The sequence below is a fragment of the Clostridium intestinale DSM 6191 genome, from assembly GCF_900130055.1.
GTDB lineage: Bacteria > Bacillota > Clostridia > Clostridiales > Clostridiaceae > Clostridium_T > Clostridium_T intestinale.
Map to the genome: position 1 here is coordinate 115343 of NZ_FQXU01000005.1, position 57671 is coordinate 173013.

Here is a 57671-nt window from a genome sequence, read left to right on the forward strand (position 1 = left end):
TAATATAGAAAAAGCAATAAAGTACAAAAATGATTTTGTTATAAAACCTATATACGGAAGATATAGCGAAGATGTTTTTATAGGTTCCTTACATAGTGAAATAGAGTGGGAACAGTCAATTGAATATATTAAAAATGAAATGCATATTAAACCTTTTATTCTTCAAGAATTTTGTAACCAAAAAAGAGAATTGAGTTATTATTATGATGGAAATTTTAGAAGAGCAACTAAAGGTTATGGGAATTATGGAGTTTTTTTATCTAATGATGAAGTTATAGGTATGTGTGTTAGATGGAATCCAGATTACTTAACTGTAGACGACTATACTTGGTTTACACCTATAGGAGTAAAAGAGGAAGTTTTTAAAGAGAAAGATACTGATTTATATATAGAAGATATAGAGATAAAGATAGTTATAGATGGAGAGTTTACAGGAATATACTCTCATGATAAACCTTATATAAAAACATCACTTGCAATTTTAGAAGAAGAAAAATTTGATGAATTAAAGTATGCTTTCGAAAAACTTTTAAAGATATTTAAGAAAACTAGAAATCATCTATTAGATAATATAAATTTATATGAGGATATTTTAAGTATTAATGGGCTTGGTCAATTAATGAAAAAAGAATTATCCAGTGAACTTTCTTTTATAGGAAGAATGGACTGGATATTAGACATACACGATAATTGGAAGGTTCTAGAGATTAACGGAGAGACGCCAGCGGGAATATGTGAAGCTGTATATGTGGAAGAGATTATCCTAAAAGAATGCGATATAGATGAGGGCTTTGAAAGAATTAATAAAGACCTAAAGAGGAAGATAATAAGTCAAGGAAAGAGGCTTGTAGAAAGCTACGATGTAGATAATCCTACCATTGCCTTTGTAGCTTTAACTTATTATGAAGATTGGGTAAATACAAATGCTCTTTATAGGATTTTTAAAGAAACATCTGATTATAGTTGTATTTATGGAAATATAGAAGACTTAGTAATTGAGGGAGAGAAGGTATATCTCTATGGAACAGAGGTAGATATAATTTTCAGGTATTATCCACTTGACTGGTTTACTAAAGAAGATAATGCTAATTTAAAAAATCTCATAAACTTAGTTAACGACAAGGTTTTTTTCTTAAATCCTATTAACACTATAATTATGCAATCAAAAAGCTTTTTCTCAATAATATATGCACTTATAGAAAGAGATTTTTACACAGTAGAGGAACTCGGATTTATAAAAAAATATATACCTTTTACTACTTTCGATTTTAATGAATTAAAGTCAAATGAGTTTTTGATTAAGCCCCTTTTAGGAAGAGAAGGTAAAAAGATTACGCTTAGTCATGATTTGGAGAAAATTCCTGATGAGGATATAATTTTTCAGGAGAGAGTTTTTCAAAAAGGGAATGAAGATGGAGAATTTATAGTTATAGGTACATATTTTACTGGAGATGAGTTTGCAGGAGTTTACACAAGAATAGGGGGAGAAGTCACCTCAAAAGATTGTACTTTTATTACTTTAATGAAAGGGATTAAAGACTAGGTATGAGAAGAAAACTGAAAAAATTAAGAAGATTAAACAAACTTAGAAATCATAAAAAGTATAAGTATGACAAGAAACCTATAATAGCAACTAGCTCACCAAGTATTAAGAAAATAGTAGGGGCTGGTTTTGTAGCAATAGGTTTATTAGTAATTATAACTATTGTTATAGGAATTGTTACAAGTAAACAAACAATATCTGTTTTTAGTGGAAAAGCGTATCTAAAATATTTAGGCGTAGATTCAAGTTCAAAATATGAAGATAATATATTAGAGACTTATAATCTTGAGGTTTTTGAAGGAGTGGTATTAGGGAGAAGCGAATTAAATGGAGAGAAGAGGTTTATATTTTGTGTAAACAAAGATGGAGTAGTATCTTATGATACTGAAATAACTGAAGTTCAGGGAGAAATAGTACTATCTAGTGAATATTTAAATAATGGAAAAGTTACAGTTTATAATAGATTTTATGAAAATAACGAAGGAAAAAAGGTTAAGACATATTATTATAAAATCTATTGCGATATTACTCAAGTTAAGGATATGAACATTTGATTTATAGGGGTTAGTAATGAAGATAAATTACTAACCTATTTTAGTGAATTTGGGCTGGGGGAAATAATGAATTATACATATATATTAGAATGTTCAGATGGAAGTTATTATACTGGATGGACAAATGATTTAAATAAGAGAATAGAAAAACATAATGGTGGAACAGGAGCTAAATACACTAAAGGGAGGAGACCTGTTAAGCTAAAATATTATGAGGAGTTTGAAAGTAAACAAGAAGCTATGAAAAGGGAGTATGAAATAAAAAAACTACTACGCAAAGATAAAGACAAACTTATAAAGGATTATAATGGAAGGGAAAATATTTAAAAAAAGTATAAGTATTTTTAGTTTACATTCGATAAATAAATAAGAATAATTATTATTTGTTAATTATACGTAGAATTTTACGGGAGGATAAAGATGAAAAAAATAGGGACAAAAATAGTGTTACTTACAATGTTAATAGCAATAAGTACAGGTATAATAACAGGATTAACATCAGTACTACAAATAAATTCCATAAAGCAAGGATTTCTAAATAGTAAAAAAGAACAGATGTTAAATACATATAATCAAACAATAAAAGAACAAGTTGAAACAGTTATAACAATGTTAGATGGAGTAAATAGTAAATATAAAAAAGGGGAAATAACTTTAGAAGAGGCTAAATCAGAAGGTGCAGCTCTACTAAGAACCATAAGATATGGTAAAGAGGGTTATTTTTGGGCAGATAATGTTGATGGAACTAATGTAGCTATGTTAGGTCAATCTGTAGAAGGAACAAATAGATATGAATCTAAAGATGCAAATGGCACGTATTTCATTAAAGAAATAATTAAAAATGGACAAAATGCTGATGGTGGATATACAGAATATTATTTCCCTAAAGCTGGGGAATCAGAAGCATCTGCAAAAAGAGCATATAGTAAATATTATGAGCCTTTTGGATGGGTTGTAGGAACAGGAAATTATATAGATACAATAGACAATACTATAGCAGAAGAATCAAATATAATTTCTGAAATGATATCAAAGCAAGTTGTTACACTTATAACAATAATAGGAGGAATCATTATTGCGGCAATAGCAATAGGTTGGATTGTAGGAAAGAGAATTTCAAAACCAATATTAAAGGTTACTGAATTAGTTAATAAAACATCGAAGCTTGATTTAGCTTATGATGAAAGTTTTGAAGTTATTAAGAATTATAAAGATGAAACGGGTATTATGGCGGAAGCGGTTATAAACCTAAGAAAAGAAATTAGAGAAATAATAGAAAATTTAAAGGAACATGCAGAAAGTTTGTCTACTAACTCAATAGTTTCTTTAGAGGGAGCTGAAAATACCTCAAATGGTATACAAGCTATTTCAGCAACTATGGAAGAGTTAGCAAAAGGATCAGTTGAACAAGCGAAAAATTATCAGGATATAGTAGATATATTTAACAACTTTACTGATAAGATATCACATGTAGTTAGTGGGGCTGAAGAACTTAAAAACATATCGAAGAATACTAAGGAAGCTAATACTAAAGGAAGAGATAGTTTAGATATATTAGTTAATAAATTTGAAGAGAATAAATTAGCTTTAGAAGATATAGGACAAAATATATATGCGCTTTGGAATCAATCAACATCCATAGGTAGCATAGTTAATAAAATAGGTGAAATCGCAGAACAAACTAATCTTTTAGCTTTAAATGCAGCTATTGAAGCAGCGAGAGCTGGGGAGCAAGGAAGAGGTTTTGCTGTAGTTGCAGATGAAGTTAGGAAGCTCTCAGAAGAAGTAAACAATGAAACTAAAGAAATAGCAGCTGTTATTAAAGAAATTCAGCTTGAGGTAAACAATTCTCAAAAGAGTATGGATAAAGGTAGAGAATTATTAGTGGCAGTAAACTCTGCAGTTAATGATACTACTGAGGTATTTAACTTAATTGAAAATAGTACAGATAACTCATTGGAGAAAATTAATAACCTGTATACGAATATAAATTCAGTGGATAAAGATAAAAATGGAGTAATGGATTCTATTCAATCAGTATCAGCAATAACAGAGGAATCCGCAGCTGGATTGGAAGAAGTGTCGGCTTCTATGCAAGAACAAAATGCTACAACAGAAATTGCAGTAGTATTAGCAGAACAGTTAAAGGCGATTTCTTCAGATTTAGATGAGATAATAAATAAATTTAATATTTAAAAAAGAGGGTATTATGAAGTGGATATTGAAATCATTTCTCATAATACCCTCTTTACATTTGGCTCATTATATGATAATTTTAATATATAGACCTCCCCCTGGGGGTGGGTGTGTGAATAGGAGGGAATTATGAAAGAAAAAGTTTTTAAAATAGAGGGAATGACCTGTGCTGCTTGTTCAAATGCAGTAGAAAGAACTTCAAAAAAACTTCAAGGAGTTTCAAGTGCATCTGTTAATTTAGCAACAGAGAAATTAACAATTTCCTATGATGAAGGAGTTTTATCAGAGGATAACATTATTAAGTCTGTAGAAAAAGCAGGATTTAAAGCTATAGACTTAGAGTCAGAAGTTAAAGTTGAACTTATAAATAAAACTTTGGATATACAAGGAATGACTTGTAGTGCTTGTGCTAAAGCTGTAGAAAGAGCTGTTAATAAACTAGATGGAGTAAATAGTGGAAATGTTAATTATGCTACAGAAAAGCTTACTATAGAGTATGATATTTCAAAGGTTAGAACTGCTGAAATAGTAGCAGCTATAGAAAAAGCAGGATATAAAGCAATAGAAAAGGAACAAAAAATAGAAGAAAAAGAAGATTCTAAGTTAAAAGAATCTAAAGCATTGTGGAAAAGGTTCATAGTTTCAACTGTATTTACAATACCTTTATTGGTTATAGCTATGGGACACATGATGGGACTTATGCTTCCCAATATTATAGAGCCTATGCATAATCCCATGAATTTTGCTATTATTCAATTAATATTGGTTATTCCTGTAGTAGTAGCAGGACAAAAGTTCTTTAAGGTAGGATTCAAATCATTATATTCAGGACATCCTAATATGGATTCCTTAATTGCTATAGGTAGCTTAGCAGCAGTGCTGTATGGATTATTTGCTATATATCAAATATCTCAAGGAAACAATGATTATACTATGGATTTATACTTTGAATCTGCGGCTACTATATTAACCCTAATTACTTTAGGAAAATATTTAGAAAGTATAACTAAAGGAAGAACTTCAGAGGCTATAAAGAAGCTTATGGGGCTAGCTCCTAAAACTGCAACCATAATAAAGAATGGGAAAGAGATAGTTATTCCTATAGATGAAGTTATAGTAGGAGATGTAATATTAGTCAAACCAGGCGAAAAACTTCCTGTAGATGGAGAAGTAGTAGAAGGGTTAACTTCTATAGATGAATCTATGCTTACTGGAGAGAGTATTCCGGTTGAAAAGACTATTGGCTCAAAGGTTATAGGAGCATCAATAAATAAAAATGGTTCCATAAAATATAAAGCTACTAAGGTTGGAAAAGATACAGCATTAGCTCAGATTATAAAACTAGTAGAAGATGCTCAAGGGACTAAGGCGCCTATAGCAAAACTTGCAGATATAATATCAGGATACTTCGTACCTGTAGTTATAACTTTAGCTATATTATCAGCGGGAGTATGGTATTTTGTAGGAAAAGGACCTATATTCTCTTTAAGTATATTTATATCAGTTTTAGTAATTGCTTGCCCTTGTGCATTGGGACTTGCAACACCTACAGCAATTATGGTAGGTACAGGTAAAGGTGCAGAGAATGGTGTATTAATTAAGGGTGGAGAAGCACTAGAAACTACTCATAAAATTCAAACTATAGTATTCGATAAAACAGGTACTATAACTGAAGGAAAACCTAAGGTTACAGATATAATAACCAATGGATATGATGAAAATGAATTATTAATATATGCTGCAAGTGCAGAAAAAGGATCAGAACATCCTCTAGGAGAAGCTATAGTAAAAGATGCTGAAGAAAAAAACTTAGAATTTAAAAAGGTAGATAAATTTAAAGCTATTTCAGGAAAAGGTATTGAAGGAACTATAGATGGAAAGAGATTTGTACTAGGAAACTTAAAGTTAATGAATGAAGAGAATATACACCTTGATAGTTTTAGTGAAGCTTCAGATAAATTAGCTAAAGAGGGAAAAACTCCTATGTATGTAGCAGAAGAAGGTAGGCTTATAGGTATTATAGCTGTTGCAGATACATTAAAGGAAAGTTCTAAAAAAGCAGTAGAAACTCTTCATAAAATGGGAATTAAGGTTGCTATGTTAACTGGAGACAATAAAAATACAGCTGAAGCTATAGCGAAACAAGTTGGTATAGATACAGTAATAGCTGAAGTTTTACCAGAAAATAAAGCACAGGAAGTTGAAAGGCTACAAAATAAAGGCTTAAAAGTTGCTATGGTTGGAGACGGTATAAATGATGCGCCAGCTTTAGCTAAAGCTGATATAGGAATTGCAATTGGATCAGGAACAGATGTAGCCATAGAATCAGCAGATATAGTCTTAATGAGAAGTGACCTTATGGATGTACCAACTGCTATTCAACTAAGTAAGAAAACCATAAAAAATATAAAAGAAAATTTATTTTGGGCATTTGCCTATAATACTTTGGGAATTCCAGTTGCTATGGGAATATGGTATGCTTTAGGTGGAAAACTATTAAATCCAATGATAGCAGCCTTAGCTATGAGTTTTAGTTCAGTATCAGTATTATTAAATGCTTTAAGACTTAAAGGATTTAAACCTGTGAAATAGAAATATATAATTTAAGGAGGAATAAATTATGAAAAAAATAATAATAGAAGGAATGTCTTGTGGACATTGTAAAGCAAGAGTAGAAAAGGCGTTAAGTGAATTAGATGGAATAACTTCAGCAGTTGTAGATTTAGAAGCTAAAACAGCTACAATAGAGGGAGAAACATCAGATGAAATTTTAAGAGAAACTATAGATGATGCAGGATATGATGTTATATCAATAGAATAATCAATTTTTCTAAATGTAGAGATGCTAAACTATTTTAATAGTAGCATCTCTTTTTCTGTATATATTGGAAAATAAAATAATAATAATGTAGAGAATAATAAATGTTTGGAGGGATTTTTATGAACCCACTATGGGCTACAAGTGGAATAGGCATTATTGCCTTAATATTTTCATTCTTAACTGCAAGTTGGATTGGGAAAAAGGAGGTAAAGGATAAAAAATTAAATGAAATTTCATCTTATATTCAGGATGGAGCTATGGCTTTTTTGAAAAAGGAGTATAGATACTTAGCTGTATTTATTGTAGTAGTATTTATAGCTATTTCTATTTTTCTAAACATAAACACAGCTATTTGCTTTTTAACAGGAGCATTATTCTCTATATTAGCAGGTTTTATTGGGATGAAGGTAGCGGTAAAGGCTAATGTCAGAACTACAGAGGGTGCAAAAGAAGGGATAAGTAAGGCTTTATCTTATGCATTTTCTGGAGGTTCAGTAATGGGTTTATCAGTAGTAGGATTAGGTATACTTGGATTAAGTTTATTGCTAATTATATTTGAATTTAATGGAGAGTATGTAACCGGATTTGGACTTGGTGCTTCTTCTATAGCGCTTTTTGCTAGAGTTGGAGGGGGCATATATACAAAAGCTGCAGATGTTGGAGCAGATCTAGTGGGAAAGGTTGAAGCTGGAATTCCAGAGGATGATCCTAGAAATCCAGCTGTAATTGCAGATAACGTTGGTGATAATGTTGGTGATGTTGCTGGGATGGGTGCAGATTTGTTTGAATCTTATGTAGGAGCTATTATTTCAGCTATAACATTGGGTCTAATAATTAATATAACTAAAGGTAATGAAGAGGCACTATATCCTATTGCATTATGTGGCATAGGGGTAATAGCTTGTATAATAGGTTCTATTTCTATAAGATACAGTAAGGGCGATAATCCGCAAAAGATTTTAAATAGAGGAACATATATTGCATCAGCTATAACCATGGTAGCAGCAGCTTTTTTTAGTAAATATTATCTAGATAGTTATAAAGGATTTGTGGCTGTTTTGTCAGGGATTTTAGTAGGAATATTGATAGGTAAAATAACTGAAATTTACACATCTTCAGACTACAGATCAGTTAAAGAAATTGCTAATGAATCAAAAACTGGAGCAGCTACTAATATTATAGCTGGTCTAGCTGTAGGTATGAAATCAACTGTGGTACCTATAATTTTAATATGTATAGGTGTGTTAGTAGCATATTTTTCTATGGGTGGAAATACTACAACATTAAATGGATTGTATGGAATAGCATTGTCAGCAGTAGGAATGTTATCTACAACTGGGATTGTAGTTGCTGTGGATGCCTACGGGCCAATAGCTGACAATGCAGGTGGAATAGCGGAAATGGCAGGAATGGATAAATCAATTAGAGATATAACAGATAAGTTAGATTCAGTAGGGAACACTACAGCTGCAATAGGGAAGGGATTTGCAATAGGTTCAGCAGCACTTACAGCATTAGCTCTATTTGCTTCTTATGCACAAAGTGTAAAAATAGAAAAAATTGATTTATTAAATCCATTAACCTTGGTGGGGCTTTTAATAGGTGGAATGATCCCATTTTTATTTGGTGCGCTTACGATGGAATCTGTAGGAAAAGCAGCAGTAAAGATGGTTGAAGAAGTCAGAAGACAATTTAGAGAAAAACCAGGGATAATGGAGGGAAAAGATGATCCGGATTACTCTACCTGTGTTGAAATATCTACAGAAGCTGCTTTAAAGGAAATGATAATACCAGGAATATTGGCAATAATCATACCTATAGCTACAGGGTTATTGTTAGGTAAGGATGCTTTAGCTGGACTATTATGTGGAGCTGTTTCCACAGGTGTATTAATGGCAATATTAATGGCTAATGCAGGTGGTGCTTGGGATAATGCTAAAAAATATATAGAGTCAGGAGAACTTGGTGGTAAAGGTAGTGATGCACATAAAGCTGCTGTTACTGGAGATACAGTGGGCGATCCATTTAAAGATACCTCAGGACCATCTATGAATATATTGATAAAATTAATGACTATAGTATCTTTGGTATTTGCACCTTTGATTGCAGAATATGGAGGAGTTTTGTTAAATTTATTTAAATAGACCTTAAGATGGCATGTATTCTTTTATTCCATAGTTTTATGATATAATGAACTAGTAAATATTTCTTGAATTATAATAATTTATAATGTGAAGAATATAAACAAATCCAAGTATACGGAGGACAATAAATGGGAATAAAAGAAACAATATTAAATTTTATGAAAGAACAGGCTTACAGGCCAATGGATATACAAGAATTAAGCCAAGTTTTTGATATACAAAGAGATGAGTATAAAGCATTTAAAAAATGTATTAAATCTATGGAAAGAGAAGGCTTAATTATTAGGAATAAAAATGATAAGTTAGGCGTTCCAGAAAGAATGGGTTTAATAACTGGTAAACTTCAGGTTCATCAAAAAGGCTTTGGATTCTTAATACCTGATGAAGAAGGCAGACAAGACGTGTTTATTCCAAGTTCGAATATGAACGGGGCCTTAAATGGAGACAGAGTAGTAGCAAAGATTCTTAAAGAAGATGTTGGAGCTAAAAAATGTGAAGGTGAAATAAGAGAAGTAATAGAAAGAGCTAATAGAAGCTTTGTAGGAGTATATGAAGATTCTAAAAATTTTGGATTTGTAGTTCCAGAAGATAAGAGAATTCAAAATGATGTTTTTATATCTAGAAAGGATAGAAATGGAGCCGAAACTGGAGATCTAGTTATAGTTGAAATAGTTAAATGGGCAGATCAAAGAAGAAATCCAGAAGGCGTAGTTACAGAGGTTTTAGGTAAAAAAGGTGAAAAAGGGCTAGATATACTAACGATTATTAAAAAATATGGACTTCCGGAAGAATTTACAGATAAGGTTCTTAACTTTGTAGAAGGGATAGAAGAAGAAATCTCAGATAAAGATTTAAAAGGAAGAAGAGACCTAAGAAATATAAAAATGGTAACTATTGATGGAGAAGATGCTAAAGATCTAGATGATGCTGTATCCATTGAGAAATTAAAAGATGGAACTTATAAATTAGGAGTCCATATAGCAGACGTTACCCATTATGTTAGAGAAAAAAATCCTTTAGATAAAGAAGCCTTAAAGAGAGCGACATCAGTGTATTTAATAGATAGAGTTATCCCTATGCTTCCTAAAAAGTTATCTAATGGAATATGCTCATTAAATCCTAAAGTTGATAGATTAACATTAAGTTGTAGTATGATAATAAACAAGGACGGTAAGGTTATTGATCATGAAATATATGAGTCAGTAATTAAAACATCTGAAAGAATGACCTACACTGATGTTACTAAAATACTTAAAGATGGAGATAAGGATTTAATAGAAAAATATGAATATTTATATGAGGACTTTAAGGCTATGGAAGAGCTTTGTCATATCCTTAATAATAAGAGGTTAAAAAGAGGAGCAATTGATTTCGAATTTGAAGAGTCTAAAATCATATTAAATGATCAAGGAAAACCAATAGATATAAAACCATACGACAGGGAAATAGCAAATAGAATTATAGAAGAATTTATGCTTGTATGTAATGAAACAGTAGCTGAGCATATGTTCTGGACTAAACTTCCGTTTGTATATAGAATACATGAAGACCCAGATACAGAGAAGTTAGATAAATTCAAAGAGTTTATATATAACCTAGGATATCCAGTAAGATGGACACAAGAAGTTCATCCAAGATTATTACAAGATGTATTAGATGAAGTAAAAGGTAAAAAAGAAGAAACTGTAGTAAGCACATTGTTATTACGTTCTATGATGCAGGCTAGATATTCTCCAGAATGTACAGGGCACTTTGGATTAGCAGCTAAATATTATTGCCACTTTACATCACCTATTAGAAGATATCCAGATCTTCAAATTCATAGAATAATAAAAGAACATCTTCATGGAAAAGTTGATGAGGGAAGAAGCACTAAACTTGTTAATATTGTGGATTATGCAGCTAAACAATCATCAGAAATGGAAAGAGTTGCACAAGAAGCAGAAAGAGAAGTAGATGATCTAAAGAAAGCAGAATATATGTTAGATAGAATAGGGGAAGAGTTCGAAGGAATAATATCCTCTGTTACAAGCTTTGGAATATTCATACAATTACCTAATACAATAGAAGGCTTAGTTCATATAAGCGATTTAGATGATGATTATTATATATATGATGAAAATCACTTATGTTTAATAGGAGAAAGAACTAAAAACATATATAGATTGGGTGATGATGTTAAAATTAGGTGTGAAAAGGTGGATATTCCTAACAGAGAAATTTTCTTTAAACTTATTAAAGATGAAGAAAAAACAGAGGAAAATTTTGATATTAAAGACTTTAATAAGCAAGGATTAGAGGAATATGTAGACACAAATGAAGATGGAAAAAATGAAGAAGAAGTTTTTTAAGTAGGCGTTAAGCCTACTTTTTTTATGTTAAAAAAACAATTGGAAAATTATATAAAATTTACATAAATACAATCTTACGTTTACTTAGAAGATGGTAGATTTTACATTCAATATTTATAATTTAGGAGAATTTATAAATAGGTGGAGGGGAATACATGAAAAAAATAATTACTAGCCTTGTTAGTATGCTGCTAATGCTGGGGATATCTTTAAAGGTGTATGCAGCTGAAACAAATTGGGCAAGTACAGAAAGTGTGAATCTAACTAAATCACAAAATCAGTTTAAGATTGAGGTTTCAGTAAATAATAAAACTCCATATGCTGGTGGAGAGTTTGGTATTCAGTGCGGAGAGGGAGTTAATGTTAAGTCAGTTACATATAGGAACAATTCATCTAAAGCTGGTCCAACTTCAGCTAGAGGACTTACATGGTTTAGTTTCTTTTCAGGAAACAATGATTTTTCAGGGACGGTAAAAGCTGAAGTAACATTAGAATACACTGGAGAAAAAAATACAAGTGTTGTAATTGATAATATTAGCGTCTATACAAAAGATGGAGCTAAGATAGAAACAGAAAAATTTACACCTAGAAAATTAATAAAGGTAAATCGTGAAGGTGCAGATAATCCAGTAGAACAACCTAATCCTCCAGGAAACGGCGAAAATCCAGGAACGAATCCTAACACACCTAATGAAGGAAATAACGGTGGGGGAAACAATACTGAAGGGAATAATAATACGGGTTCAAATACAGGAAGCAATGGATCAAATACGCAAGGTAATGTTGCCACTAATGGAAGTAATCAAAATAAAGGTAACAATGAAGGTAATAATAGTTCAAAAGATGAAGAAAACACATCAGATGGTAAATCTAATAATAACAACGGTTCAACAAAAGGTAATGATACAAAAAATTCAGGAGATAGTAAGGATATTCAAAATGATAAGAATGCGACCTTAAGCCCAGTTATCATTATTTTACTAATAATAAGTATAGGTGCAAATGGAGTTTTAGGATATCTTATTATAAAAAATAAAAGTAAAAAGGGGAATGAATAATGTTTAGAAACAAAAAAATACTAAGTTTAGTTCTAATGACGGCAATAGCAACGACAATGTTTTCAACAGCTGTAAAGGCTAGCCCGGAAGAAGAAAATGTTAACCAAACAGTTATTATGGCAGCAGATGGTGATTCAGGAGTTAATGAAAATCAGATACCAAAACAAGTGAATGTTCATGTAGGGGATGATGCTTCAACATCAGCCAACTTCACATATACTACAATAGAAGAATCGCCTTCAAAAGTAGTTTTAAACAAGGTTGGAGATTCAAATAAAATAACTTTTGAAGGAACAAGTGGAGTAGGAACTGGGAATAAATATTTTCATGGAATATCTGCAACTGGTTTACAACCTAATACTAAATATGAATATACAGTTGGAGATGGAGTAAATACTTTTAATGGAACCTTTAAAACAGCTCCTGCTAAAGGAAGTAAAGATAGCTTTAAATTTGTTTATTTAGCTGATACACAAGTTTCAAATGGAACTAATGCAAAGGCATTAGGTGCTAACCTTGAGCAAGTAAGCAAAAGAGATGATGTTGATTTTGTATACCTTGCAGGAGATCAAACTGATTCAGCAGCAAATGAATCACAATGGGAAAACTTATTCTATAATAATGGAGCATTCCCTAATGGTGGACAAAACATGTTTGCAAATAAGTTAGTTACCATAGTTCAAGGTAACCATGATAATAATACTATGAATAGACACATAAATGCACCAGCTCAAGAAGGAAATATAGTCTATTCATTTGATTATGGTCCAGCAAAATTTATAATGTTGAATCTTGAAGCAGCTAGAAGTGATGCGAATGCAAGAGATAAACAACAAGCCTTTTTAAGAGCAAAAGTTGCAGAAGCAAAAGCTTCAGGTCAATGGACAATTGTAGGATTCCATAAGTCACTATATACTGGAGCATCTCATATAACAGATTCTGATATAGTAGATGCTAGAAAGTATTGGTCTCCAATATTTGCAGAACTTGATGTTGATTTAGTATTACAAGGACATGATCATGTTTATTCAAGAGGATTTGTTACAGCTAATGGGCAAAAAGGTGAAGTAACTAAAAATGCAGATGGATCAGTTCAAGATCCAAGAAATATTCCACTATATATGGTTGGAGGACATGCTGGTGGATTAAAATGGTATTCTAAAAAACCTAATTATACAGTAACTCCAGGAGATCCAGTAGCCCCTAACTATTCTTTCTTAGATGTAAATTCAACTGATGATCAAAGTGATGTTAAGCAAGAACAATGGTCTACAGAAATAGAGGTATCTAATAATAAAATTTCTATAAAAAGTTATGCATTTAAATATAACACAAGTTCAGATACTATAACTACTAATAGATATTTATATGATTCTTTGGATCTAGCAAGAAATGTAGCATCAGCAGGAATTACAGGTTCAGAACTTGGTGTAGCAGATGTTAATCAAGAAGTAAGTTACACAGCATCATTAAAAGATGTTAGAAATACAAATGCATTTAATATGCAAGTAGAATATGATCCAAATGTAATGGAGTTTGTTAAAGCTGAAAGCTTATTAGAAGGAACTATTTTCTCAGATGTTAAAAATGAAAATGGTAAAGCTTCAATAATTGTAGGAACTCAAAATCTTATAACTAATCCAGCTAATACCAATATAGCTAAGTTCACATTCAAGATGAAAGAAACGGCTGAATCAGGAAATACAAATATGAAATTGACAAAGGCAGATAGTGCGCAGGCTGTTATAGAAGATGGTAAAGTAGTAGGAGCATTTGATACAAAACCAGTATATGATTCAGATAAAGTTGACACAACAATATATACTTACACTAAAGCTTCTGATATAAATGGAGATGGCAAAGTAACATTAGCTGACTTATCTATAGCTCTTGGGAATTACCAAGGAACAGATAAAAAGTATGATATAGATCTTGATGGAGTAGTAAATGCAAAAGATTTTATTATAATTTCAAGTAAAATGGCATCTTAATAGTAAAAATAAGTTTATAGAAAATAGGGTGGATTTATATTCTACCCTTAAAATCTTAATTAGAAATTGGAGATAATTTATGAAAAAGAACTCAAACTATATATCAGTCGCTTTGTTAGTTGTATTTTTTATATTTCTTCATATCTTTAATTCAACGCTTACCTATAATAAACCAGAAGATATTCAAACAGGAATTGTATATGAAAAAGCGAAAGTAATAAAAATAATTTCAGAGGATATGGGAAAAGATCCAGAATTTGATTATATAGTAATTGGAAAACAAAAGTTAGAGCTAGAAATTTTGACGGGGAAGAATAAAGGAAAAGTAGTTACTGCAATGAATTTTGTAGAGCGTGTAGATAATAAACCAGCAAAAGTTGGGACAAAGTTCGTTGTTTATACTTTTGATGATTTTGCAAGCACCGTAATATCAAATTATAGTAGAGAAAATTCAATGTACGTATTACTTGGTATATTTCTAACAATTGTGCTTATTTTCGGAAAAATAAAAGGATTAAAATCAATATTTTCTTTAGGATTTACTCTTGTTTGTGTGATTTATTTGTTTATTCCTATGATACTAAGAGGGGTAGAGCCTATATTAGCCGCTATAACAGTAGTGATATTATCAACTCTTGTAACCTTATTATCACTTAATGGATGGTGCAGAAAAACAATAATAGCTTGCATAAGCTGTATATTATGTACATTATTTGCTGGAGTTATAGCAACTATCTTTGGTAGAATATCACATATATCAACACTTAATACAATAGAAGCTGAAAATCTATTATTTATAGCAACCAATACATCTTTGAAAATAAAAGATTTATTTTTTGCAGGGATACTTATAGCTTCTGTAGGGGCTATAATGGACACTACTATTTCAATTGCATCCTCCCTTTCAGAACTTAAAGAACTTAATCCCAATATACAAGAAAAACAACTTTTAATATCTGGTATGAATATAGGTAAAGATATAATGGGAACTATGACAAATACGCTTATATTAGCATTTACAGGAGCAAGTATAAATATATTAATTATGCTTTTTATGTATAATATTCAATATATTCAGCTTATAAATCTAGATATGTTAGTAGTAGAGGTAATTCAAGGGGTATCGGGAAGTATAGCAGTAGTACTGTCTATTCCTGTTACAGCATTACTTTCAGCTAAAATATTAGGAGCTTCTACAGTGAAAGAACTTGAAATTTAGGTAGGCATTAAGTCTACCTTTAATTATTGTTTTAATTAAATTTAAAATTTTATTATAAGTTTATCTAATCCTACATAAGCAAGACAAATATTGACTTCGTTGTTTAACAATTAACAATACTATATAATTATGTTTGTAGTTTTCGAAAAAATATATGTTTTTGTCTTGATTATTAGGGGGAGAAAAAATGAAAATCAAAAAAGTGAAAAAGAAAAGTATTAAGGGACAATTATTAATACTTTTTTTATTAATCGCTCTTAGTTCATCTATAATTATATCGGTTACAAATTATATTTTAGCAAAAAGAGCTATTGTAATAACGGCAGATGACATGCTTATACAATTAGGAGAACAAATTTCATTAAGAATGAATGAAAAGTTGAATAGTATTTGTACAAATATTGAGTATTTATCAGAAGATAAGGAATTACTTACAGCTGAATCTACAGAGAAAATAAATATATTAGCAGATTATTCCTCCAAATATGATTATTACACAATGGGAATAGCTGATTTAGAAGGTAATATATTATATACCACTGGCGATCAAGACAATATAAAGGATAGGGATTTTTTTAAAAATGCTTTAAATGGAGCTTCGGCAACAGGAGATCCATATTTTTCTAACTTAGAAGGGAATATTTATGTGGCTCCTTTTGCTTCGCCAATAAAAGCAGATGGAAAGATAGTTGCATTATTAGTGGGACTAAAAGAAAACACGAAAATAAGTGATTTTATAAAGACCATAAAAGTGGGAGAAGAAGGAATAGCCTATGTAGTTGCTGGAAATGGAGATATTATAGTTCACCCAGATACTACACTTATATATAGAAGAGAAAACATAATAAAGAAAAGTGAAACTGATAGTTCATTAGTTCCCCTTGCAGAGATTCATAAAAAAATGATTAAAGGGGAGACAGGCTATGGAGCTTATTTATATAATGGAATAGAAAAGTATGTTGGCTATGCGCCCATAGAATCTACAGGATGGGGAGTTGCAGTAGCTATACCTAAGGAACAAATACTTAGTCAATTAGATGGTATGACAAGTTCTTCTATTATAACTATTTTAATAGCTGCTATCATTATCATTATATTAGGATATTATGTAGTAAACTATTTAATTAGGATAATCAAGAGAGTAGAGAAAGATGTATTAACATTATCAAAAGGAAACTTTGTTTTTGAAGTAGATAATAAATTAATAAAAAGAAAAGATGAATTTGGAGAAATAGCCAATTCAATACTTAATTTAAAAAATTCCCTAAGAGAGATGATTAAGGATGTTATAGAAAGTTCAGATAGAGTTGGTGGAGAAAGTGAATCCTTAACTAAAATAGCTAAAGATTTTAGTGAAACTACTACTAATATTGCTAAAGCAGTTGAGGAAGTTGCAGCAGGAACTAATAATCAAACACTTTCATTAAGCAATATGGTGAATATATCATCTGAATTTGAAAATACATTGGATGGAATATCTTCAAAGTTTAAAGACGTAGCAAAAATGGTAAATGACATTCATGGAAAGTCTAATATAGGGAAAAAAGACATAGAAGAGGTATCGCAAGAGTTTAGTAAAATGCTTAATACCTTTAACGAATTTAGAGAAAAACTAGAAGCCATGGGTAAAAACATAGATGAAATAAATGAAATTACATATTTAATAAAAGGAATATCAGAGCAGACAAACCTTCTAGCACTTAATGCAGCTATTGAGGCAGCTAGTGCAGGGGAAGCCGGAAAGGGCTTTTCAGTAGTAGCTGAGGAGGTAAGAAAACTTGCTGAAAGAAGTAAAGAAGCCTCTGAAAATATACAAAAAATAAGCAGTAAGGTATTAAATGATAACAAGAATATATCAAGAGGAACAATAGAATTAAATAAAGAGTTATTGACGCAAAAAGATATAATAATAAAAACATCAGAAGCCTTTGAAGAAATAGCTTCCTCTCTAAATAATGTAGCTCCACAAATAGAAAACATGGTAAAAGCTACGGATATATTAGATAAAAAGAAAAAAGAGCTAATAGATGACATTAATTTAGTATCATCAATATCACAGCATGTATCTTCCTTTGCAGAAGAAATTACAGCATCTGCAGAAGAGATGAGTGCAGCAAGTCAAGAGATATATGCATCATCAGAACTTTTACATGAATCTTCAGAAAAGGTTCAAGAAGAACTTGAAGTCTTTAAAATAGATTAATTAAAGTATAGAGCTTTATTGTTATGGACAGAGTTATATATTATAATAGTAAAAGATAATAAAACCAAGTAGGTGATATAATGGTTAGAAAGAGTAACAATAAAACTTTAGCGGAAAATAGAAAAGCTCATCATGATTATTTTGTAGAAGAAGCTATGGAAGCAGGAATAGAACTTGTAGGAACAGAAGTAAAATCTATAAGAGCAGGAAGAGCTAACCTAAAAGAATGTTATGCAGAAGTAATAAATGGAGAAGTGTTTATTAAAAATATGCACATAAGTCCGTATGAGCAAGGAAATATATTTAATGTAGAACCACTTAGAGTTAGAAGATTACTTTTACATAAAGAAGAAATAAGAAGACTTATAGGTTTAGTTCAACAAGTAGGATTAACACTTATCCCTTTATCTTTATATTTAAAAAATGGAAGAGTTAAAGTTAACTTAGGAGTTTGTAAAGGTAAAAAGAATTACGATAAAAGAGATTCTATGTTAGAAAAAGCTCATAAAAGAGATGTAGAAAGACAAATGAAAGAAAGAAGTAGATACTAATTTAAAGAAGTTATTACAAAAATGTTTTGTGATAGCTTCTTTTTTTGCTGGAAATTTGAGGTATAATTTAAATATGTCAACTAGTGAAAGAAGGTAAATAGAAAAATGGGAGAGTACAGAGAAATTACAAGAGGACAATTATTTATACGAATGATGATTAATCCAATATTTATAGCAGTTTATTGGTTTTCTTTTTATAACCTATACACCTTATGTAAGTTTGGAAGAATGAATAATAACCTTACTATGCTGCTTTTATGCTTAGCATTTTTTGTTGTATATTTAATAATTTTTATAGTAAGGAGTTTAAAAAAGCCTGTAACAATAAAATCAGGTAGATTGATTAAAAATAGAAACATAAGAATGGCTTATGGTGTTATTGCATTAATTTTTATATTTTCATTGTTTATATTTTATGGAGGTAAGATATATAAAACCAGCATAAATTTCAATGGAAAACTTTCATGGATATTAAAGGATTTTAAGGACAAGAAAACAGTAGAGCTTAAGCATAATAATATATATGAGGATGGAATAGAAGGAATACTACAAGATATTAATAAAAAAGTTCCTATGGCGCAAAAACTATATATAGCAAACAATGTTGACCTTAAATTTGATAAAGAAGGAACAATAACAGCATTTGATACCTTTTTGTATGGAAAAAATAAGAAAGGGAAATTAGAAACTTACTTAATTTCCTATAATAAAACTAAATCAAGTAAGATAACAGTATATCTACATGGAAATGCAAATGCGGACTTTAATGAGGACAAATTTTTAGAACCTTTTATAAATACAATGAAGGTTATTACCATTAAAGAAACTATAAGCAAATGGGACGAAAGTCAATATGGTATTCTTTATTCAGGAAAAAGAAGCTTTGGATATAATGGAAGCGGAGTTCTTTATATAGATTCAGAAGGAAAAACAAGGTCTGTTAGAAATAGGGATCCAGAGATAATAGGGTATGCAGTATCTGTATATGTACCAGGAAAAGAAAGTACACTTACACCCTACAGATATATACTAGTAGAGGATTTAAATAATATCAAAAGTGAAACTCTAAACAAAGGAAGTAAAGATATTCCTAAAGAAGAGAGCAATGGAGTAGATAAATTTTACTTATCAGAAAAAAACGGATATAAATTAGAAGTGACAGATGCAGCAGCGGGGAGTAGAGCATATGCCTTAGATAAAACCTCAGATGGTGGAGCAAGATGGACACGTGTAAATGGTGATCCATTTTTAGGTGAAATAGGGGCAGCAGCAGGTATAACTTTCTTAGATGATAGACTAGGATTTATATGTTTAGCGCATAGTGGTGGTGCACGTGGAGAACTATATAGAACAGAAGATGGAGGAACTACCTTCACAAAGATAAGTTTTCCAGAAGTAAAAGTACCATTAAATGGAGCAGAACCATATAATCCTTTTGACCTTCCTGGAATGCCAACTAAAGAAGGAGAAGATCTTAATATATTAGTTGGGCAAGGTTCAGATGGGGATTATAATGGAGGAATTAAGGCTCTTTATAAATCAAAAGATCAGGGAAAGACATGGGAGTATGTAAAAGAAGATAAAAATTAAATAATTATAAAAATGCCAGTTAAGTAAAAAAATATAAATTTAACTGGCATTTTACTTTAAAGTTTTACAGTAATAATTGAATAATTAATTAGTAGTTAACAAATTTGAAGATTTATCCAATAAAATTATATGTAAAATTATGGCAAATGGTTTTATAATTAGTTATGAAGTTATTTTAATAAACATATCTGCTATGTAAGGTTCTGGAATTATAAATTTTGAAGTAAATAATTTACTAAAATTTTTCTTAAAATCTTATATATTAATGCTCTTAAAAACAACTATACATCTTTATTTGGCCTTACTAAAAAAGTTTATTTTAATAATTAATAATAAGGTATAGGGGGTAAAACATGTATCGAAAAGGAAAGAGAGCAATATCACTAGGTATATTGGTTACTTTAGCGCTGAGTGCTATAGGTCAAGCAATACCAATCAAAGTTTCTGCGGCTGAAACAGTTAATCGTAAAATTGAGGCATGGAAGGGTGAAAAAAGGTCAGAGATAATACAATCTGAAACAAAGCTTGGAGTAAATGATAAAAAGTTTACTCACAAAGAGTATATGGGAGTAGATTATACAGATCTTAATGGTAAATCAGTTAGGGCAGTTGATATTTTTGGAATAAACAGAGAAGAATCAACTACTTCAACAGTAGCATATCACGATGTTGAATCAGCTCGTCTAGGTTCCTTAAATTATGAGAAAGAAAGATCAAATTATTATCAACCATTAACAGGTGAAAATAATAATTGGGATTTAACAGTAGTTCAAAATGCTAGTAAGGCACAAAAGTTTTTAGATGGCGGTTTCATGAATAATAACTATAAATTAAATAGTGAAGATGGATGGAAAAATGTAACTTTGCCAGCAAGTTGGACAACTTATGGATTTGATTTCCCAATATATACAAATGTACAAATGCCATGGCAGAGTAAATATGATCAAAATGTACAGGTACCTAGCGCACCAGTGAACTACAATCCTGTTGGGCTTTATCGTAAGGCTTTCAAAGTAAACGATAACATGATTCAGGAAAATGGAAGAGTATATATATCATTTCAAGGAGTTGAATCTGCATACTATGTATATATAAATGGTAAAGAAGTAGGATATAGCGAAGACAGCTATAGACCTCATGACTTTGACATTACGGATTATTTAAATCCTAAAGGAGAAGAAAATCTATTAGCAGTTGAGGTTCATAAGTTTTGTGATGGTACTTGGATGGAAGACCAAGATATGATTTATGACGGTGGTATATTTAGAGATGTATATCTTAGATCTACACCGGATACTCACATATATGATTATTCAGTAGTAACTGACTTGGATGAAAATTTCGTAAATGCAAATTTAGATCTATCATTAAAATTAAAAAACACATCTTCAAGTGATATATCAGGTTATAAAGTAGATGTTAAGTTGTTTGATGGAAATGGCACTAATGTACTTGAAAATAATGAACTTACTATTCCTGTAGCAAGTATAGATTCTAATAAGACGCTAGAAGTAAAAGGGACTAAAAATGTATTATCTCCAAAGTTATGGTCAGCAGAAAATCCAAACCTTTATACTTTAGTAATGACACTAAAAGATAATGATGGAAACCAGTTAGAAAGTTTATCTCAGCAGCTTGGATTTAGAGAAATAACATTTACTAGATCAGAAGTAAATAATAGAACTGAGTATAAGAGAATAACACAAGACTATGAAACCATGAAGATTAATGGACAACCATTACTATTAAAAGGAACAAATCGTCATGATACCGATCCTGTATATGGAAAACATGTTCCAAAAGAAGTAATAGAGAAAGATGTACAACTTATGAAGGAATATAACATCAATGCAATTCGTACATCACATTATGGAAATGATGAATATCTATATTACTTAGCTGATAAATACGGTTTATACATGATGGGAGAAACAAACGCAGAATGTCATGCGTTAATGAGCAATCAAGGTGCAGTAGGAACTTATCTAAAAGCACTTACTATGGATAGAACCAATACCTCCTTCCAAACATTAAAAAATCAAACAGCTGTAATTATATGGTCTATAGGAAATGAAATGTCTTACGACAGAAATGGCGCTAATAACTTATATCCAGAAATGGTGTGGTATTTCAAAGATAGAGACAACACTCGTCCGCTTCATAGTGAAGGTTTAGGATCAGATGGAGGAGTAGATGTAGATAGTAATATGTATCCATCAGTAGATACAACTTGGTCTAAGGCTACTAAGTCAATGCCTTACGTTCTTTGTGAGTATTCTCATGCTATGGGTAATGCAGTAGGAAATTTAAAAGAATATTGGGATGGTATAAGAAGTTCAAAAAATATGATAGGAGCTTTTGTATGGGATTGGGTAGATCAATCTAGATTAACTAATCTTCCAAAACAATATGCTATTAAAGATCAAAGTAGCATAGGGGCTACAGGAACAGTATATGGAAGTGGGAAAGCTTCCGATGCAGGAAATGGATCAATAACAGGTAAGTCTTACGATGGATATACCATAATGAAGTCAGAAAATAATACTGTATACAATAGAGAGTTATCTGGAAGCAATGCTTCATTTACCTTTGAGGCAATAGTAAAACCTGCTTCTACTAACTTGAATAGCGTGCTACTTTCAAAAGGAGATAATCAAGTTGCATTAAAAACTCAAAGTTCAGGAAGTGGATTAGAATTCTTTATAGTAACAGGTGGCAGCTGGAAGAGTTGTACAGTAGCATTCCCAGAAAATTGGGTTGGGAACTGGCATCAAGTAGTAGGAACCTATGATGGAAGTGTATTAAGAATATTTATTGATGGTGCTGAAGCAGGAACTAGAACAGAAAGTTCAGCCATAGATTCAACAGAAGCACCAGTAGCAGTTGGATACGATACAGTAAGAGGCAGAAGTTTTGATGGTGTAATTTCAATGGCACGTATATATAAAGATGCTTTAACAGCAGATGAAATAAAAGCACAATACAGCACAGATCCAGCAATCAAAGCTGATTCAGAAAAAGTATTATTATGGATAGATTATTCAAAAGAGATAAGTGAGAGTTCTAATAATGTTTGGGACTACTATGCTTCTTCAGATGCACATCAAGAATTCTATAATGAAGAAGCAAACGGAAAGTTCTATGGATATGGAGGAGATTGGGGAGATACTCCAAATGATGGAGACTTCTGCAATAATGGATTAATATCAGCAGATAGAGATGTTCAACCAGAGATTTATGAAGTGAAATTTCAATATCAAAGTTTTTGGTTTAAGGCAAATGATAAAGAAATTGCTTCAAGGAAGGTTAATGTATACAATGAAAACAATTTTAAGAATTTAAATGAGTATGCTCTTAATTGGAGATTACTTGAAGATGGAAAAGTAATCGATAGTGGAGTAATGAATGATGTAAATGTGGCACCTAAAGAAACTAAGGCAATCACTATACCTTATAGTATGCAAAAACAACTAAAAGCAGGTGCAGAATATTATTTAAATATTTCAGTTAATTTAAAAAATGATACTTTATGGGCTAAAGCTGGTCATGAAATTTCATATAAACAATTTGCAGTGCAGACAAGTGTACCTAAAGCAGATACTGCTATATCTAAAGAAGAAGTTACAGTAGATAATAGCATTACGTCAGAAATTTCAGTAGCAGGAAAAAATTTCTCCTTTAAGATAGATAAGACAACAGGATTAATGAAGAACTATGTATTTAATGGAGAAGTATTAATTGAAAATGGTCCTACTCCAAACTTCTGGAGAGCACCAATAAGTAACGATAATGGTAACTATGATGGAACATGGAAAAATGCAAATCAAAATATTACAGTTAGTGGAATTGATATAACTAAAGGAGAAGATGGAAGAACTATAATCGCAAGTGATTTAATATTAAATAACGCAAAGGGTGCAAAAGAAAAAATCATCTATACCATAAATGGAACTGGCGAAGTAACAGTTAATCTTACTGTAGATGCAACAAAGACAAGTATGGGAAGATATTTAAAAGTTGGTTCAACAATGACCTTACCAGAAAACTACGAAAATGTAACTTGGTATGGAAATGGACCAGTTGAATCTTATCAAGATAGAAATACTTTCTCAACTGTTGGCGTATACGAAAATACAGTGTCAGATTTCTTCTATCCATTCTTAAAAACTCAAGATTCAGCTAACTTAACAGGAGTTAAATGGATTAGTGTTAATAATAAAGATAAAAATAATGCTTTATTAGTAGCAGGTAAAAATTTATTAGAAGCTAGTGCACTTCATTTTACTGCTCAGGAGTTAAGTAATACAAGACATCCATATGAGCTAGGTGCACCTAAAAAAGAAACAATATTATCAGTGGACTATATATCACAAGGTAACGGTAATAAGAGCTGTGGACCAGATACTTTGCCACAATATCAGGTAAATAATAATAAGGCATATAACTATGAATATACAATTATACCTTATACAACAGATAAGTCTCCAATGGAATTAAGCAAGGCGTGGAGAGATTCTAAGGGTTTTGATGAAGGAGAAATAATATCAGCAATTCAAAACTTATTAGTATACTCTTACTCTCAATATGATGCAGTAATGGAACTTAAGTTTAAATATGATAATTTAACAGAAGAACAAAAAGCAAAAGTTGGCGAAGAACTTAAAAACAAACTTCTAAAGGCTGTAGAAGATGTAGCTAGAACTAAAGGTGCAGATCCAGCATATATAGGAGATAAGAGTAAAAATGGAATAAATCCATTAATAACAACTAGTTCTAAACTTATTTCAGATTCATCAAGAGGAGTTAGATTAAGTGGAAGATTAGAACTTGCAAATAATAAAGGTACAAACGGTGAAGACATATTTGACTCCTTATTTAAAGGCAGACAGCCATTTACAACAGAAGTTTGGGTGAAACCAACTAGTACAAGTAAAGACTATAATATGATTATAGGTAAGGGAGACAGCAACTTTGGATTAAGAACAAGGCCTTCTGGTTCAAGTAAAATATCAGTAGATATATTTGTTAAGTCTACAGATAATAGATGGTACACTAAGGAAGCTATAATCGATATACCTAAGGATTGGATTGGAAACTGGCATCAAGTAGTTGGAACCTATGATGGTAGCACATTAGCAGTATATGTTGATGGAACCTTGCTTGGAACAGCTCCTGTTGCTGCAAGTGGACTAGCAGCAAATACTCAATCATTATGGTTAGGCTATTGTCCTGAAACTGGTAGAACAAGTGATTATGAATTTGGTAGTGCAAGAGTTTACTCAAAGGCATTATCAGCTGAAGAGATAATTGCTCAGAAAACTGCATTTGGAAAAGAAGAAACTGAATATCTAATTAAACCACAAGATGATTCTGTAGTTACTTGGTTAGATATTAATAACTTAGTTGTTCCAAAGGTAGAATTACCAGAAACAGATAAAACATTATTAAATGATTTATATAATGAAAACTTGAATATAGAAAAGGGAAGTTACACTGAGCAAAGTTGGACTAACTTCATAACTTCACTATATAAAGCAAAAGAAGTTATTGATAATGTCCTATCAACACAAACTGAAATAAATGATGCAGTTGATAAATTAACCTTAGCAAAAGCAGAGTTAGAACTTAAGGTTAATAAAGAAATATTAAAAGCACAAGTTGAAATTGCAAAAGAAAAACTACAAAATGAAGAAAAATATACTCCAGCCTCAGTAGAGATATTAAAAGCTACAATTATAAAGGCTGAAGGAGTAATAGGAAATCTTGAAGTAACTCAAACAGAAGTTGATAATATGCTTAAGGAATTACTTGAAGCAACAGTTAAGTTAACTGATAGAGCTGATAACTTAAACTTAACAACCCTTATATCTACAGCAGAATCAATATTAGAATATAAAGACAAATATACAACAGCATCATGGGAAAACTTCATAAACAATTTAAATATTGCAAAAGAAGTATCTAAAAATGGTGATGCATCAGAAGCAGAAGTTAAAAAGGCTTATGATGATCTTGGTTCATCAATAGTAAACCTAGTATTTAGAGCAAATAAAACATCACTTAAGACTGTATTAGAAGTAGCAAATGATGTTTTAGCAAACAGTGATAAATACAGACCAGCAAGCATAAAAGGATTAGAAGCAGTAGTTAATCAAGCTAAAGCCGTAATGAACAAAGACGATGCGAAACAAGAAGAAGTTGATAAAATAACAAAAACATTATTAGAAACAGCTTCAAAAGCTTCTTTAAAAGCTAATAAAGAAAATTTAATAATTACAGTTAATAAAGTTAAACTATTAAATCTTGAAATATACACTAAAGAAAGTACAAAACCATTAGTTGATTTAATAGCTAAAGCAGATGAAGTGCTAAAAGATGATAATGTAGAACAAGCACCTGTAGATGAGTTAAGAACAAACTTAAATCTAGCAATAACGCAATTAGTAGTTAAGGGAGACAAAACTAAACTTAATGAAAAAATAAAAGAGGCAGAAGAATTAAAAGAAGAAGCTTATACAACCCCAACTTGGAAAATTTTATCTGAAGCTTTAAAGGCAGCTAAAGACACAGCAGCTAATGAAGAGGCAGATCAAAAGATGGTTGATGAAGCTATAAGTAATTTAGATAAGGCAATAGAAGGCTTAATCAAGAAGACAGTTGATGAAGAACCAGGTAATGGTGGCAGTAACGGTGGAAATAATGGAGGCAACAATGGAAATAACAACGGCGGAACAGGTAATAATGGTAGCAACAATAATGGAAGCAACAACGGTAACGAGGGTGATTTACCTCAAACAGGTGGAGTAAATCCTTCTCAAGCAGTAGCACTAGGATTATTAACAATTGCAGCTGGAGCCATTATTATAAAAAAGAAAAAGCAGAACCCCTCTGATGAGTAAAAATATATAACAGAGAAAAGGAGCCATAGTGCTCCTTTTTTCTATATGCCTAATTATGTGGTGTTTCTTTTTTTGGAACATGTTTCTATAATTTGGAAAATATATAATTAAATGTAAACATTTTTTATAATAGTATTGTAAGCTTACAGAATAAATGAGGGAGAATGGTGTAATGTTAAAAAAGATTTTAACAGGGGTGTTGGCTTTAAGTATGGTTTTTACAAGTGCCAACATAGCATTTGCAAAAGAAAACTCAATAGTAGATAAAAATAACTACCAATCAAATGATGCATATTCCTATATAGTTTCAGCCACGTCAGGGAAAGTGATAAAGGTTGACGAAAATGGAGCATTAATTGACACGGTAGAAGAAACCGATGGGAATAAACTAGCAGATACAGCATTATTTACAGTTAACAAATATGAACAAGTTAATCGAATACAAATAAGCAGAGTGGACAAACCTAATAATGTTTGGGCAAGTAACAATGGAAACTTGTTAGCTAACGGTACAAAACAAAGTAATCTTTCTGCTGGAAGCTGGGAAGGATTTCAAACAGAGATTATTGATGAAGGTTCTGGTTTATTAAGATTAAAGAATTTCGATGGAAAATATATTAATAAAAATGATAATAAGCTGGTTATTGGAACAAGCGATTCTAGCCAAGCAGAAAGCTTTTATATTATATCACCTAGATATAATGACACTACTGTATACATTGAGCATAAGCAATCAGGAAAATATGTAAAAGCTGATGGAGTAAATGGGAATCCAATAACAGTTAATGGTGATAAAGCAGGAGATGTTATTGGAGACGAGTTGAGATTTTCAACATTGTATGGGTCCTTTAATGAAGTACCTGTAATGAATTTTGTCTCTAAAGCTTTTAAAAATTTAGCATGGAAGTCTGGCGGTTCAGACTATGTTTTTCAAAATACTGATATAAAAGCAGGGGGATGGGAATCAATCATTGTTGTACCAAATGGAGATGGAACTATTTCCTTTAAAGATTCAGAAAATAAGAGCTATATAACAGTAGCTGATCAAAAAATGAAACGAGGATATACAGGAGAGCTAACAGATAATGAAAAATTCATAATACATGCTGTTACTCAACCTAAGAAAGCTTCAAATGTAAGATTAATTAATTCTACGGCTGATTCATTAACTATTTCTTGGGATGGAGTTAATAACAGCATATATACTGGCTATCAGGTTATAGCTATCAATAAGGGTACCTTAGAGCAAATTAAAAGCGAAGAAACTAATAAAACAGAGTTAACTATAAAAAATTTAACAGCTGGAACTAATTACACAATAAAGGTTCGTACTGTAAATACTAATAGTCCATACTCTGAAAGTGAAAGTATAGACGTTCAAACTAAGAATGGTCCTGTACCAGCTAAGGCAACTGAATTAACTGTAAAAGAAAGCGATGAAGGAATCAACCTTTCTTGGAAAGAAGTTAATGGTGCAAGCAACTACGATGTTTATCGTGCTAGAAGTGCTTATGATAAAGATGGATATATAAAAATTGGAGAAGGCATAACCGATACAAATTATGTAGATACTGCTGAAAATGAAGGTAAATACAATAACTACTATAAGATTGTCTCAAAAAATGAAAATGGGGAATCAGATTTATCAGATGAATATACTTCATTAGAGAAAGCATTATTTGGTGATAATATTATATTATTTTCACCTTTTGATGACACACAAAAAATAGACGAAGTTATAAAGAACATTTTTACACTACAAAACGATATTGAAAATAATGCACAATTTAATGAAAATCGTTTCTCAATTTACTTTAAACCTGGGGATTATACAAAAACAAAAACTATTCCTGTAGGTTATTATACACAGATTGCTGGACTAGGTAAAACTCCGTATGAAGTTAAACTTAATAATCTAGAAGTACCGTCTTATTTACCTAACAATAATGCAACCTGTAACTTCTGGAGGTCAGTAGAAAACTTCTCGGTTATAAAGACTGGGGACAATACATCTTATTTTGGGGGATGGAGACCAGATCAATTTAACTGGTCAATAGCACAAGCTGCTCCAATGAGAAGAATTTATTCAGAACGTTCAGTTAGTTATGATTGGAACTATGGATGGGCAAGTGGTGGATATGTTGCCGATAGTATCATTGAAGGAACATCTGGTACTTATTCAGGTCAGCAGTTCTACACAAGAAATTCTGAGATCACAGGAAGTGCATATGGAACAACCTTAAATGCATTTTATCAAGGGGTTATAGCTCCTAACCTACCAACAGCTGCAACTGGAGTGGAGATGTTAAATGGTAACGGATATAGCAACTGGGCAATTCCAACAGCTGATAATACCCAGCAAGTGGACACCAGTATTACAAATACTCCAGTAATTAAAGAAAAACCATTCTTATTCTTAGATGATGATGGAGAATATAAAATATTTGTTCCTTCACTTAACAAGGAAACAAAAGGAGTGTCATGGTCAAAAGATAGCATAGGTAGTGGAGAAGTTCTTTCTTTAGATGAGTTTTATATAGCAAAAGAAGGAGATAATGCTTCTAAAATTAATAAAGAATTAGAAAATGGTAAAAATATATTCTTTACTCCAGGCGTTTATCATGCAGAAGAAGTTATTAAAGTGAATAAGGCTGATACTATAGTTTTAGGCACAGGTATGGCATCAATTATTCCTGATAATGGTGAGACAGCTATGAAGGTAGCAGATGTAGATGGAGTTACAGTAGCAGGATTAATATTTGATGCAGGAGAACACTCAAAATCATTACTAGTTGTTGGTGAACAAGGAGAGCATAAAGATCATTCATCAAATCCAACACTTTTAGCAGACCTATTCTTTAGAGTTGGTGGAACAACAGACAAATTAACTAAAGCAGATGATGCATTAATAATAAACAGTGACGATGTAATAGGTGATCATTTCTGGATATGGAGAGCTGACCATGGCGCAGGAGTAGCTTGGGATGGAAACAATTCATATCATGGATTAATAGTAAATGGTGATGATGTAACTTGTTATGCTTTATTTAATGAACATTTCCAAGACTATGATACTTTATGGAATGGGGAAAATGGAGCAACCTACTTCTATCAAAATGAAAAAGCTTATGATCCAATAAGCCAAGAAGCGTGGATGTCTCATAATGGAAAAGTAAAAGGCTACTCTGCATATAAAGTATCAAATAAGGTTAATACTCACTATGCTGTAGGACTTGGAATCTACAATGTATTTATTTATACAGGACCAACTTATGACTCCTCAGAAGTGCAGATAGAGTTAGAAAATGCTATAGAAGTTCCTAACAAGGAAGGTGTGGTAATAGAAAATGCATGTATTCAAACTTTTGCAAAAGCAGATGGAGTAATGCAAAAATTTAATCACATAATAAATGGAACTGGCGAAGGTGTAAGCAGCGGTATAGATAAAGAAACAGGTGAAATAGGAGAAGGTTGGTCACGTAAATTTATATTAAGTTACAAAAATGGAGAAGCTATCAGAGGATTTAACGGAAGCATAGTAGAACAAGGATATCAACCAACTAATGAATATAAAACAGATAAATCTAATTTAATAAAAGCAGTAGATTCAGCTAATGAGATTTTAGCTAATCATGAAAAATATAAACCTTTAAGCATTAAGGGATTAGAAGATTTAGTTAATAGAGCTAAACTTATAATTGATACAGAAGATTTTGAACAAGATGAAGTTGATAAAGTAACAACTGAGCTTCAAGATGGAGTTTCAAAAGCTTCTTTAAAAGCAAATAAAGAAAAGTTAACAGCAACATTAAATAACGCAAAACAACTAAAGCTCGATATTTATACTAAAGCAAGCTCAAAAATATTAGTTGATTTAATAGAAAAATCTCAAGTCGTATTAAAAGATGATAATGCAGAACAAACAACCGTTGATGAATTAGAAACTAATATAAACTTAGCAATAAGCCAGCTTATAATTAAGGGGGATAAAAGCAAACTAAATGCAAAAATAGCAGAAGCAGAAGTTCTTAAGCAAGAGGATTACACAAGCGCAACTTGGGCTACTTTAAAAGAAGCTTTAACTAAAGCTAAAGACACAGCAGCTGATGAAGAGGCAGACCAAAAGATGGTTGATGAAGCTATAAGTAATTTAGATAAGGCAATAGAAGGATTAATTAAGAAGACAGTTGACGAAGAACCTGGTAATGGCGGAAATAACGGAAATAATAACGGCGGAACAGGTAATAATGGAAGCAATAACAACGGGAACCAGGGTAATCTACCTAAAACAGGTGGAATGAACCAATCTTATTTAATAGCATTAGGAGCATTAATCATGGCAACTGGAGCTATTATTATAAAAAGAAGAAAAAAAGAAGTTTCAAGTAAATAAAGAGTTTTAAAGTAAAGGAGAAGCTTAGTGCTTCTTCTTTTTTTTTATGCACAAGGTAATACATTTCATGTAAACGTAATAACAATCATTGATGGGTCATTTTCATTGAGATATAATTAGTGTATAGGAAAATAAAGTAAGTAGATTTGCAAAATCAGATCAATATCTATTAGTTTGCCGGGGGGAGTAAATATGATTTTTGATCCTAAAAAAGTCAAGACATTAAATGATTTAGAGATGGTTGTGTATCAATATGTTGTAGATAATTTAGAGGAAGTATCAAAAATGACAATAAGAGAATTATCAAACGTGTGTCATGTATCTCCATCAAGTATTCTACGTTGCTGCAATAAATTAGGTTTCTCTGGCTATGCCGAATTTAAGTATAAGATTAAACAAAAGGCTCAAGAATACAACTCACAAACAATTGAAGAGTTTTTTGATTTAGGTTCACATATAAATGGGTTTTTAAAGGATGTAAATAAACAGGATTATAGAAAGGTTTTAAAGCCAGCCATAGATATGATAGTAAATGCTCGTCATATAGCTTTTTCAGGAATAGGGACCAGCGGTATATTAGGAGAGTATGGAAGCAGATATTTTACAAACCTGAAGATGAACGCCTATAGTATATCAGATCCTTTTTATCCAATTCCGCCTAGAGGACTTGAAAATACTTTAGCCATAATTATTTCTGTATCAGGAGAAACCGTACAGATGATAGAGAAAGCTGAGGATTTTAAGAGATATGGAGCTAAGGTTCTAAGCATTACAAACAATGAAGAATCAACCTTAGCTAGAATTGCTGATTATAATTTGTCCTATTATATGCCAGAAGTGAAAAGCAAAGAAGAGACATACTTAAACCTAACAACTCAAGTTCCTGTTGTAACCTTAATTGAACTATTAGCCCAGCAGGCATATATAAGAATGAACAAAGAACAAGAAGATTAATCCTTCTTGTTTCTTTTTTTGGAATACGTTCCTAAGAATATGTAAAATATATAAATTTATGTAAACATTTTTTATAATATAAGTGTAGGCTTACAGAAAAAAATATAGGAGGGAAGGATAATGTTAAAGAAATTTCTAACTGGAGTTTTGACCTTAAGCATGATTTTTACGAATGCTAATCTGGTATTTGCACAGGGGAACGCGGTAGTTGATAAAAATAACTACCAGGCTAATGACGCATATTCTTATATAGTTTCGGCGACCTCAGGAAAAGTCATAAGCGTTGCACAAGATGGCTCACTGCTTGAGAATGTTGATCAGACCAATGGAAATGAACTTGGAGACAATGCATTATTTACAGTCCAACAATACCCAACTGTTAATCGTATTCAAATAAGCAGAGTGGATAATCCTAGTAATGTTTGGGTAAGCAGCAATGGAAACTTATTAGCAAATGGTACAAAACAAAGCGAGATGACAACAGGAAAGTGGGAAGGCTTTCAAACAGAAATCGTTGATGGAAGTTCAGGGTTATTAAGATTAAAGAACTTTGAAGGAAAGTATATAAGCGTAAGTAACAACAAATTAACTATCGGTACAACCAGTTCAGATCAGGCAGAAAAATTCTATATAATTTCACCTAAATATAACGATGTTAGTGTATATATTGAACATAAACAATCAGGAAAATATATAAAAGCAGATGGGATTAATGGCAATCCAATAAAGGTTACTGGAGAAAAAACAAATGGAGTTATTTCAGATGACCTAAGATTTTTCCCTTTGTATGGTTCATATGATGGGGTTCCAGTAATGAACTTTGTTTCTAAAGCATTTTCAAACCTAGCTTGGAAATCAGGTGGAGCAGAAGAAGTATTCCAAAATGCAGATGTAAAAGCATGGGGATGGGAATCCATAATAGTATCACCTAATGGAGATGGAACAGTTTCCTTTAAAGATTCACAAAATGGCAGCTATATTACTGTAGTGGATCAAAAGATGAGAAGAGGCTATACAGGACAACTTACTAACAATGAAAAGTTTGTTATCCACTCAGTTACAAAACCAAAGATGGTTTCAAATGTACAAGCTTCTAATACAAATGACACATCATTCAATGTTTCTTGGAGCAGTGTTACTAATAGTATACTTACTGGATATAAGGTTGTTGTAATTAATAAAGCAACCTTGGCGCAAGTATTTAATAAAGAAACAAGTGGAACCTCACTAAACGTTACGAACTTAACACCTGGAACTAACTATACAGTAATGGTTAGTACAGTAAATGGAGATAGTCCACAATCTGAAAGCGTAAATATTGATGTTCAAACCACAAATAGTTCAGGACCAGTTACAACTAGTAATTTAAGTGTTAAGGAAGTTCAAGGAGGACTTCAGCTATCTTGGAAGGCAGTTAATGGAGCAAACAGTTACCAAATATATCGTGCTAGAAGTGCTTATGATAGAGATGGCTACAAGAAAATAGCAGAAGGAATCACTGGACTAACCTATACAGATACTAATATAAACTCAGGCAAGTACAATAACTACTACAAGGTTGTAGCAGTAAATTCAAATGGAGCATCAGGATTATCTGATGAATACACTTCTTTAGAAAAAGAGATGTTTGGTGAAAACATGATTTTCTTCTCCCCATTTGATGATATAGCAAACATTGACAAGGTAGTATTAGATATATTTAAGCTACAAAACGACATAGAAAAAGATGCACAATTTAATGAAAATCGTTTCTCACTTTACTTTAAACCAGGAGATTATACAAGCACAAGAACTATGCCTGTAGGATTTTATACTCAAGTTGCTGGACTAGGTAAAACACCTTATGATGTAAAATTAAACAATCTAGAGGTACCAGCATATTTAGCTAATAACAATGCAACCTGTAACTTCTGGAGATCAGTAGAGAACTTCTCAGTTATAAAAACTGGAGATAACAGCTCTTACTATGGAGGCTGGAGACCAGATCAATTTAACTGGGGAATAGCACAAGCAGCACCAATGAGAAGAATATACTCTCAGCGTCCAGTAAGCTATGACTGGAATTATGGATGGGCAAGTGGTGGATATGTTGCAGATAGTCTTATTGAAGGAGTTACAAGTGACGGTAACAGCTCAGGAACCTTCTCAGGACAACAATTCTATACAAGAAACTCGAATGTAACTGGAAAAGTATATGGAACAACCTTAAATGCCTTTTATCAAGGAGTTATTGCACCTAACTTACCAACAGCACAAACAGGAACACAATTACTAAAAGGTAACGGCTATAGTAACTGGGCAATTCCAACCTCAGATAATCAACAACAAGTTAATACAAGTATTACAAATACTCCAAAAATAAAAGAAAAACCTTTCCTATTCTTAGATGATGATGGAGAATATAAAGTATTTGTTCCTTCACTTAAGACTAATAGTAGAGGAATTTCATGGTCTAGAACCAGTATGGGAACTGGTAACGTTGTTTCCTTAAATAACTTCTATATAGCAAAAGAAGGAGACACAGCTAGTAAAATAAATGGGCAATTAAGCAGCGGCAAAAATATATTCTTTACTCCTGGCGTATACCATGCAGAACAAGTTATAAATGTTAATAATCCAAACACTGTTGTTTTAGGAACTGGTATGGCATCAATTATTCCTGATAATGGAGATGCAGCTATGAAAATTGCAGACGTAGATGGAGTTACAGTAGCAGGATTAATATTTGATGCAGGAGCACACTCAAAAGCATTATTAGTAGTTGGACAAGATGGTGCAAGTAATGATCATTCCTCAAATCCAACACTTTTATCAGATTTATTCTTTAGAGTAGGTGGAACAACAAGCAGCTTAACAAAAGCAGATGACGCTTTAATAATAAATAGTGATGATGTAATAGGAGATCACTTCTGGATATGGAGAGCAGACCATGGTGCAGGTGTAGCTTGGAATGGAAACACATCAAAACATGGATTAATAGTAAATGGTGATGATGTAACCAGCTATGCACTATTCAATGAACATTTCCAAGATTATGATACCCTATGGAACGGTGAAAATGGAGCAACCTATTTCTATCAAAACGAAAAAGCTTATGATCCAATAAGCCAAGAAGCATGGATGTCTCACAATGGTACTGTAAAAGGCTACGCAGCTTATAAAGTAGCAAACAATGTAAACAACCACTATGCAGTAGGACTTGGAATCTACAACGTATTTATATACACAGGTCCAACCTATGATTCAACAGAAGTACAAATAGAACTTGAAAATGCAATTGAAGTACCAAACAAAGAAGGCGTAGTTGTAGAAAATGCCTGCATACAAACCTTCGCAAATGAAAATGCAGTAATGCAAAAATTTAATCACATCATAAATGGAACAGGTGAAGGCGTAAGCAGCGGTATCGACAAAGTAACAGGAGAAAAAGGAGAAGGCTGGTCACGTAAATTCATCCTAAGCTACAAAAATGGAAGAACTGTTAGAGGCTTCAACGGAAGCATAATAGAACAAGGATATCAGCCAACAAATGAATAAGAGTTAATAAAAAGAAGGAGCCTTAGGGCTTCTTCTTTTTTTAAATAATACCTAATATTAAAATATTTTTTAGCCTTAGATTAGCTGATAAAACTTAAGAAAAACCAATATCTTTGAGGAGTTGAACAATTAGAACCCCTCTTAATTTATATATTAACATAAATAAAAGTGCGGAATTGAATTATTATTAAAAACACTAAAAAAATAATAATACGTTAAACAAAATAAATATTATATTGCATATTGACACTGATATAAATATAATATTAAAATATTATCAAGACGTGAGTTGTAACTCACGAGATAGAAAGGGGGAGTTTATAATGGCATATAAGGGATTTGCAATTGATAATTATCTTGATGCAGAAAAAGTTACAAAAGAGCTGGATGAACTTATAAAAAAGCCAGTGCATTCAATAAAAAAAGAGTATTTAGATGAATATATAGAAGAATACTTTAATAAAAAATGTACTAAGTCAAAAGAAATGATTGATGAGGCAAAAAATATTATTCCAGGGGGAGTTCAGCATAATTTAGCCTTTAACTATCCATTTCCAATTGTTATAACAAAGGCAGAAGGTGCAAAACTATATGATGTAGATGGAAACTGGTATTATGACCTTTTACAAGCAGGTGGACCTACTATACTTGGAAGCAATCCTCCTAAGGTTAGAGAACAAGTAATTGAACTTTTAAATACCTGTGGACCATCAACAGGACTTTTCCATGAATATGAATATAAGCTTGCAAAAAAAATATCTGATATGGTGCCATCTGTAGATATGTTCCGTATGTTAGGTTCAGGAACAGAAGCTTGTATGGTTGCAGCTCGTATTGCAAGACTTAAAACAGGGAAGAAAAACATCTTAAAAATGGGAGGAGCTTATCATGGATGGTCAGATCAGCTTGCCTATGGCATAAGAGTTCCAGGAACAAAGGGTATGATGTCAAAAGGGGTACCTGGTTTTGTATTTAAGCATACCGATGAATTTTTCCCTAATGATTTAAATGATTTAGAAAGAAAGCTTTGGAAAAATAAGTTCTATGGTGGAACAGCAGCAATATACATAGAACCAATGGGACCAGAAAGTGGGACAAGACCTGTATCTAAAGAATTTATTAAAGGAACAGAGGAATTAGCCCATAAATATGGAGCACTTTTGATATTTGATGAGGTTGTAACAGGCTTTAGAATAGGTAACAGCGGAGCACAAGGGTATTTTGGTGTAGACCCTGACTTAACTGTATTTGGAAAGATCATAGCAGGAGGATATCCAGGAGCTGGAGGAGTAGGTGGGCACAAGGATTGTATGGCTTACCTAGGAGCAGGACTTGATTCTTCAGGTAAAAAAGTATCTAAGGCTATGTGTGGAGGAACCATGGCAGCAACCCCAATTTCTTGTGTAGCAGGATATGTTGCTCTTTCAGAAATAGAAAGTACAAATGCTTGTGAAAAAGCAGGACGTATGGGAGATAGACTTACAGCAGGACTTCAAAAATCAATAAAGAAATATAACCTACCATTTGTCGCATTTAATCAAGGATCAATCTGCCATTTAGACAATGCAGGAACTATGCACTTTAGCGTTAATCTAATGAAACCATGGAAGATTCCAAACGTATTAAAAGAAACTGGTATACGTCAAAAAGAAATGGAGCACATGGGAGCAGCTTATATGGCTGAAGGAATAGTTACCCTAGCAGGCTCAAGACTTTATACAAGTGCTGCTTACACAGAAGAAATGGTTGATGATTTGTTAGTAAGATTTGATAGAGTATTCTCTAAGTGTGGACAGATTTAAAAAGGGGAATTAGTTTTGAAAGGAGGGTATTATGGCATATTCTATAAAAGAGGGTAAAGACTTAGTTATAAAGGCTGGTAAGATCTTAGTTCAGAGTGGACTTATTGCAAGAACTTGGGGAAATATTAGTGCAAGAATATCTGATACACAATTTGTTATAACACCAAGTGGTTTAGCTTACGAAAACCTAACTCCAGATGAGATAGTAGTTGTAAACATAGTAGACTGTTCTTATGAAGGAAATATTAAACCTTCAAGTGAAAAGGGAATTCACGCAGATGGTTATAGGTTAAAAAAAGATGTAAACTTCATTATTCATACCCATCAAGTAATGGCATCAGCTATTAGTATAGATGGAAAAAGTATAGAAGTTTATGATGAAGAATTAAAAAAAGTACTTGGAGAAAAAGTGCCTTGTGCAAGTTATGGAATGCCTTCCACAAAAAAACTTAGAAAAGCTGTTGAAAAAGTCATAAGTGAAAACAAAAATAGCAACGCTGTTTTAATGAAATATCATGGAACAGTATGTTATGGAAAAGATTTAGAAGATGGGTTTAATATTGCAGAAACTCTTGAAAAACTTTCAAAAGATAAGTTTAATAAGATATTTTCTGAGAAAGAGGAAACCGTAAGCCTACTTAAGGATTATGGGAAAAGTCATCGTAAAGGGGTAAAATTCGTTCTAAATTATGAGGGGAAAACTGAGGAATATACAGTAGGAGAGGTAAAAGAGGACGCTCCTAAGGTAGTAAAATTACATGAAGCTATATATAAACATAGCAAGGTGAATAATATTATTCATGGAAAAGAAGAAGCTATATTAAAAGTCTGTAGAGAGGGCCATGTGCTTAAGCCCTATCTTGATGACCTAGCTCAAATTGCTGGTGTAAATATAAAGTGCTTAAAAGATTCAGAAGATAATATAAAGAATATAGCAAAGGAATTAAAAAATAAAAATGCAATTTTAATAGAAGGAATAGGAGCTTTATGCACAGGAATAACAGAAAGTGAAGCCGAAGCTGTGGATATGGTGTTAAATAAAGGGTGTATAGCAGATATTTATGGAACCAAGTTAAATCTATCTCCTTTAGGCTCACTAGATGCTAATATTCAACGTCTTATATATGTAAAAAAATACTCAAAACAGAAAGATAAAGAGGTATAGAAGATGCTAAGAAAATTGACAGAAGAAAAAATAGAAGAAATTCTAGAAACAGGAATAGCAGAGTTTGCTGAAAAAGGTTTAGACAGAGCCAACGTTAATGTTATTGCAAAAAATGCAGGAATAAGTGTGGGAGTATTATACAAGTATTATGGAGATAAAGAAACCTTCTTCCTAGCTTGCCTTAGAAAAAGTCTTAATGTTTTAGAATCAGTGCTTAAAGAAGTAGTTGATAGTGAAGATAAGATTTTGGTTAGGGCTGAAAAAATGATACGTGCAGTACAGGCTTATTCAAGAAAACACAGCAACTATATAAATATGTATAACGAAATAACCTCAGGTGGAAGTAAAAAGTTTGCAGAGGTCCTTGCAAAGGAAATAGAAACAGTAACCTCAAAAGCCTATAGTGAATTAATAGAAAAAGCCATGAGAGATGGCGATATAAGAAGTGATATAAATCCGCGTATGTTTGCCTTTTTCTTTGATAATTTACTAACCATGATGCAGTTTTCCTATAGCTGTGATTACTACAAGGAAAGAATGAAGATTTTTTGTGGTGAAGATGTGGAAGATAGAGATGAAGAGGTAGTATCTCAGCTTCTTAAATTCCTAGAATCTGCATTTACTTTCAATCAAGCAGAAGTAATCCACAAGTGAAAATAAAATTAAATAAATTGGGGTGCAATTGAACGAAAAGTAGGTGATGGTATGATATATGTAATTGCTTATGACATTGGGACAACTGGTGTAAAAACTTGTCTTTTTAGTATTGAGAAAAACATAGAATTAATAGCTCATGCCCACAAAGGATATAATCTTTATATGATGGAAAATGGCGGTGCTGAGCAAAACCAAGAAGAATGGTGGGAGGCTATGTGCTTAACCACCAAAAAGATATTTGAAAAAACCTCAATAGAACCTTCTGAAATATCAGGAATCTCCTTCTGCTCCCAAATGCAAGGGCTGGTGCTTGTAGATAAGGATGGAGAACCTGTAAGAAGACCTATGAGTTACATGGATCAAAGGGCAGAAAAAGAAATAAAAGAGTGTATGGGAAATGGTATTCAAGTGTCAGGAGCAAATGTCTTTAAACTGGTAAGAAGTTTAATGATTTCAAGAGCTGCTTCAACAAGTGTAAAAGATCCTGTATGGAAATACAAATGGGTTCAGAATAACGAACTAGAGAAATTTAAAAAAGTGTACAAGTGGTTAGATGTAAAAGAATATCTCATAAATAAGTGTACAGGAGAATTCATAATGACTGAGGATTCAGCTTTCTCAACTCTTTTATATGACACAAGAAAAGATAAAGAAGGCTGGAGTCAAGCTTTATGCAAGATGAATGGGGTAGATATGAATCATCTGCCGAAAATAATAAAGTCTACCGACATGGTAGGGGGGCTTAAGAAAAAACCTGCTGAAGAATTAGGTTTAATAGAAGGAACCCCTGTATTTGGAGGAGGCGGAGATGCTTCCTTAATAGGACTTGGAGCAGGTTGTGTTGAACTTGGAGATACTCACATATATTCTGGAACCTCTGGATGGGTTTCAACAGTTGTGGACAAGCAAAAAGTTGATATAAAAAGAATGATAGCCTCAATAGTAGGAGCACAAACAAGATATTATAACTACTTTGCAGAAATGGAGACAGCAGGGAAATGCCTTGAATGGGTGAAAGACCATCTAGCCTTAGATGAGATTGATATATATCTTGAGAAAAAGCAGATAATAGAAAGTGACGAGGCCATTTATAAAAGTCTATATGAGTATCTAATCAAAACCATAAATGAAATAGGACCAGGTGCAGGCGGAGTAATTTTTACACCGTGGCTTCATGGAAATAGATGTCCCTTTGAAGATCCTAATGCCTCGGGAATGTTTTTTAATATAACCTTAGAAACAGGGAAAACAGAACTTATACGTGCTGTACTAGAAGGGATATGTTTTCACCTAAGATGGATGCTTGAGGGACAAGAGGAGAAAATAAAAACCTCAAAAACCATTAGGTTTGTTGGAGGGGGAGCCTTATCAGAAACCACAGCTCAGATATTAGCAGATATTACAGGGCATAAGATAGACATAGTAAAAAATCCTCAAAATGTAGGAGCAGTTGGAGCAGCAGCCTTAGTTGGGGTAGGACTTGGGGTTATCGAAGATTTAAAAGCCATAAAAAACTATATACCAGCAGTAAAAGTATTAGAACCTAATAAAGAAGCAAAAAAGATCTATGATAGAAACTTTGAAGTATTTAAAAGATTATACAAAACCAATAAAGATAATTTTAAGTATATTAGAAATAGTATTTAAAAGTAATTTATATGATACAATCACCTACAAAATGAAATATAAATTAGAAGACAATGGAGTCATCTTAAAATAGATGGCTTCTTTTTTGTTTTGTAGGTGAAAAAAATTAATAGAAAGGATGATGCCATGTGAAAATACTCTTAAAAAATGGGAAGATTTATGATGGAACAGGAAATAAACCTTACATAGGAAGTGTATTAATAGAGGATGAGAAAATAGTTAAGGTAGCTAAAGAGATATTAGAAGACGTAGATAAAACCTATGACTTAGAAGGTTTATCCATATCATCAGGATTTATAGATGCCCACTCCCACAATGATTGGTATGCAATAAAAAAGGAACCTCTACCTTACTTTATACCATTTATAAATCAAGGGATAACCACATTTGTAACAGGAAATTGTGGACTATCACAGGCTGGTTTTGAGAAAAACAGTCCTTATATTAAAAATATTGGAGGGGGACTATTTTCCCATAAAGACACCACAAAAGAATATGGTGATATGGGAGAGTTTTTTGAAGCAATACACAAAAACAATCCTTGCAATATTGCAGCCTTAATAGGGCATTGTTCAGTTAGAGCGGGACTTATTGGACTAGAAAATAAACCTTTAACTCAAGAGGAAGAAGAAAAAATGTTAAATATCTTAGAAAAAGCTTTAGAAGATGGAGCCTGTGGAATATCTTTAGGGTTAATGTATGAACCAGGTTTATATGCAGACACTAAGGAACTAAAAAAGGTTTCAGAGCTTTGTATAAAATATGATAAACCTCTTACAATTCATCCAAGAGCAAACTCCGCAGTTTCAATGGCGTACCCTGAACTTTTTGGGCGTTCCCATTTATTAAGAGCAGTTGATGAACTTGTGGAAATATCAAAAGGCACAAACCTAAAGCTTCAGTATTCCCATGCAATATTTGTAGGGAGAAGATCCTTTAAAGATAAGGATGAATTTCTTTCAATAATTCATAAATTAGGTGAAGAGGGTGTAGATGTTGGGTTTGATATCTACCATGAATTAATGGGAGTATCAGTTATAACAGTAATTCTTCCAACTTGGTATCAAGCCATGGACTTAAAAGAAAGAGAAAAACCAATCAATAAATTTAAACTATGGCTTTTATGTAAGGCATCAAGTAAGTTATTAGGTTTTGGATTTAATGATATAGAAATAGCATATATAGGAGAAGAATTCGAAGAATTTGAAGGTAAAACAGTACATGAAATTGGGAAAGAATTAAATAAATCAGATTTAGATACCTACCTTTATTTATGTGAAAAAAGTGATTTTAAAGGAAGAGTAAATATGAAGCCCTATAGCACAGAAGAAATAATAAGCGAACTATCAAAGGAGGATAGCTGTATATACATGACAGATGCTTGGGTGGAAGATAAGGGAGTTCAAAATCCAGCTATATACGATTGTTTTCCAAAATTTCTAAGAGCCTCACTATTAGGAACAGGAGATAGTATGGAGAAAACAATAAGAAAAATGACAGGACAAACCTCAGATAGATTTTCCCTAAAAGACAGAGGATACATCAAAGAAGGTTACTTTGGAGACATTACAATCTTTAATGAAGAGAAACTAAAAAATACCCTTCCAGATCAAAAGAAAGCCTTTGGAATAGAAAAAGTATTTATAAATGGAAAACTAGTATTAGAAAATGGACTCTTAGATGAAGAAGCCCTAAAAACTTCTGGTAATGCAGTAAAAAGTATAAGTGAAAGGAGGATAAAATGAAAAATAAAGATGATAACCTAAAGAGAGAAATCATTCGTGGAATTAAATTTGGTATATTCTCAATATCAGCAGGAATTATAGAAATAATATCTTTTTCAATCTTTAATGAATTAACAGACTGGCCTTACTGGCCAAGCTATGTGATAGCAGTAATACTATCAGTAATATGGAACTTCACATTAAATCGTAGATATACCTTTAAATCCGCAAACAATATAGCAGTAGCAATGACAAAAATCCTTGCCTTTTATCTAGTTTATATACCAGCATCAACCCTAATAGGAAACTATCTAGCAGACACCTTGCACTGGAATGAATATCTAGTAACCCTCCTAAACATGGGAGCAAACTTCATATTAGAATTCCTATATGACCGCTTTTATGTTTTCAAAAAATCCATAGACACAAACCATCTAGCAAAGAAAAGCTCACTATAACTTAGATCCTCTTAATTACTATAGTTAATTAAGGGGATTTTCATATATAAAAGAATCTAATGAGACTTGGGAAGAAGTCTCTACAGGTTAGAAGTGCACCGCCAGTCTAATCATTCTAGACTATATATAATGAAATGGGCACTCTATATCATATTTAAATAGTAGGAATATTGCTACTATATGATAAAAATATTAAATTAATTAGGTGAAAAATGAATAATAAGTAGGCAGAAAAAGTAAACTACCCTATTGACTGGTTGAATGTCATAATTTATTATGTTGAGATTAAAAGGAATTTAATGGAGCTGAGGATCGCTCCTACAGAATATAGGTGCGTAATGTCTTAATGTCGCAATATCCTAATGTCGCAATGTCGTAATGTCTTAATGTCGTAATGTCTTAATATCGCAATGTCGTAATGTCTTAATGTCTTAATGTCACAATGTCGTAATATCGCAATGTCTTAATGTCGCAATATCCTAATGTCGTAATAGCGTAATAACGCTATATCATAATATAGTAATTATATTGAATTATGTTGAGATTAAAAGGAATTTTATTAAATTAGTATCCTTTTAAGAACATTTTTAATAGTATATAAGTATAGTGTAAAATGAGTCGAAAAATGCTCTTAAAGGGATTAATATCAAAGAATGTGATGAAATAATATGTTGTGGCGATATTATTGGAGGTGGGTCATTTCTAGAAGAAACTAAGAAAGTCTTTTACGGTGTTAAATAGATGTAAGTCTAAAGTTTAATTGGTAGTTAACTTCAACATAACCAGTAGCATTATGAGTTGGTAATAGGAAGCTATTGAACGGGGGATTTATATGTTATATTATTATAAATGTGAGGAGCCAAGCCGCTCCTTATTAGTGTCTAACTTGACAATATGACTTAGCTGTTGTAAAATTAAAATCTACAATTAAATAATGCAAATTGCGTTTGAAAAACTTAAAATACCTAACATGGGGGCGTTTTGGCTTCGACGGGGGTAAGATGGGTTTGATAAGCGAGCCGGGGGAAGCATGGTCCCACGAGATCAACTATGCAATAAAGATAAACGCAGAAGACAATTTTGCATTAGCAGCTTAATATAGTTGCTCATCAGCCCAGGGTGCCCACGCCTTGGATCACTGGTGTCATTGAGTGGGAAACGAAGTTTAGCAAAGCTTTGAGCTAGAGGGGTATTTATGAAGCTACTGAAACAGGAAGTCTGTCTGTAGACGTCTTGTGGAGGGAATCCTAAATTACAGAATGCGCTCGGAGAAAGTCAAGCTGGTCTGCTTTCGGACAGGGGTTCGATTCGTAAGATGAGTCGCCTTAAGAAGTGATTCTTAAGTGATAACTTGGCTTTATCGGTGAACCCGAAACAGATAATGCTGTCGGCAATACCGAGAGGTATGTAGAGAAATCTAACAGCCTTGTATCGACTTATAGGTTCCTAAAAGCTTAAGCTTATGGAATACTAAGATAGAAGTTTCAAAACTATATTATAACTTCTATAATACGCCAAGCATCATAATTATAATGATGAAGATATAGTCAGTGCCATACGAAATTATGGATGCACATGACCCCTCGCCTCCACCAAATAATCACTACAATTGTGATACAATTTAGAGTCACTGACATCAGTGGCTTTTATTGTTGTTTCAGGGGAAAATGACTATTGAAAAATTAATATTGAAGGCTGAAATGGATTGTATTTGCCAATTTGTGCGCACCTCTAGTTTTTTAGAAATTAGGGGTGTGCACTTTTTGATAGAAATAATTAAGGAAAATATGATTAAAATACAAATTTGGTATATAATGAAAATAAGAAAAATATAGTAATGGAGCTTATTAATTAAGATATTAAATAAATATAAAATTAATTGACTACAAAATATATCCTAAAGTAGATTATTCAGAGTTACATAAATTCTAAAAAGCCATTGGTTATTATAATCGGTGACTCAAACGACATATTAGCATTTGATAGGATAACAAAATCATTATTGGTATTATGTGGAGAAAATAGAGGCTTACTATTTTTTAGGGGGAGTGTATAGGTGTTAGAAAATCTAACGTTAATAGATATAGAAAAAGAGTTAAGCAATAAACTTAAAGAGTGTGAGTTAGTAAGTGATTTACGATTAACATATCAAGATTTTTGTATATTAGAAAGAAGTTATAAGGAGATATTAGGACAGTTTAATGATATCAATTTTCTAGTTAGTAGTATTAAATCCTTTGAAGCTACAACAACTACCATTTTAGTATATGAGGCATTATATAAATATAGGAAAAGCTTTTGGGATAATATAATTGGACTATTAAATATTGAGGGTAAGGATATAAACTTTGTTAAAGATACCTTTGTTAGTGTTTTTAATTTTACCATAAGAAAATATAAATTAAAAACATTTAAACATGTTGGTGGTTATAAAAATATAACGCCGATGATTTGTCATAGTGGAGTACCGAATTCAAGTTTGAGTACGCTTTTTGCAATTGCTACAGAGTTTATAGACATAAAAGATATTGGACCAGAAGAAATTATAGAAAATATCAAATATTTTATTAGATATAAGGTTGATAAAACTATATATAGATTTATTACTAATAATGAGGATAGAGCGAAAGAATTTATATATGATCTACAAGTATTAGTAAAAGAAGCAGAGGAAAATGATTATTCCTATGAAGATCTAACAGTTAAGTTTAATAGTCTTGAGGATAGGATTATAAATGAATATGTTAAATATAGAACTTCAAATGAATATTTAGGAATTAAAAATAATAAAAAGAAAAATTATATTATTCAACCAAGAATAACTTTAGATAGTGTTAGTAGTGGGCTAATTATAATTTTACCATCTAATATTGTTAAAAATAGCTTTTTAGATTTTGTAGAATGGCATATAACAACAGACAAAAGTTCAGATATTATAAAGTGTATCTTATACGAAAAGGGTGGACAATGTATTAGTGAAAATAAAAGAGTAAAAGTATCGGCTAGTACAAACTATAAAATAAAGCTTATCTATGAAGATGAAGTCCTTAATGAATGGCAATTTAGTGGTTTTGAAGATGTTGGACCCTTTATATTATTTGACCATAAAGGGAATTTATTAAAATCTACTAATGTAAAGGATCAAAATATTTATATTTTAATGAAAAATACTTGTAAATTAAATGCTATAAATATAGATAAAAGAGAATTCGATATTAATGAAAAAGGGTATATAGGTTATATAGGACAGGAGATTAAGTTTAAAGAAAAGATTCAACAAGTAGAATTAATTACAGAAAATGATGATGTATTTAAAATAGAGTATAGAGATAAAAATAATATAGTATTATTTGGTAAAAGTGAAGTGTTTAACGATAATTATTCTGAAAATAGCACACCGATATATTCTGAAAAGTCACCTATTATTAAAATTGATAATGCAATAACCTTAGATAATACGAATTATGTAGCTGTTAGGAATATCAAAAATGATGTAGATATAAAGATACCAGTAGAGTATGAGATAAGCAATGGAGATGCACTAGTTTCACTTGATGCTATTGATTGTTTTAAAGCAAAAAAATATGGTGAGTATGATGTTAGGTTTTATGCCGGTAATAAGCTTGTCAAAATACTTCCATTTAAATTTATACCTAAAATTGAAATTAGTAATGACTACAAATCTGAATATCCATTAGAAAAAGGAAAATATAAAAGTCAAACTATTAAAATCATCTGTGATAAATCTATTATTATAAATCTAGATAATACAGACTTTGAGGTTAAAGATGACATTTTACATAGGTACTATAGTTTTAGTTACTATGGTGTAGATCATTTTATAAATGGGAATTTAGAAATAAAAATAAATAATCACTTCTTAAAGTTTAGTATAAAATCTAAAAGTAGAAGTATTTGCTATTCCATACTTAATGAAGGTGAGGATTTAGATAATATAAGTTTTTCTAAAGAACCATTAATGGTATATAAAAAAGAACTTAAAACTAGTAGCAAATTGATAGCTTTAAGCTTTATGGATAGGTCTATTAATAGCTTTAAAGTTGATGTTTTATTAGTTGATTTTAAAGATAATATACTTCAATCAATGAAAATCGAGGCTATAAACAATAAGTGTATATTTATACCATTAAATAAATTTTATGATACTATTAATTCAAGTTCTTCAACTAAATTTGTAATTAAAATAATAGTTAAAAATGATTATGATAAAGTTATAAGTGAGTTTATACCTTGCGTTATAAAGGAAGAGGTAGTGATTTCTAAAGTTAGATATGAGGAACTGGATAGTGGAGATATTGCTTTAAGCTGGATTTCAGAAGGTATAAAGTTAGATAATGAACTAGCTTTAAAAATGTACAATATTTTTAAGCCCTGGGAAGAAGCATTAAGTTTATCAATAGAAAAAGATAGTATAAGGGAAGATGGAAAAAGGGTTACTATGTATCTTAAAAAAGATAGACTATCTCTTAGAAATGATACCATGTACTATTTTAATATAGAAGATGAATCAGATGATTTATTTGCTGAAGAGAAAAAAGAAAAAATTTTAAGTTTTAATAAAGATGGGTTATACAATAGAAACTGTAATTATCAATTAGAGAAAGTAGTTAATATAGAAGTATTGATAAGTAATTTGGTTAAAGCTAAAAGACGAGAAGAGTTAGTGATGGTTTTAAATGATATAAAAACTTATAAGATAACAGAAAAACTTTCGAAATATATCCTAAATTCGATATTCTTTTTACATATGAACTATTCAATCTTATGTGATATTGATGTTGAGGATAGAAAATTGAAAAATAAATGTATTTATGGATTATGTCTAAAGTATATCCGAAGTTATAACTTATATAATGTAATGGAATATTTATTAGAAATAGATAGTTATGATAATATAAAAAATCTTTTAGATAAATTAAAAATTGTTAATATTGACGTAGATATTAATAATGGTATTAGTAAAGGAAAAAGAGAAGTTTTATGGGAATCAGATGAGGAAAGAGCTTTTTTAGTTGAAGCTAGAAGTGGAATAAGTTCTAAAAGTATATTAATTAAAAATATTTGTGATTTAATTGGTGACGATTTAGAAATGAAAATCCTAGGATATAGCCACGAGTGTGATACTTGTAAATATAAAGGTAATAAAGGCTGTATTAGTATGTATATTAAAAGAAGATGTAACAAAAGAATAGTTAATTTATCAGAAGAACTACTAGGAAGTAAAGCTATGTATAGTACTTTGTTTGATAAATATAATACAAATTTTAAAAAAAAAGAATTAGATAGTTTAAATTGGATAAATGATACTGGGGATAATGGCGTTGTAATTAATGGAACAACATATGTAGAAACATTATTTGAATGGGTAGAGTATTACAACAATGAAAACCGCAAAAAGCTATACGATAAAATAATTAATGACATAACAGAGTTAGGTATACTTATTAAGAAACTAACGGATAATTATGAATTTAAAGTATTTAATAAGATGTTACTAAATAGAAAAGAGGATAATAAGACTTCACCTAATACTTTTGCTTATTATTGTGGTGTAACTATATTGATAGCGTCAATGATGAAATACAAAAGATTAGATAGTTTATTGAGTAATAAAGATAGACAACTAATTGTTAAACTATTGATGATATTTAGAAAAGAAATGGAAAAGGTGTATTTAAGAGATTTGTATGTAATAGAATTTTATTTAATTAAAGGAGAAGGGTTATATGTCGATGGATCCAATTAGAAGTACAGAATATATAAATGAAAAATATAAAGAGTATATTAGTTCGATTTTAAGTGTTAAAGATGAGAGGTTAAAAGAAAAGGCTTTTAAGAAAATATCAGAAGGAAATAAATTTATAAAAGGTCCATACTTAGAAATAACACCAGAATTTGAAAAGGGTAGAAGTATAAAAAATCTTATTGAAGATAATATTTTAAGTAAGGATTTTAAATATTTAAATCATGAATTCGATAATGAAAGATTGCTTTATAAGCACCAAGAAGTGGCAATAAATAAAGTGTGTAAAGATAAAAAGAATATTATTGTAGCAACTGGGACAGGTTCAGGTAAAACAGAATGTTTTTTGATTCCAATTATTAATGAATTAATGAAAGAAAATGAAGAGGGAAAATTAAACTCAGGAGTAAGAGCATTGTTGTTATATCCAATGAATGCTCTTGCAAATGATCAAGTTAAAAGAATTAGAAATGCACTGAAGGAGTATGAAGATATAACATTTGGTAGATATACTGGAGAAACTGAGCCAACTTATAATAAAGCATTAGAATCGTATAAAAAGCAGAACAATGGTGAAGCACCAATAATAAACGAGTTAATATGTAGAGAACAAATGAGAGAAAATCCACCTCATATATTATTAACTAATTACGCTATGTTAGAATATTTACTATTAAGACCAGAGGATAATACATTCTTTGATAATAATAATGGTGATACTTGGAGATTTATTGTATTAGATGAGGCGCATACTTATAAAGGTGCTAGTGGTTCTGAAATATCAATGTTACTTAAAAGATTAAAAGAGAGAGTAAATGGATATGAACTTGGTAAGCTACAGTGTATTGCAACATCTGCAACATTAGGTGGAGGAAAAGAGGATTTTCCAAAGGTAGCTGCTTTCGCTTCAGAGTTGTTTAGTGAAAAATTCTATCCAGAAGATATTATAGAATCAAAGAGGCAGAAATTTGGTGAGGTATCAAGTTTATTACAGGATAGGAAATGTGATTTTTATATTGAATTAAAAAATGACTATAATAATTGTTTATATAATAATTTAAAACTTGATAATCTATGTTATAAATATAATATTAAATATTCACCAAATAAAGAAATTTTTCTATATGAACTATTAAAGGATGATAAAAATCTAAGAATAATACAAAATAGGCTTACAGAAGGAACAAAGAATATTAATGAAGTCATTGAATGGGTATTTACAAATGATAATACTGTAAAATCGAAAGATAAAGAAGAGGCTTTAGTATCATTAATAGAACTTGCATGTATAGCAAGAGTAGATGAATCATCAAAAGCGTTATTACCTGCAAGATATCATTTATTTGTTAAATCTTTAGAAGGAATGTATGCTTCATTTTACCCAACCCCTGAAATCTATTTAGAAAGAAGAGAAGAAGTACATATTCAAAACTCTAAGGTTAAAGTATTTGAACTTGCTAACTGTCAAAAGTGTGGTCAAGAATATATAGTTGGTACAATAGATGGAGATTACTTGAAGCATTATAATGGTAATATAACAGATGAGCACACTCCAATAAAATATTTTAAGGTTTTTGCTGATGAAGAAACAGATGAGGAATTAGATGATGATGATTGCTTATTTGTTGAAGCTAAAAATAATAAATTGAAAAATAATAAATTGGAAGATTATATATTATGTTCAGTTTGTGGGAAGATAGAAAAGGTTGGGAAAAAGAACAATAAAAGCTGTTGTAACGTATATGATGATAGGAAATATTTAAAGGTAAAACATGTTGTAAATAAAGGAATATCAATAAATAGCTGTACATCATGTGGTGGAGTATCAAAGGATATTATTAAAAGATTTTTAACAGCAGATACTGCAGCAACTAATGTTATATCAAGAAGTTTATACGAAATGATACCTGGTAATGTCAAGATTACTATCCCAAAGGAAAATGTTGAGGTTACTGAAGATGATTGGTTTTTTGATGATGGAGAAGAATCAGCTGAAACTGAAGAAACTGTTCAAGAGCTTATTAATCCAAGAAAGTTACTTATATTTTCAGATAACAGACAAGAGGCAGCCTTTTTTGCATCTTTCATGAATGATAAATATAATCAAATATTATGGAGAAAAATAATTATTAAGGCTTTAATGGAGTCAAAAGAAGAATATTTAGGACCAGATGAAGTTATAACTAGAATGGTTAGAATTGCATCAGAAAACGATGTGTATGAAGAAAATATTGATAAATCACAAAAAAATAAAATAGCAAGTACATTTTTAATTAAAGAAATAATCTCCATAGAAAGAAATACAGGGTTAGAGGCACTTGGATTAATTAACTTTAGATATGAGATACCAAAATTAAGTAGAGGTTATGATAAGCTAAATTTATCAGCAGACGAATTTAATGCACTTATTTATGTTTTATTAGATAGTTATAGATATCAAAGTGCAATATCTTTCCCAAGCAATATAATACAAACTGATGAAGCGTTTGAACCTAGAAATAGAGAGGTTTTCTTTAGACTTGAGGAAGGTGAATTAGCAAAAGATAAAACAGTATTAGGCCAATTGCCAAAAGATAAATCAGAAAATAAAAGAAGTAGTTTTATAAAGCGTATACTAATTAAAAATGGATTATCTAAAGAAATGGCAAAGGTAGAAGCTAAAGCAATATTAAAGGACTTGTCTACTAAATTAGATGAAATATTTATAAAGAAAGGTATTGTTGATCAAATTGATGTAAAACCGTTTGGCACAGTCAAAAGAATAAATTACAAAAAAATAAACATATCTTTAGGAAGAGAAGAAACGAAGTTATTTATTTGTGATAGGTGTGGTAAAGTTACAAGTAACAATATACTTGATTTATGTCCAGAGTTTAGATGTGAGGGTTCGTTAGTAAGTTATTCTTCTAACCTTTCAAATAAGTATAAATACTATAAAGATTTATATAAAGATTTAGATTTAAAGCCAATGATTGCTAAAGAGCATACTGCACAACTTACGAGCAATACTGCAAGTACCCTACAAAAGAAGTTCGAAGAGGGAAAAATTAATGTATTAAGCTGTTCGACAACTTTTGAAATGGGGGTAGACGTTGGACAACTAGAAGCAATAGTTATGAGAAATGTTCCACCTGAAACTTCAAATTACATTCAACGTGCTGGACGTGCTGGACGTCGTGGCTCTTCAACTGCATTTGTTGTTACTTTTGCTAGAAGAAGAAGTCATGATATTAATTATTATAATAACCCAGAAAAAATTATATCAGGAATTATAAAGGCACCATATTTAGAAACTAAAAATGATAGAATTATAAAGAGACATATGAACTCTATTATATTTGCATATTTCTTTAAGATAAAACCAGATTTGTTTAGAAGAACTTCTTTATTGTTTAATTAGGATGTAGAAGACTTTGGGAGAACTACTTTAAAGGAAATATTGGATAAGTATCCAGAAGAGTTAATGGAAGCTTTAACTAGAGTAGTACCAAAAGAGCTACATGAAAAATTAAAGATAACTAATTGGGGATTCATAGATGAGTTATGTGGAGATGAAGGATATTTTACTAGAGTTGAAAATGAATATAGAAATAACATTAGGCAATTAAAGGATTTGCAAAATGAAAGATTCAAAAAAGGTGATAATACAGATTACATTAATAGAATAATGAATACCTACAGGGATAAGTCAAATATAAACTATCTATCAGATAGAAATATTTTGCCGAAGTATGGTTTTCCGGTTGATGTAGTATCATTAGATATTTTAAACAATGATATTTCAGCAAAAGAAATTGAAATTTCAAGAGACTTAAAAATGGCTATTTCAGAATTTGCACCTGGATCTTCAGTAGTTGCTAATGGTAAAGTTTGGACATCCTATTCAATTAATCAGGAAAGTAATAAAGGATGGCCAACCTTTGATTATGCTATATGTGATAAATGTAAAAAAATTCACACCCATGTTAGTGATATATCATCAAAAAAAGCTGACAGTAAAATAGAATCGTTTTGTGAATGTGGTGAAGAATTAAAAATTAGAAAGTTTATAAAGCCAGAGTTTGGATTTTCAACAAATGTTGATACTCCAAAGGCTACTGGAGACAATAAACCGAAAAAGTATTATGCTAGTAGAGTAACATTTGAAGATTTTGAAAAGCTTGATATTTATCAAGAAAAGGAAGTTATTCAGGATACCATATATATATATGGATATGAAGTTAGTTATAAGTATGCACCAATGGGTAGGTTATTACTTGTAAATTCTGCATTTAACAATATGGGATTCAGGGTATGTAAGTATTGTGGCTATGCAACAGCTGATATGCCAAATAAAGAAAATAAATTTAAGCACAAAAATAAGTTTGGAAATGCATGTCCAAGTGAATACGCGTATAACGTTGATTTAGGTCACCAATTTAATACAGATGTATTGAAAATAGATTTACCTATTTTGGGAGATTCAAATGATATACTGTGGTATAGCCTCTTATATGCAATAATAGAAGGCGCTTGCGATGAATTTGATATAGTTAGAAATGATATAAATGGATGCTTATATTACAATAATTTAACTGTTTCAAAACCATCATTAATAATATTTGACGAAGCAGCAGGTGGAGCAGGACACGTTAGAAAGATTTCTACGAACTTAAAAAATGTCTTAGAAAAAGCATATAAAAGAGTATCTAATTGTGACTGTGGCGAAGAAACAAGTTGTTATGGCTGCTTAAGAAATTACAATAACCAAATATTCCATGAAAAGCTACAACGTGGCGTAGTCAAAGATTATCTACAAAAATTAATTAAATAAGTTTGATTAAGTAGTAATCAAGGTTACAACCATTGATATGATCAATAGGGTAGCAAGAGCTACTCTTTGAGTCCCTCAAGCACACCAGAGCACGGAGAAGGTTATTAAAGTTAAGATATATTTTAGGGGCTACGTTTCACCTCCACCATAAAACCCACGAAAATCTAAAATTTAGATTTTCGTGGGTCTTTTATTTTATAGAAATAAATTCATTTTAAAAATCAAGAGAATTGTTTTAGATATATAGATGAAGAAAGATCTTTATGCGTATGTAAAAGTGTTGTTAGTCATTAGTAATTTTGCCTGTATACAAATAAAAAAATTAAATTATTTAATAAATAGAATAGTAATTGTGAATAATAAGTTAGTAAATATAAATTAAAAAAGGAGATGTATTATGAAAAAGAAAATTAGTAAACTTATAGCTTTATCAATAATGGTATTATTATTTAATATTATTGGGGAAAATAGTTACGCTTATGCACAAGTTACATATTTAGCTCAGGAACAACAAAATAATTCAAAGGATATTGTTGATATTGCTACTGGAGACAAAAGGTTTAAAACTTTAGTGACTGCTTTAAAGGCTGCAGGATTGGTTGATACCCTTAAAGGGCAAGGGCCATTTACAGTATTTGCACCTACAGATGATGCGTTTGCAAAGCTTCCAAACAACACAGTAAGCGATCTTTTAAAACCAGAAAACAAGGAAACTCTCGTAAAGATTTTAACTTATCATGTTGCACCTCAAAAGCTTACTGCAGCAGAAGTATTAAAGTTAAATGGTAAAGAGTTAAAAATGGCAAATGGGGAAAACGCTAAAATAGAAGTGAAAAATAATGAAGTATATATTGATGGGGCTAAGGTTGTAGTTACTGATATTATGGCTAAAAATGGAGTAATACATGTAATAGATACAGTTATGATGCCATAGATAAAGAATAATAGTTGCGTATATTTATTGAGAATTTTCTGTATTAAAAGAAGCTATTAGAGCTTGATAATAAGTCTAGATATATTATTGTATATTTTATGGGTGGGTTTTAAAGGTCATGTTTCGCCTCCACCATAAAATCCACGACCATTTGTATGTGCCTTAAATAGCTATATACAGATGATCGTGGATTTTTATTCTTACTTGCGGCTTAATCATATACATTTCATAAAAGGTGATATAATCTATAAATTAATCAATATCAGAATTTATTTTTTTCTTCAGAAATCGTGTGGAGGATTCTTTTTAGAACGATAACTGTTTCTTCTTCCTCTTTCTTAGATAAGTTTTTGGAAAAAATAGCTACTAATTCTAAAAAGGTTGCATCTATTTTAGGTATAACCTTTTTTCCTTTCTCTGTTAAATATAGCCTATAAATACGCTTATCATTTTCATCTTGAATTCTTTTTACATAATCATTTTCCATTAGATTTTTTACAGCTTTTGCAGTAGTTGATTTACCCACATACAGAAACTCACTTAACTCTTTCTGACTTATACCTTCATTTTTTGAAATAACATATAAAAAGTCATGTTGACCACTTCTAATATTTAAATCCATAAGCTTTGAATTTATTATGCTCTGAGCATTTCTATAAATTGCTGCATTAAGTTTACTAATGTTCTCCATATTTACGTATCTCCTTTACATTAGTTTCCTATAAACCCATCTTAAATTATATAGATAAATAATTATGTTTTCAATGATTTACTAAGGTATATATGTTTTGAGATTTTGTGTTACATACAAATCATGAGGTAAAATACTACTTTTGTACTGGTGATTGAAGTTTTCTTTTTCTACCAATAATGAAATAGAGAATAAATGCTATAACAGCTGACCCACTTGCCCAAAGATACATTTGAGCATATCCAACGTGTGATGAAACTACTCCTAAAATTACTGCACCTAATCCTACACCGCAATCAAATGCAGTGAAAAATGTAGCATTAGCAGCACCTAAACGTGAAGCTGGAACACCAGTCATTGCCATTGTCTGTAAACTAGATTGAGTTGCTCCAAAGCCTATTCCGTAAATAAATGCAGCGATTAAAAACATGCTGATATTTGAAGCCTCAGATAACAATGCCATAGATATAATTACACATATAAAACCTGGAATAATTGCATAGTCAAATCCTAATTTATCTATTATTTTACCGAATATTGGTCTAGAAATAAATAAGGATATGGCATAGACTGTAAAGAAAACTCCAATGTTCTCTATGCCTTTTTGTGAAGCATAAAGAGGTAGGAAACTGGTTAATGCACCATAAGTTATTGTTATAAAAAATACTATAATAGAAGGGTTTATAGATACTTTTTCATACAAGGAAGCCTTTGTTTTAGTTTGCTCTTTATTCTCAATTTTTTTGTATTCTAATTTAAAGGCAACAATGCCACCAAGTACGGCTAGTAGAGTAGATAATAAAAATAGAAATTGAAAGCTATATTTTGATATTACAAATAGTCCAATTGTAGGGGCTACTGCCATGGCTAAGCTACTTGTCAAACTAAAATATCCCATTCCTTCGCCAAAACGATCCTTTGGTATATTATCTGAAGCAATTGTATTAGAAGCTGTACTTGCTGCACCCCAGCCAAAGCCATGGATAAAACGTATCATAATAATTGCACTAATAAATGGAACTAGTGAATAAGAAAATACTGATATAATAAATATAAATAATCCAACTAAAAACACCTTTTGTCGACCTAATTTATCAAGAAGCAATCCCGAGATTGGCCTAATTATTACTGAAGATACTACAAATGCTCCAGTTACTAATCCAATAACAGAGTTTGTTCCTCCAAGGTTTTTAGCATACATCGGAAGTGTAGGTAATAACATTTGAAATCCGAAAAATATTAATAAGTTTATAGCGTTGATAATTACGAAGTTTTTTGTCCAAAGAACCTTATCTTTGTGTATGTTTTTTTTCATGAATATTCTCTCCTTTACAACATTAGTTTCCTTTGCAACTAATTTGTTAGCGGATTCAATAAAATGAAATGTAAGTTCTAAACATGATATTTTGACTATGACTATAGTATCAATTATTTTGATTATAATCATGTAATTGCACAAAGGTAAATCCAAGTGTAAAACAACAGTATATAGAGATATTTTTTTGTAGAAAAATTTATTTTAATGATATAATAACTTATTGGTGCATTTAGCACATATAAGGAGAGAATGATGGTAAAGAGAAAAATATCAGAAATATACAACAATGAATTAACCACAAAAAAGAACTTATTAGAAGCTATAAATGTTGTGAAGGCTTCAAAGAATACATTAAATGATGAAGATATGCAAAGCTTGTATAATGAAATTTATAACAGTATTGATGAAATGAAGGACAAAGTAAAAGCTAATACAATACTTTATCTGAAAAATCATCTAAAAAGTATCTTGGGTAAATATGTGAAAGACAAAGAAGAAAATAAAACAAGTCATTTTATTGAATTTTTTAAAAAAGCATATCCTCCAAAATCAAGAAGAAAAGATTTTACTTGGGTTCTAATAGATATTAATAAAATATCTTATGAACAAATTTGGCATACCTTAACTTATATAAACAATTTGAATTTAAAGGGAAAGAAATTCACAAGCGAAGAAAAAGACGATATTATACCTA

31 protein-coding genes and 1 other RNA gene (2 of these 32 running past the window's edge) are annotated in these 57671 nt (G+C 31.2%); 30 read left to right on the plus strand and 2 right to left on the minus strand.

Annotated features, from left to right (window positions below):
- The 29 genes from BUA92_RS07220 to BUA92_RS07360 form a co-directional block, all read left to right on the plus strand.
- Positions 1 to 1543, plus strand: partial view of a glutathionylspermidine synthase family protein gene (locus BUA92_RS07220; RefSeq protein ID WP_207650343.1) — the 3' portion only. The gene continues 788 nt to the left of window position 1, outside the view; the window shows 1543 of its 2331 coding nt (coding positions 789–2331); its start codon lies beyond the left edge, outside the window; it ends in the stop codon at positions 1541 to 1543.
- 2 nt (positions 1544 to 1545) lie between these two features.
- On the plus strand, positions 1546 to 2097 hold the full coding sequence (locus tag BUA92_RS07225; protein WP_073018258.1) for a hypothetical protein: 552 nt from the start codon (positions 1546 to 1548) through the stop codon (positions 2095 to 2097).
- 66 nt (positions 2098 to 2163) lie between these two features.
- Positions 2164 to 2424 carry a GIY-YIG nuclease family protein gene (locus tag BUA92_RS07230; protein ID WP_073018260.1) on the plus strand — a complete coding sequence of 87 codons (261 nt, stop codon included), beginning with the start codon at positions 2164 to 2166 and terminating at the stop codon, positions 2422 to 2424.
- Between the two features lie 93 nt (positions 2425 to 2517).
- The gene (locus BUA92_RS07235; protein ID WP_073018262.1) at positions 2518 to 4293 is read left to right on the plus strand and encodes a methyl-accepting chemotaxis protein; all 1776 of its coding nucleotides are present in this window, start codon (positions 2518 to 2520) and stop codon (positions 4291 to 4293) included.
- A gap of 129 nt (positions 4294 to 4422) precedes the next feature.
- Positions 4423 to 6885 (plus strand): heavy metal translocating P-type ATPase, encoded by a 2463-nt coding sequence (locus BUA92_RS07240; protein ID WP_073018264.1) that lies wholly within the window; start codon positions 4423 to 4425, stop codon positions 6883 to 6885.
- A gap of 28 nt (positions 6886 to 6913) precedes the next feature.
- Positions 6914 to 7114 carry a heavy-metal-associated domain-containing protein gene (locus tag BUA92_RS07245; RefSeq protein WP_175550873.1) on the plus strand — a complete coding sequence of 67 codons (201 nt, stop codon included), beginning with the start codon at positions 6914 to 6916 and terminating at the stop codon, positions 7112 to 7114.
- A gap of 119 nt (positions 7115 to 7233) precedes the next feature.
- Positions 7234 to 9258, plus strand: a complete 2025-nt coding sequence (locus tag BUA92_RS07250) for a sodium-translocating pyrophosphatase (RefSeq protein WP_073018268.1) — start codon at positions 7234 to 7236, stop codon at positions 9256 to 9258.
- 128 nt (positions 9259 to 9386) lie between these two features.
- Positions 9387 to 11609 (plus strand): ribonuclease R, encoded by a 2223-nt coding sequence (gene rnr, locus BUA92_RS07255; RefSeq protein WP_073018270.1) that lies wholly within the window; start codon positions 9387 to 9389, stop codon positions 11607 to 11609.
- A gap of 155 nt (positions 11610 to 11764) precedes the next feature.
- Positions 11765 to 12667: a hypothetical protein gene (locus BUA92_RS07260; RefSeq protein WP_073018272.1), complete on the plus strand. Its 903-nt coding sequence runs from the start codon at positions 11765 to 11767 to the stop codon at positions 12665 to 12667.
- Positions 12667 to 14658 carry a metallophosphoesterase gene (locus tag BUA92_RS07265; RefSeq protein ID WP_073018275.1) on the plus strand — a complete coding sequence of 664 codons (1992 nt, stop codon included), beginning with the start codon at positions 12667 to 12669 and terminating at the stop codon, positions 14656 to 14658. Before BUA92_RS07260 ends, BUA92_RS07265 begins: the two co-directional genes overlap by 1 nt.
- A 79-nt stretch (positions 14659 to 14737) precedes the next feature.
- Entirely contained in the window at positions 14738 to 15877 is a 1140-nt protein-coding gene (locus BUA92_RS07270) for a YibE/F family protein (protein ID WP_073018277.1), read from the plus strand.
- A gap of 187 nt (positions 15878 to 16064) precedes the next feature.
- Positions 16065 to 18080 carry a methyl-accepting chemotaxis protein gene (locus tag BUA92_RS07275; RefSeq protein WP_073018279.1) on the plus strand — a complete coding sequence of 672 codons (2016 nt, stop codon included), beginning with the start codon at positions 16065 to 16067 and terminating at the stop codon, positions 18078 to 18080.
- 80 nt (positions 18081 to 18160) lie between these two features.
- Positions 18161 to 18631, plus strand: a complete 471-nt coding sequence (gene smpB / locus BUA92_RS07280) for an SsrA-binding protein SmpB (RefSeq protein ID WP_021800678.1) — start codon at positions 18161 to 18163, stop codon at positions 18629 to 18631.
- Between the two features lie 105 nt (positions 18632 to 18736).
- Complete coding sequence (locus BUA92_RS07285) at positions 18737 to 20221, plus strand: WD40/YVTN/BNR-like repeat-containing protein (protein WP_073018281.1); 1485 nt, start codon at positions 18737 to 18739, stop codon at positions 20219 to 20221.
- A gap of 353 nt (positions 20222 to 20574) precedes the next feature.
- The gene (locus BUA92_RS07290; protein WP_073018283.1) at positions 20575 to 27120 is read left to right on the plus strand and encodes a glycoside hydrolase family 2; all 6546 of its coding nucleotides are present in this window, start codon (positions 20575 to 20577) and stop codon (positions 27118 to 27120) included.
- Between the two features lie 172 nt (positions 27121 to 27292).
- A complete protein-coding gene (locus BUA92_RS07295; RefSeq protein WP_073018285.1) occupies positions 27293 to 31513 on the plus strand; it encodes a fibronectin type III domain-containing protein in 4221 nt (1406 codons plus the stop codon).
- 192 nt (positions 31514 to 31705) lie between these two features.
- Positions 31706 to 32467 carry a MurR/RpiR family transcriptional regulator gene (locus BUA92_RS07300; protein ID WP_073018287.1) on the plus strand — a complete coding sequence of 254 codons (762 nt, stop codon included), beginning with the start codon at positions 31706 to 31708 and terminating at the stop codon, positions 32465 to 32467.
- Positions 32468 to 32587: 120 nt separating this feature from the next.
- On the plus strand, positions 32588 to 36004 hold the full coding sequence (locus BUA92_RS07305) for a fibronectin type III domain-containing protein (RefSeq protein ID WP_073018289.1): 3417 nt from the start codon (positions 32588 to 32590) through the stop codon (positions 36002 to 36004).
- Positions 36005 to 36327: 323 nt separating this feature from the next.
- Positions 36328 to 37806 (plus strand): aspartate aminotransferase family protein, encoded by a 1479-nt coding sequence (locus BUA92_RS07310; RefSeq protein WP_073018291.1) that lies wholly within the window; start codon positions 36328 to 36330, stop codon positions 37804 to 37806.
- Between the two features lie 31 nt (positions 37807 to 37837).
- A complete protein-coding gene (locus BUA92_RS23240) occupies positions 37838 to 38971 on the plus strand; it encodes a class II aldolase/adducin family protein (protein ID WP_073018293.1) in 1134 nt (377 codons plus the stop codon).
- 3 nt (positions 38972 to 38974) lie between these two features.
- Positions 38975 to 39625, plus strand: a complete 651-nt coding sequence (locus BUA92_RS07320; protein ID WP_073018295.1) for a TetR/AcrR family transcriptional regulator — start codon at positions 38975 to 38977, stop codon at positions 39623 to 39625.
- A 51-nt stretch (positions 39626 to 39676) separates the two neighbouring features.
- On the plus strand, positions 39677 to 41275 hold the full coding sequence (locus BUA92_RS07325; protein ID WP_073018297.1) for a xylulokinase: 1599 nt from the start codon (positions 39677 to 39679) through the stop codon (positions 41273 to 41275).
- Positions 41276 to 41403: 128 nt separating this feature from the next.
- Positions 41404 to 43020: an N-acyl-D-amino-acid deacylase family protein gene (locus BUA92_RS07330; RefSeq protein WP_073018300.1), complete on the plus strand. Its 1617-nt coding sequence runs from the start codon at positions 41404 to 41406 to the stop codon at positions 43018 to 43020.
- The gene (locus BUA92_RS07335) at positions 43017 to 43457 is read left to right on the plus strand and encodes a GtrA family protein (RefSeq protein ID WP_073018302.1); all 441 of its coding nucleotides are present in this window, start codon (positions 43017 to 43019) and stop codon (positions 43455 to 43457) included. The genes BUA92_RS07330 and BUA92_RS07335 overlap by 4 nt, the downstream gene beginning before the upstream one ends.
- Before the next feature lie 980 nt (positions 43458 to 44437).
- Positions 44438 to 44768: a transfer-messenger RNA gene (gene ssrA / locus BUA92_RS07340) on the plus strand.
- 745 nt (positions 44769 to 45513) lie between these two features.
- Positions 45514 to 49224 carry a hypothetical protein gene (locus BUA92_RS07345; protein ID WP_073018305.1) on the plus strand — a complete coding sequence of 1237 codons (3711 nt, stop codon included), beginning with the start codon at positions 45514 to 45516 and terminating at the stop codon, positions 49222 to 49224.
- Entirely contained in the window at positions 49205 to 52621 is a 3417-nt protein-coding gene (locus tag BUA92_RS07350) for a DEAD/DEAH box helicase (protein WP_073018307.1), read from the plus strand. Before BUA92_RS07345 ends, BUA92_RS07350 begins: the two co-directional genes overlap by 20 nt.
- Before the next feature lie 39 nt (positions 52622 to 52660).
- Positions 52661 to 54034: a DUF1998 domain-containing protein gene (locus BUA92_RS07355; RefSeq protein ID WP_073018309.1), complete on the plus strand. Its 1374-nt coding sequence runs from the start codon at positions 52661 to 52663 to the stop codon at positions 54032 to 54034.
- Between the two features lie 397 nt (positions 54035 to 54431).
- Complete coding sequence (locus BUA92_RS07360) at positions 54432 to 54968, plus strand: fasciclin domain-containing protein (RefSeq protein WP_073018311.1); 537 nt, start codon at positions 54432 to 54434, stop codon at positions 54966 to 54968.
- 262 nt (positions 54969 to 55230) lie between these two features.
- On the opposite strand, the gene BUA92_RS07365 is transcribed toward BUA92_RS07360, so the two are convergent.
- Together BUA92_RS07365 and BUA92_RS07370 are read right to left on the minus strand one after the other, a co-directional pair.
- A complete protein-coding gene (locus tag BUA92_RS07365; protein ID WP_073018313.1) occupies positions 55231 to 55659 on the minus strand; it encodes a MarR family winged helix-turn-helix transcriptional regulator in 429 nt (142 codons plus the stop codon).
- Between the two features lie 136 nt (positions 55660 to 55795).
- The gene (locus BUA92_RS07370; RefSeq protein ID WP_341411843.1) at positions 55796 to 57130 is read right to left on the minus strand and encodes an MFS transporter; all 1335 of its coding nucleotides are present in this window, start codon (positions 57128 to 57130) and stop codon (positions 55796 to 55798) included.
- A gap of 99 nt (positions 57131 to 57229) precedes the next feature.
- On the opposite strand from BUA92_RS07370, the gene BUA92_RS07375 reads away from it, so the two are divergent.
- On the plus strand, positions 57230 to 57671 hold the 5' portion of the coding sequence (locus tag BUA92_RS07375) for a hypothetical protein (RefSeq protein ID WP_242950099.1). Its footprint extends 143 nt past the window's final position; 442 of the gene's 585 nt are visible here — the first part of the coding sequence; it begins with the start codon at positions 57230 to 57232; the stop codon falls past the right edge of the window.

What these genes read in the sequence shown, in the direction of transcription:
- BUA92_RS07225 (WP_073018258.1), top strand. Translation starts at nt 1,546, where the DNA reads ATGAGAAGAAAACTGAAAAAATTAAGAAGATTAAACAAACTTAGAAAT.
- BUA92_RS07230 (WP_073018260.1), top strand. Translation starts at nt 2,164, where the DNA reads ATGAATTATACATATATATTAGAATGTTCAGATGGAAGTTATTATACT.
- BUA92_RS07235 (WP_073018262.1), top strand. Translation starts at nt 2,518, where the DNA reads ATGAAAAAAATAGGGACAAAAATAGTGTTACTTACAATGTTAATAGCA.
- BUA92_RS07240 (WP_073018264.1), top strand. Translation starts at nt 4,423, where the DNA reads ATGAAAGAAAAAGTTTTTAAAATAGAGGGAATGACCTGTGCTGCTTGT.
- BUA92_RS07245 (WP_175550873.1), top strand. Translation starts at nt 6,914, where the DNA reads ATGAAAAAAATAATAATAGAAGGAATGTCTTGTGGACATTGTAAAGCA.
- BUA92_RS07250 (WP_073018268.1), top strand. Translation starts at nt 7,234, where the DNA reads ATGAACCCACTATGGGCTACAAGTGGAATAGGCATTATTGCCTTAATA.
- rnr (WP_073018270.1), top strand. Translation starts at nt 9,387, where the DNA reads ATGGGAATAAAAGAAACAATATTAAATTTTATGAAAGAACAGGCTTAC.
- BUA92_RS07260 (WP_073018272.1), top strand. Translation starts at nt 11,765, where the DNA reads ATGAAAAAAATAATTACTAGCCTTGTTAGTATGCTGCTAATGCTGGGG.
- BUA92_RS07265 (WP_073018275.1), top strand. Translation starts at nt 12,667, where the DNA reads ATGTTTAGAAACAAAAAAATACTAAGTTTAGTTCTAATGACGGCAATA.
- BUA92_RS07270 (WP_073018277.1), top strand. Translation starts at nt 14,738, where the DNA reads ATGAAAAAGAACTCAAACTATATATCAGTCGCTTTGTTAGTTGTATTT.
- BUA92_RS07275 (WP_073018279.1), top strand. Translation starts at nt 16,065, where the DNA reads ATGAAAATCAAAAAAGTGAAAAAGAAAAGTATTAAGGGACAATTATTA.
- smpB (WP_021800678.1), top strand. Translation starts at nt 18,161, where the DNA reads ATGGTTAGAAAGAGTAACAATAAAACTTTAGCGGAAAATAGAAAAGCT.
- BUA92_RS07285 (WP_073018281.1), top strand. Translation starts at nt 18,737, where the DNA reads ATGGGAGAGTACAGAGAAATTACAAGAGGACAATTATTTATACGAATG.
- BUA92_RS07290 (WP_073018283.1), top strand. Translation starts at nt 20,575, where the DNA reads ATGTATCGAAAAGGAAAGAGAGCAATATCACTAGGTATATTGGTTACT.
- BUA92_RS07295 (WP_073018285.1), top strand. Translation starts at nt 27,293, where the DNA reads ATGTTAAAAAAGATTTTAACAGGGGTGTTGGCTTTAAGTATGGTTTTT.
- BUA92_RS07300 (WP_073018287.1), top strand. Translation starts at nt 31,706, where the DNA reads ATGATTTTTGATCCTAAAAAAGTCAAGACATTAAATGATTTAGAGATG.
- BUA92_RS07305 (WP_073018289.1), top strand. Translation starts at nt 32,588, where the DNA reads ATGTTAAAGAAATTTCTAACTGGAGTTTTGACCTTAAGCATGATTTTT.
- BUA92_RS07310 (WP_073018291.1), top strand. Translation starts at nt 36,328, where the DNA reads ATGGCATATAAGGGATTTGCAATTGATAATTATCTTGATGCAGAAAAA.
- BUA92_RS23240 (WP_073018293.1), top strand. Translation starts at nt 37,838, where the DNA reads ATGGCATATTCTATAAAAGAGGGTAAAGACTTAGTTATAAAGGCTGGT.
- BUA92_RS07320 (WP_073018295.1), top strand. Translation starts at nt 38,975, where the DNA reads ATGCTAAGAAAATTGACAGAAGAAAAAATAGAAGAAATTCTAGAAACA.
- BUA92_RS07325 (WP_073018297.1), top strand. Translation starts at nt 39,677, where the DNA reads ATGATATATGTAATTGCTTATGACATTGGGACAACTGGTGTAAAAACT.
- BUA92_RS07335 (WP_073018302.1), top strand. Translation starts at nt 43,017, where the DNA reads ATGAAAAATAAAGATGATAACCTAAAGAGAGAAATCATTCGTGGAATT.
- BUA92_RS07350 (WP_073018307.1), top strand. Translation starts at nt 49,205, where the DNA reads ATGTCGATGGATCCAATTAGAAGTACAGAATATATAAATGAAAAATAT.
- BUA92_RS07360 (WP_073018311.1), top strand. Translation starts at nt 54,432, where the DNA reads ATGAAAAAGAAAATTAGTAAACTTATAGCTTTATCAATAATGGTATTA.
- BUA92_RS07365 (WP_073018313.1), bottom strand. Translation starts at nt 55,659, where the DNA reads ATGGAGAACATTAGTAAACTTAATGCAGCAATTTATAGAAATGCTCAG.